Here is a 56,485-nt window from a genome sequence, read left to right on the forward strand (position 1 = left end):
CCCGCGGGGCGGGTCAGTTGCGGGCCTCGGCCTCGCGGCGCGAGGTGGCGAACAGGGCCAGCCGGTGCGCGGTGGCGGCGGCCTCGCCGCGGCTGGTGACCTCCAGCTTGCCCAGGATGTTGGAGACGTGGACGCTGGCCGTCTTGGCGGAGATGAACAGGGTCTCGGCGATGTCGCGGTTGCTGCGGCCCTCCGCCACCAGGCGCAGCACCTCGTACTCGCGCGGCGTCAGGCCGAGCGGCGCGGCGGTCTCGGCGCCGCCCCGGCGCGGGGCGCGGGTGCGGCGCAGCAGGTCGTCGACGCACGCGGCGAGCGGCGCGGCGCCCAGGTCCTGGGCGATCTCGGACGCGGCGCCCAGCCGCTCGGCCGCCCCCTCGTGGTCGCCGCCGGCGAGGGCGGCCTCGGCGGCGCGGGCCAGGGCCTCGGCGCGGTTGAACGGGTTGCCGAGCGTGTGCCACGTGTCGGCGGCCGCGTCCCACGCCGGCTGGTCGAGGACGCCGCGGGCGCGGTCGGCCTCGGCGTTGAACATGAGCCGGTAGGCGGCCTGGAGGGGACCGGCCACCTGGAGCCGGGCGGCCCGTCCCACGATGTGCTCCAGCGCCGCCGACGCCTCGGAGGACGCGGTGGCCGGCGTCGCGGCGCCCAGCTCGGCGCAGGCCGTCGCGCCGATGACGAGCACCGGCCACGCGTAGCGGGCATCGTCGGGCAGGCCCGACTTGTCGATCACCTCGCGCACCGCGTCGAGCGCGTCGGCGGGACGTCCCTCGGCGAGCGCGAACCGGGCCTCCAGCCGCAGCGTGGCGAAGTAGTCCTGGGTCTTGAGCCACTTCATCTTGAGGGTCATGACCTCGCGCGCCGCGGCGAGCCGCTCCCGGGCGGTGGGCAGGTCGCCGCGCGCCAGCGCCACCTCGCCGGACAGGACGAGCAGCGACGTGCGGATCGTGATGGCGGGGTCCTGGTCCATGGCCTGCTTCAGGACGGCGACGGCCTCGTCCCAGCGGCCGAGCGACACCAGCGGCTCGGCCTGGTTGATGCACAGGAAGCTGCCCTGGGTGCGGGTGACGCCGAGCTCGCGCGCCTTCTCGGTGCCGCGCCGCGCGACGGCGGCCGCCTCCTCGTGCCGCCCGGCGCCCTCCAGGTAGTGCGACTTGACCACCGCGTAGCGGAGCCTGACCCGCTGGTCGCCGCTGCGCAGGACGGCCGCCTCGACGTCGGCGAGCGGCGCGGCCGGGGAGGCGTAGGCGGCGGCGTGGGAGTCGTAGTCGATGTCGGCGCAGAACAGCGTCATGAGCGCGTCGGCCTCGGTGACCGGGTCGGCCAGCTCGCGGGCGATGGCCAGCGACTCGCTCGCCGCCGCGCGGGCCTCGTCGATGTCGGTGGTGAGGCGCACGTACGTGGCGAGCGTGGTCAGCACCCGGGCGCGCAACGCGGTGGGCGGATCGCCGCGCAGGGCCTTCTCCGCGGCGCGCAGATCCTCGACGAAACCGGGCCGCGCCACCTGGTAGTACATGCGGGCGCGCAGCTCCAGCAGTGCCGCCGAGCGGGCCCTGACCTCCGCCGGGCCCCGGACGCCGGACGCACCGGCCGCCTCGATGTCGCGCAGCGCGGCGGAGGCGAGCTTGATGCCGCGGTCGTACTCGCCGGCCTGGTCGGCGGCGAAGGCGGCGTCCTCCAGGACCTTGACGTGGTCGGCGCCGATGCGCTCCGCCGCGTCCGGGACCCGCTCCCACAGCTCCAGGACGCGCGACAGCATCGTCAGGCATTCGGCGTAGGCGAGGGCCTTGCGGGCGTCGGCGGCGGCGCGCCAGGACGCGACCAGCGCCCAGGTCGTGTCGTGGGCCGCGAGCCAGTGGTGGCTCAGCTCCACCCACAGCCGACCGGACGGGACGAGCCCGGGATCGTTCTCCAGTGCCTGCGCGTAGCGGGTGTGGAGGCGCGTGTACTCGCCGGGCAGGAGGTCGTCGTGGACGGCCTCGCGGATCAGGGCGTGCCGGAACGCATAGCCGTCGCCGTCCACGACCAGCACGTTGGCCGCGACGGCCGGGCGCAGCACGCGGGTCAGCGCCGCGTCGTCGAGCCCGGACACGGCGGCCAGCAGCGCGTGCTCGATGCGGGTGCCGCCGCCGCTGGCGTCGCGGAGCACGTCCTGGGTCTCCTCGGGGAGCCGCTGGACGCCGGCGAGCAGCAGGTCGCGCAGGGACTCGGGCAGCTCGCATGCGAGCGTGCCGTCGTCATCGAGGAGGGCCTCCACGAACAGCGGGTTGCCCTCGCTGCGGGCGGCGATCCGGTCGATCAGGCCGGGCGGCGGCGCCTGGCCGAGGATCTCGGTGACGAGCGCGTCGACGTCGGCGCGCTCCAGCCGGGCGAGCTCCAGCCGCCGGACGCGCTCGACGCGCTCCAGCCCGGCCAGCAGGGGCCGCAGCGGATGGGTGCGGTGCAGCTCGTCGACCCGGTAGGTCATGACGATCAGCAGCGGCACGGCGGTGACGTTGCGCATCAGGAAGGACAGCAGGTCGCGGGTGGAGCGGTCGGCCCAGTGCGCGTCCTCGATCACCAGCACGACCGGGCCGCGCTCGGCCAGCCGCTCCAGCAGGGTCAGCACCACCTCGAACAGGCGGGCGCGCTCCTCGCCGGACGCGGCGTCGGACTCCGGCTCCCCGAACTCCGGCAGCAGCCGGGCGAGGCAGCCGGTGTCGCCCCGGGGCACGAGTCCGGCGACGCCGTCGATGCCGATGTCGCGGACGAGCCCGCGCAGCACGGTGGTGAACGGGGCGAACGGCAGGCCGTCCGAGCCGAGCTCCAGGCAGCCGCCGAGGAGCAGCCGGGCGCGCGGGCCGTCGGGGCGGGTCAGGACGGCGGCGAACTCGCGGATCAGGCGCGTCTTGCCGAGGCCCGCCTCGCCCCCGACCAGCACGGCCCCGGGGGCGGCGGCGAGGGCCTGCCGTAGCTGCCCCAGCTCGGCGGATCTGCCGACCAGGGGAGGGGACATCCCGCGCGAGTTCACCCCATCAGCATGCCAAACGGATTCGAGTGTTCGGTACCAGTATCACTCTGTGAGACGCCGCCAGGTCTGGCCGCGGTGTTCGTCCAGCTCCGCGACCTCCCCCCGCGGCAGCGGCGGGTGCGCGACCGTGCGGACGGGACCGCCCTCCCAGACCCCGCGCGCCCGGAAATGATCGAGCTCCAGCATCTCCGCGCGGGTCAGGATCGGCGCGACCGGCGCCCCGGCCGCGCCCAGCCGCCCGACCGCCTCGTCCCGGGTGAGCCGCGCGACGGCCGCCGCGACCGCCGCGTCCAGCTCCGCGACCCGGCCGAGCCGCTCGGCGAACGGGACGCCCGCGAGCCCGTCGAGATCGAGGGCGCGGCAGGTGGCGGCCCAGAGCCGCTCCTCCGAGACGACCCCCAGCGTGATCTTCTGCCCGTCCTTCGTCCGGTACACGCCGTAGCCGGGCACCGGCCCCGACGCCGAGCGCGCGGCCGCCCGGGGGACGGTGCCGACCCAGTGCGCCAGGACGTCCGCCATCCCGAGGTCGATGCGGTCGCCGCCCCCGCCCGCGCGGGCCTTGAGGCACGCGGCGGTGATCGCGAAGGCGGCCATCGTGGCGGCCGCCATGTCGGCCAGGGGAAGCTCGTCGGCGGCGGGGGAGACGGCGTCGTCCGGCAGGGCGGCGGCGTAGGCGCGGTAGTTGACGTCGTGCCCGGGGACGTCCGACAGCGGCCCCTCGGCCCCGTACCCGGAGATCGAGCAGTACACGAGCCCCGGATTGGCCTCGCGCAGCGCCTCGTACCCGACCCCGAGCCGCTCGGCCACCCCGGGGCGGAACCCTTCGACGAACACCTCGGCCCCGGCCGCCAGCTCCCGGCACCGCGCCCGCCCGTCCGCCGACTTCAGATCGAGCGCCAGGCTCCGCTTGTGCCGGTTGAGCAGGTCGAAGTGGCCGCGGAACATCCGCATCGGCTCCCCGCCCGGCGGCTCCACCTTGATCACGTCGGCGCCGAGCTGGGCGAGCAGCTGCGTGGTGTACGGGCCGGGCCGCCACATCGTCAGGTCCAGCACCCGCAGTCCGTCCAGCGGCGCCATCGCTCACCTCCGTCTGGCAACGGTGCCGTGCCGGACCCCGGACGTCAAGCGAGCGCTTGGTTGTGCTGATCAGACCACCGACCCGGTCAGGGGATTGTGCTCCTTTCCGGTGTTCCCGCACATCCGGCACGGCTCCCTCACCCGCTCCCAGGTGATGACCCCGGACGCGTCGCGGTACGGCCGTTCCGGTTCCCACCAGGCCGAACCGAGGCAGATCCGGCACGTCCAATCGTCGCGATCACACCACTCGCACGGCACGTTCCCGCAGCGCTCGCGCTTGCCGTTCATCGGCACTTCCCTGTTCCGCCGCACACGTGGCAGCTCTCGGTGACCTTCCGCCAGGTGACCGAGCCGTCGTTCTCCATGTGCGGTCGTTCGTAGACAGCCTTGCCCGACCCCCCGCAGTGCCCGCAGTCCGGAGGCTGGTCTTGCTTGCCCACCGCTCAGCCTCCACGACACCGCCGGGGGTTCAGCATTGCCCACCGGCCTCACCGCCGTCCAACACCCCACGCCGAACCTGGAGGGGGCAGACGCTTGCGGGCTACACCACTCGCGGCTGCGCGCCTTCTTTGAGCAGTTCCAAAATCGCAGCCCTGGGATAGCGACGGTGACCTCCGAGTGTCCACGTATATGGAAGCCACCCCTCAAGCGCCCAACGCGAGACGGTCTTAGGATCCACGCGGAACATCATCGCCACTTCACCCGGGGTCAACAGGGGCTCGTAGTCCGGCATTTGCTGGGACATGTCGATAGTCACCCTCCTCCTGCGGCGGTCATCCGCAAGACCGCCCAGACAGTTTTGCCATCGTGTTCCGTCTTCACCCCGTGCCGCTTGGAGAGGTGCTCCACGATGCCCATGCCCCAGCCGTGAGGATCCGGCGCATCGTCGGAGACCGGTTGCGAGGGCATCGTCAGGTCCGGCTCGCTCCGCTTGGGCCTCTTCTTGGATCGGTCGTGGACTTCGATCCTGAGCCCGTCCCTGGCAATGAACATGCGCAAGGTGATGGGCTGGTCTCCATTGGTATGCCGGACGGCATTGGCGACCAGTTCATCAGCCACCAGCACCGCAGCCTCGACCGTCGTAGCCCCCACGCCCCACTTGATCGCAGTGGCCTTAACGATGCACCGGACGTCGGCCAGGACGCTCGGTGTGTTAGCCACACTGTGGCGCACCGCCATAGGGCCAGCGCCCTGCTGCGCGGCCTTCGCCCCGTCCAGGATCGCGGTCATAGTTCACTGCTCCCCGTCCGGACCTGGGCGGCCAGCTCGTCTTGTTTCGCCATGAGTTCGGTCAGTATGGCTTTAGTCCTGGCGGTAAGCGTGTCCACTAAACGATCGTCGAGACTGGCGCCCTCAGGGCGGCGGAGATGAACGATCCACAGCTCGGTAGTGGGGGATTGGTAGGGCTCCGCCCAACGGCTGGTCGGTATCTCGTAGCCCGGCAACGGGTCCGTGTGATCGATGCGGGGAACTCCTCCCCGACGTCCGTCGAAGCTCATAGCAAAGGACGTTAAGACGAGTCCGGAGACGTGTCATGTGTACTTTCGCCGTGACAGATGGCGAAGTACCCCGAGGTGTAACCGTACCTAGATCAAAACTCCAGGCGAAGGAAGTCGGCCATCTCTCGCATCTCAGGAGTAAGGGTGCGCCGCTTCGCAACGATATTACCCATGATGTCCCTAGCCATTCGCTGGTTCACGATCCACTGGGGACTAGCGTTCCGGATCTCTTGCAAGATCTCGAAAGCCTCGGAACGCCTCCTCAATTTGACGTTCGCCTTCGCTACGTCCAGGCGGTGGCGGTTCCTGTTGTTGGAGGTGGGCAGCAGCCCTTCGGAGGGGATCTGCTCGGAGAGGGAGAGGACCACGTCGGGGTGGTCCTCGATCATGGCGTTCTCAGCCCTCTTCATGGCCACGGTCACCGGACCGAAGGTCCGGAGGAAGTCTGCCGGCGGAGCGAACTCGCGGCCCATGCGGGTGGCAGCAGCTCCCGCGAGGCTCAAGGCGTCGTCAGCCTCTCCCGGCTCGGAGTTCCGTACAGAAGCGGTCGAGTGACGGAGCAGCAGCCATCCCCAGGCCGACAGCTCCGCAAGCGTTGCCCTCGACATGCGCGGCTCGGTCTCGTCAGCCCACTGGGCAGAGAGATTTAGAGTCTTCTCCAGCTTCCCCTGTCGGATCAGCAGCCAGCACCAGGTGTTCACGGTGGCAGCAGTGTCCAGACGGTCTGCGGAATCATCCAGAGCCCTCTGGAGGGCCATCTCAGCCGCGTCGAACTGCCGGGTCTGTGTCAGTAGCCAACCCGTCAGATGGAGTACCCGAGACCTGATCTGACGTCCCTGCTTGCCGAGGGCGTCCGCGTCTCGGATCAGTGCAGGGAGTAGCAGTCCAAGCTCGGTGAAGGCGTCCTGAGCGAACAGCGGCATAGCGTTCTGCGCAGCGAGGGCAACCCCGGACGCGGTTGGGGCCTCCTCCGGTTCGGGGCCAGCCTTCCCTACAAGGGCGGCCCGGACCGGTGCCCACTGATCGAGCGTCTCTTGAGGAGCATCGTCCGCATCAGGGCGGACGACCAGCTCTGTTGTGGGGACTCTCAGGGCGGTGGCCAGCTTTCGGAGCGTCTCCAGGCGAGTGTCTTCACGCTCACCCTGCTCAAGCTTCCTCACCAGGCCCAAGGACACCCCGGACAGGGTGGCAAGGTCCCGCTGGGTGAGTCCGCGGCGCTTCCTGACGGCTTGAATGCGCTCTCCGAGGCTCGCAACGCTCATACGGCCATGCTAGGTAGACGAAACCTGTTTGGTAAGGCATCAGGGCGCGCTACAGCTTCAGGTAGTCAGCCGGTCTACTCGCGTATCAGCTAGTGCGGTGGCCACCAACGTTCACCGGGTTGGAACATGCCGGGCCGGGTCCGGGATGGGCGGGTTGATCGGCCTCACCCCCGATAGCGGCAGGTTGTCGTCGAGGGGTGAGGAGCGCTGGTGCCTGAGCCCGTCAGGGCACGGCGGTTGACCGAGGACGAAGGGCGCAGGCTGCAGCAGATCGTGCGGCGGGGTAAGCACGACTCGCTCCGGGTCCGCCGGGCGATGATCATCATGGTGTCCGCGTCCGGGACGTCGACCCTGGCGAGCGCGCGCCTGGTCCAGCCAAGCTCGGGTGCCCGTTCACCCGCTGGAGCCTGCGCAAACCCGCCGACCACCTCGCCACCCACAGCCACCGGAGGGTGCAGATCGGGCGAGAGCGGCTGCGGGGGTTCCTGCACAAACACGGGATCACTTTCAGCGCACCCACACCCGGAAGTCGTCAAACGACCCCGACTGGTCACAGATGGCGTTGCCGCAATCGGTGTTATCTACTTTTCGTCACAGGTAGCTCTCCAACATCCAGATCTTCTTGGGTGAACCCGTATACTGGGCCGCCCTCGTCGCCGTAGTACTCAATGGAGTCGCACGCCATCAACAGATCACGGCCGAACTCTGCGTATGTATCGGGTGTCAGCCGATCTTGATAGGCGGTGAGCACCGAAAGAACGTTCACAAGCTTCTGATCATCGTCATTCGGCTGTGACGGGTTGTGGTGACTGGCATGTCGGCCGCAGGCGTGAATCAGCAGCTCGTGGTTCTCCCACTCGCCAAGCCCTTCGATGCCGACCGATACGCCCATGGCTACATACTCCACATCGAGCTCGCAGGCCGGCGTCTTGTACCGAGCACCCGCTCCGGGCTCCATGACCATTGGCTCATCGGTGCGGGTAGTCACGTGGTAAACCTGCCAACCCGCAGTGCTCAACCTATCGAGAATCAAGACGATGTCGGCACGCTCATCGTCATTGAGTTGGATGCGTGCAAGCTCACCGGTTGGCATGCACACTCCCTTCCATGCGTTGCTGTGGCTCGCCCGCAGTGAGTCGATACTGGCAGATGCACGACAGTCACGGGGCCCTGGCCTACACGCGATGGCGCAACGCCAACGCCCACCACTCCGACGTGCTGGCCGCCCAACGCCGCGAACGCGTCCGCAGCCGCAGCGAACGCCAGGAACACCGGGGTCGCCGGCACCCCCCATTACCGCTGGATCAGACCCGGTGAACGTTCGTGGCCACCGCACTAGCCGTCCGAAGGGGCTGCCACCCCCGAGAGCCTCCACAGGCTTCTGGGCTATACCACTTGGCTGCGTGTGAGCTAGGGCGCTTCTTATGGATCTGCGTTCCGTTGCGTCGCTGCGTCAGGCAATCGGCTCCGAACCGTGGAACCGATCGGGGGCTGGTGACGGACGGTGGTGGTTCGGTTCAGCTCCGCGCTGGCCCTGGAGCGCGGTCGGCTTGGGGTCATTCTGGGGGGTGGCGGGGTTGGGTTGCCTTGTGGAGGGTGGCCCAGGCGTTCGCTACGGGGCCGAGGTGTTCGAGTTTGTCGGGGTTGTTCACCGTGTGAATCGCCTGGATGTGGCCGTCGAGTACGTCGAGCGCCCAGATGCTGAGGACGTGGCCGTCCCGGTCGCGGAAGATGGCCCCCGGCTGGCCGTTCACCTGCTGCGACTCCACGGTGCCGCCGCCTCTGGCGACCAGCGGGACGAACGTTGCGAGCACCTCGGCCACGTTCTCGGCACCATGGACGAGCGGCTGCCATCGCGGAGCCTTGCCGCCGCTGTCGCCGATCATGTGAACGTCGGCGGCCAGCAGGTCGGCGAGCCCGTCGACGTCACCTTCCCGGAAGGCTCCGAAGAATCGTTCGGCGAGTTCCTCACGGTCCTTGCGGTCGGCCTCGAACCGGGCCCGGCCCGCGCCCATGTGACGTCGCGCCCGCACCGCGAGCTGGTGGCATGCCGCCTCCGAGCGCCCCACGGCCGAGGCGATCTCCGGGAAGCCGAAGGCGAACACCTCCCGCAGCACGAAGACCGCGCGTTCGAGCGGGGTGAGCCGTTCCAGCAGGAGCAGGGCCGCCATCGACAACGAGTCGGCCAGTTCCGCGGACCGAGCCGGGTCCTGGTAGGGGTCGGTCAGCAGCGGTTCGGGGAGCCACGGCCCGGCGTACTCCTCCCGTTGGACGCGGGCCGAACGCAGCACGTCGATCGAGATCCGGGTGACCACCGTGGACAGGAACGCCTTGGCTGACGCGGGCTGGCCTGGGGACGCCTGGTAGCGCAACCATGTCTCCTGGACCGCGTCCTCGGCCTCGGTGACACTGCCCAGGATTCGATAGGCGATCGAGAACAGCAGAGGCCGCAGCTCCTGGAACTCCTCGGTTTTGGTCAAGCCGGCTCCTCGTTGATTCGCCGTCACCAGGGCAGCGGACCGTCCTCGCTGAAGAATCCACCGGTCGGCCCGTCCGCGCCGAGTGTCGCCAGGCGCACCACGACGGCGGCGGCCTGCGCTGGGGTCAGGTGCCCGGTGTGGTTGTTGCTGTCGGTGTCGACATAGCCGGGGGCGACGGCGTTGACGAGGATGCCGTCCTTGCGCAGCTCATTGGCGTACTGCACGGTCAGCGCACTCAGCGCGGACTTGGAGGGGGTGTAGGCGGCCGACGGCAGCAGACTCGCGAAGGGCCCGTCCGGGTCGCTGGTGAGGGTCAGCGACGCGGCGTGGCTGCTGACGTTGACGATGCGCGGTGCCGGTGACCGCCGAAGCAGCGGCAGCATGGCGTTGGTCACCGCGATCACACCGAAGACGTTGGTCTCGAAAACCCTCCGGACCATGTCCAGGTCGACGGAGCTGGGGATCTGATCGTAGGCGTCCTGGGGCGAGACCTGACCGGAGCCGGTGATGCCGGCGTTGTTGATCAAAACGTCGAGGTGGCCGAAGCGCTCCTCGACCTGCCTCGCGGCCGCCCGGGCGGTGGACCGGTCGGTGACGTCCAGGGTGACCGCGTGCACGTCCCCACCTGCCGCGCGCAGCGCCGCAGCGGCCTCCTCGCCGCGCCGCGGGTCCCTGGCTCCGATCAGGACCGTCGTGCCCGGCTCGGCGAGTTGCCCGGCGACCGCACGGCCGATCCCCTTGTTCGCCCCGGTGACCAGCGCGACCTTCTGCTCGCTCATGTCCGACTCCTCCAGGTGGTGTGTTCTTCTCAGAACCTGCCTTCAAACCCTGAGACGAGACAGCGCGGCCGTTCCTGACATGCGGATAGGAAATCGAGGGGGAACGTTGGCGGCGGCTGGGCGGGGTCGGGCTTTTCCGTGCCGTGTCCTCGGTCTGTGACGGTGGCTGAGATCCGTCGGATGGGGCGGGCAACCCTTTGGGGGCCCGGGCGCATCAACGGGGTGTGGAACAGCCGAAGAGGGGGCGCCGCCCATGGTGAGGACGGGCCGTGACGAGGAGTTCACCGCGTACGTGACGGCGCGCACACCCTGGTTGCGGCGCGTCGCGTACCTGCTGTGCCAGGACTGGCATCGGGCGGACGACCTCGTCCAGACCGCCATCACGCGCCTGTACGTGAACTGGCGGCGCGCGTCGGCGGCGGACAACCTCGACGGGTATGCCCGGACGGTCTTGGTCAGGGTGTTCTTAGCCGAGCAGCGCGGCGGCTGGTGGCTGCGCGTCCGCGTCGGCCGGCGCATGCCGGACCAGGCCGTGGAGGCCGCCGACCACGCGGACGTTCTGGATCTGCGCGCGGCATTAGCCGGCCTGGCGCCCCGGCAGCGCGCCGCCGTGGTGCTGCGCTTCTACTGCGACCTGTCGGTGGAGCAGACGTCCGAGGTCCTCAACTGCTCCACGGGGACCGTCAAGAGCCAGACCGCACGCGGTCTGGAGGCGCTGCGGCGGACGCTGCGGCCGGTGGCGAACGAGGAGACGCGGGCATGAACGACCTCAAGGACGGGCTGGAGCGGATCGCCGCCACGACCGGCCCGGATCCCGTGGTGGACGTCGTGGCGGCGGTCGTCCGGGGGCGGCGGATCCGGCGGGCGCGGAGGGCCGCGGCCACCGCGGTCGTCGCCGCCGGGATCGCCGTAGTGGTGAGCGTGGCGGCACTTCACGGCGGGGAACGCGAGACGAACGTCGCGGGCGCCGCCGCCTACCCCAACCCGCTGTACGAGCTGGCCGCCTTCGGCTGGCTGCCGGAGGGCTACAAGCAGGCACGTGCGGGCCGGGACAACCAGGGACGGGCCGCGTACTCGCTGGCCGCGGGCCGTGCCGGTGAGGACGGGAACGAGGGCCTCGTCCTCACCGTGTACGGGCCCGGTCCGGAGCCGGGCGTCGCGCGCCTGCCGGGCGGCGGGGAGGGGCGGCGGACGCCGGCCCCTCCGGTCAACGGCCGTCCCGCGTACTGGACGATCAAGCCGAGTGGCGCGGGGTCCGGCCAAGTGGCGGCGGAGTTCCGGTGGGAGTACCGGCCGCGGAGCTGGGCGCTGCTGTCGATCACCGACCCCGCCGTCGCGGACGTCGCCACGGTCCAGCGCATCGCCACCGCGACGCGGTTCGGCGGCGGACGGCCCACGGCCTTCCCGATGCGCGTCACCGGCGTTCCCGGCGGATTCAAGATCATGAAGTCCGCGCTGGGACGGGGTCCGGAGGCGCGCTTCGTCCTCAGCGCGACCGGCTCCACGGACGGCTCGGACGACCTGAGCATCGAGCTCACACCCTCCGGGGGACCCGGCGGGGCCGCCTCCAACACGACCATTGACGGCCACCGCGCCTACAGCGACCTCTCCGTCACCATCACCGACAAAGGCGAAGGCCCGGCCACGGAAACACTCCGGATCTTCGATCTGGGGGGCTTCGACCTCACCCTCAGCGCATCGGGGGAGCCGCTGCGGCGCCTCCGGCCCAGCGGCGGGCTGGTCGGCCTCTACCGCCGGACGGCCGTTCTCGGGTCCGACCCGTCGCGCTGGACGGTCACCCCGCTCTCCTGACCCGTTTTGTGCCGGTGACGGACTTCGGCGATGCTGGGGGGCGTGTCAACGGAGACTCTCATCAGCGCCGCCGAGCTGCGCGCGTTCCTGCACGGACTCCCGGGCGTCGACCAGGTGGGCGCCGAGGAGCGCGCCGCCCGGCTGGCGACCCGTTCGATCAAGACGTCGGCGAAGGCCGAGGCGATCGACCTGGCGATCTCCATGGTGGACCTCACCACGCTGGAGGGGGCGGACACGCCCGGGAAGGTGCGGGCGCTGTGCGCCAAGGCCGCCCACCCCGACCCCTCGGATCCGTCGGTCCCGCGGGTCGCCGCCGTCTGCGTCTATCCCGACCGGGTGGACGTCGCCGTCCGGGCGCTGGAGGGCACGGGCATCGGGGTCGCGAGCGTGGCGACGGCGTTCCCGTCCGGCCGGGCGCCGCTGGAGGCCAAGCTGGCCGACACGCGCGCGGCGGTGGAGGCCGGGGCGAGCGAGATCGACATGGTGATCGACCGGGGGGCGTTCCTGTCCGGCGACTACCTGAAGGTGTTCCAGGAGATCGTGGCGGTCAAGGACGCCTGCGGCGAGGCCCATCTGAAGGTCATCCTGGAGACCGGCGAGCTGGACACCTATGACAACGTGCGGCGGGCGTCGTGGCTGGCGATGCGGGCGGGCGCCGACTTCATCAAGACCTCGACCGGCAAGATCTCTCCGGCCGCGACGCCGCCGGTCACGCTGGTCATGCTGGAGGCCGTCCGCGACTACCGCGCCGCGACCGGACGCCAGGTGGGGGTCAAGCCGGCGGGCGGGATCCGCACCACCAAGGACGCGATCCGGAACCTGGTGCTGGTGAACGAGACCGCCGGCCCCGACTGGCTGACCCCGCGGTGGTTCCGCCTCGGCGCGTCCAGCGTGCTGAACGACCTGCTGATGCAGCGCCGCAAGCTCACCACCGGGGTGTATTCCGGTCCCGACTACTTCAGCATGGACTGATCATGGTTTTCGAGTACGCGCCCGCGCCCGAGTCGGCGGCGATCGCCGACATCCGCGCCTCGTACGGGCTGTTCGTCGACGGCCGGTTCGTCGACGGTCACGGCGAGCCGTTCAAGTCCATCAACCCGGCCGACGAGAGCATCCTCGCCGAGATCGCGTCCGCGGACGCCGCCGACGTGGACCGCGCCGTCGCCGCCGCCCGCGCCGCCTACGACACGGTGTGGGGGCCGATGCCCGGCCGCGAGCGGGCCAAGTACCTGTACCGGATCGCCAGGATCGTCCAGGAGCGGTCGCGGGAGCTGGCGGTGCTGGAGTCGATCGACAACGGCAAGCCGATCCGCGAGTCCCGGGACGTGGACGTGCCGCTCGTCGCGGCTCACTTCTTCTACTACGCCGGGTGGGCCGACAAGCTCGCCCACGCCGGGTTCGGGCCCGATCCGCGGCCCGTGGGCGTCGCGGGGCAGGTGATCCCGTGGAACTTCCCGCTGCTGATGCTGGCCTGGAAGATCGCCCCCGCGCTCGCGTGCGGGAACACCGTGGTCCTGAAGCCCGCCGAGACGACGCCGCTGACCGCGCTCGCGTTCGCCGACATCTGCCGCCAGGCCGACCTGCCCGCCGGGGTCGTCAACATCATCACCGGCGCGGGCGACACCGGGCGCGCCCTGGTCGAGCACGGCGGGATCGACAAGGTGGCCTTCACCGGCTCCACCGATGTCGGACGCCAGATCGCCCGCTCCGCCGCCGGGACGGGCAAGAAGCTCACCCTGGAGCTGGGCGGCAAGGCCGCGAACATCGTGTTCGAGGACGCGCCGCTGGACCAGGCGGTCGAGGGCATCGTCAACGGGATCTTCTTCAACCAGGGCCACGTGTGCTGCGCCGGCTCGCGCCTGCTCGTCCAGGAGTCGGTCGCGGACGAGCTGCTCGACCGGCTCAAGGCCCGCATGGCGACGCTGCGGGTCGGCGACCCGCTGGACAAGAACACCGACGTCGGCGCCATCAACTCGGCGGCCCAGCTGGAGAAGATCCGCGAGCTGGCCTCCGCCGGTGAGCGGGAGGGCGCCGAGCGCTGGTCGGCGCCGTGCGAGCTGCCGGGCCAGGGGTTCTGGTTCGCCCCCACCCTCTTCACGGGCGTGGCGCAGTCGCACCGGATCGCACAGGAAGAGATCTTCGGGCCGGTGCTGTCGGTCCTGACGTTCCGCACCCCGGACGAGGCCGTCACCAAGGCCAACAACACCCCGTACGGGCTGTCGGCCGGGATCTGGACCGACAAGGGCTCCCGCATCCTGTGGATGGCGCAGCGGCTGCGCGCCGGGGTCGTGTGGGCCAACACCTTCAACAAGTTCGACCCGGCCTCCCCGTTCGGCGGCTACAAGGAATCGGGGTTCGGCCGCGAGGGCGGACGCCACGGACTGGAGGGCTACCTCGATGCCTGAGCAGCGGCGCTTGGAGGTCCGCAAGACCTACAAGCTGTTCATCAACGGCGCCTTCCCCCGCTCGGAGTCTGGCAGGACGTACGTGGTCACCGACGCCAAGGGCCAGTTCACGGCCAACGCCGCCAAGGCGTCCCGCAAGGACGCCCGCGACGCGGTGGCCGCCGCGCGCAAGGCGTTCGGCGGCTGGTCGGGCCGCACCGCCTACAACCGCGGGCAGATCCTCTACCGCGTCGCCGAGATGCTGGAGGGGCGCCGCGCCCAGTTCGTCGACGAGCTCCGCGCCGTCGGAGGCAGCAAGGTTCAGGCCGCCGCCGAGGTGGACGCGGCGATCGACCGGTGGGTCTGGTACGCCGGATGGGCCGACAAGCTCGCCTCGGTCCTCGGCTCCGCCAACGCCGTCGCCGGGCCGTTCTTCAACTTCTCCACGCCCGAGCCCACCGGTGTCGTGGCCGCCGTCGCGCCCGACTCGCCGCTGCTCGGCCTGGTGTCGGTCGTCGCCCCCGCGATCGTGTCCGGCAACACCTGCGTCGTGGTCGCCTCCGAGCCCGCGCCGCTGCCCGCCATCACCCTCGCCGAGGTGCTCGCCACCAGCGACCTGCCCGCGGGCGTCATCAACATCCTCACGGGCGCGCGCGCAGAGCTGGCCCCCTGGCTCGCGTCCCACATGGACGTCAACGCCATCGATCTCACCGGGGCGGGAGGCGACGCGAGCCTGGTCCAGAGCCTCGAAGAGGCGGCGGCCGAGAACCTCAAGCGCGTCCTGCGCCCCGGGAACGACGACTGGACGGCCGAACCCGGAACCGCCCGGATGACGGCGTTCCTGGAGACCAAGACGGTGTGGCATCCGGTGGGCGTCTGAACGATGAAATGACAGAATGTGTGTAGAGCATCACCAGGCGTGGAATAGATCTCCCCGTAACTGATCGTCACTGGGGGGAGATCAGTGCCTACCAAGACCGCATCGCGTACGGCGTCGAGCCGAGGTACGGCTAGTCGTACGAAGAGCGCATCAGCGAACAAGTCCACGGCCGCCAAGAAGCCGGCCACCAAGCGCACGTCGGCCGCGCGATCCTCGACGTCGAGGACGACCACCGCGCGGACCTCGACGTCCAGAGCGACGGGAAGCCGGGCTGCGGGAAGCCGGGCGACGGGCCGGTCGACGGGCAGCCGCTCGTCAACGGGCCGGTCGACCACGGGCCGGTCGACCACGGGCAGGAGCACCGCGGCGAAGAAGCCCGCGAGCGGCTCCACGTCCCGGTCGAGCGCCTCGTCCGCCCGGTCCACGACGGCGGCGACGCGGGTCACCAAGGCCGCGAGCCAGGCCAAGGCCGCCGCGACGCAGATGAAGTCGGTGGCGACCAAGGCGTCCTCGTCGGCCAAGGCCATGACGGCCATGACCAAGGCGATGACGACCGCGACGAAGGCGATGACGGACGCCGCCAAGGCGATGGACGCGGCGGCGAAGGTCATCACCACCACCGCCAAGTCGACGACGCGGGCGAAGTCCACGAGCGCCAGGAGCACGGGCACCCGTTCCGGGGGCACCGCCAAGAGCTCGACGGCGAAGAAGAGCACGGGGAGCAGGTCCGGGACGACCCGCAAGGCGTCCACCTCGTCCGCGAGCCGTTCGAGGTCCACGACCTCGGCGCGGGTGGGCTCGCCCAGGTCGTCCACGGCGCGCAGGTCCACGTCCAGCACGTCCAGGACGAGGCCGTCAACGACGGCGCGGAAGACGGGCACGGCCGCCAAGCCGCGCACGTCCGCCGCCCGCAAGCCGGCGGCGTCCCGGACGAGCGCGAGCACCAGGGCGGGGGCGTCGCGGTCCTCGTCCGCCGGTTCGGGGGCGTCCCGCACGTCCACCGCGTCCGCGCGGGCGGGCGGGGCCAAGACGAAGGCCGCCTCGGCCCGTCCGCGGAGCACCAAGTCCACGACGTCGGCCCGCAAGGCGCCGGCCCGCCGGACCGCGGCGGCCGCCGCGAGCACGCCGCCTCCGGGGCCCATCGTGGAACCGAAGACCAACGGGGGCTCGCTCCAGCACTCGACGAGCTCGGACGGCGGGTTCCTGACCGGCCTGACGAGCGCCGCCGAGCGGGGCCGCTGACCCGCCGGTGCCCGGCGCCGAGCCCCCACCCGTCCGCGGGCGGGGCTCTGCCGGAGTCCCGGCACGGACCAAAGGGAGCCGATGGACGAGAAGGAGATCCTGCGACGCATCGACGAGTACGTCAGCGAGGAGCAGCGGCTGCGCGAGCGCTACCAGCGCGACGAGCTCGGCCGTGAGGAGGAGCACCGGCGGCTGGAGCGGCTGGAGGTGGCGCTGGACCAGTGCTGGGACCTGCTGCGCCGCCGCCGGGCCCGGCTGGAGGCCGGCGAGGACCCCGGCGGCACCGAGGTCCGCCCGCCGGACGAGGTCGAAGGCTACCTGCAGTGACGGCGGCCGCGCACCGACGGCCGCTGCGCTTCGGCCTGTCCCTCGCGCCGGACACCGCCGCCCCGCTGCTCCGGATCGCCCAGGACGCGGACCGGTTCGGGCTCGACTACCTGGGCGTCCGCGACCAGCCGTACCGGCGGGGCACCGCGGACGCGCCGACGCTGATGGCGACCGTCCTGGCCGCCACCTCGCGGATCCGGGTGCTGCCCGCAGTAGCGTGCCTGCCGCTCCGGCCGCCCGCCGTGCTGGCCAAGGCCATCGCCACGATGGATCGTTCCAGCGGCGGCCGCGTCGTGCTCGGCCTCGGCGCGGGCACATGCTGGGACGGCGTGGAGGACTACGGCGGGTCGCGGCTCGGCGCGGCCGCCGCCCGGCGGGCCCTGGAGGAGGCGGTCCAGGTCATCCGGCTGCACTGGAGCGACCAGCACGGGCTGCGCTTCCAGGGCGAGCACTACCGGCTCGCCGCGTCGCAGGCCGGCCCGGCGCCCGAGGCCCAGATCGCCCTCTGGCTCGGCGTCACCGGCCCGCGGAGCCTCGGCCTCGCCGGCCGCGTCGCCGACGGGTGGATCGCCCCGTCGTCCCTCGTCCCGCCGAAACGGCTCGCGGACGGGCAGCGGCTCCTCGACGACGCCGCGCTCCGGGCCGGGCGCTCTCCGGGCGACATCCGGCGCGTCTACGTCCTGGAGGGCTCCCTGGACGGGCGCGGCTCCCGGGGCTTCCTGCACGGCCCGCCGCGCCAGTGGGTCTACGAGCTGACCGAGCTGGCCGTCGGCCACGGGGTCGACTCGTTCCTGTTCGGGGGAGACCCCGAGCAGCTGCCCGCCTTCGCGCTGGAGGTCGTCCCGGCGGTCCGCGAGCAGGTCGCCCGCGAACGCGCCGCGACGACCCGCGCGAACCGCGCCCTGAACGGCACCCGCGACACCCCGCACAACGGCCCGGCGAACGGTTTCCAGAACCGCTCCCCGCACCACACACTCAACACCCGCACCACTCAGGGCTAGAGCGTCCTGATAGATCTACGTCCTGTTGCGGAACGCCCAGGCACGCGGCTTGCGATGCACGCACCTGGGCGCCGCTTACGACGAACACGACCCATAAGGAGCGTCCTAGACGGCCTGGGTGGCGAGCAGGCGGCGGTAGCCGGTGTTCCGTGACAGCAGCTCGTCGTGGGTGCCCGAGTCGGCGACCATGCCCTCGTCCAGGAAGACGACCCGGTCGGCGGCGCGGATCGTGGAGAGCCGGTGCGCGATGGTGATCATGGTGTGCCGGGCGCGGACCGCGGCCACGGCGCGCTGGACGGCGCGCTCGTTCTCGGCGTCGAGGCTGGAGACGGCCTCGTCCATCACGATGATCGGGGCGTCGTTGATCAGCGCGCAGGCGATGGCGACGCGCTGGCGCTGGCCTCCGGAGAGCTGCGCCCCGCGTTCGCCGCACACCGTGTCGTAGCCCTGGGGGAGCGCGGTGATGAAGTCGTGCGCGACGGCCTGGCGGGCCGCCGCCTCCACCTCCTCGTCGGTCGCCTCCGGGCGGACGAGCCGGATGTTGTCCCGGATCGTGGTGTTGAAGAGGTAGACGTCCTGCGGCACCAGGGTCACGGTGCTGCGCGGCGTGGCCAGGGGGAGGTCGCGCAGGTCGTGGCCGCCGACGCGCACCCGGCCCGAGGCGGGGTCCCAGAACCGCAGCAGCAGGTTGGCGCAGGTCGTCTTGCCCGCGCCCGAGCTGTTGATGATCGTCAGGACGCGGGTGGCGGCGGCCCGGACGTCGCCGAGCGCGCGGGCGGTGGCCGACACGGTGGCGATGGGCCCGAGGGAGGCCACGCCGAGCACGATCAGCGCGGGCAGCCACACGGGGTCCAGCGCGCCCGAGGCCACCTGCCGGGAGGCCACCAGCGGCACGAGCACGACCCCGAGCGAGAGCAGCAGGTCGGTCGCGGTCTGCTCCAGCCCGGAGCGGCGCGCGTACGCGGCGCCGTGGCGGTGCACCGCGCGGGTGCGCCGCGTCAGCCGGGACGGGTACTACATGCGCTCCGGCGTGGGGACGCCGAGCAGGTCGAGGCCCGTGACCAGCGTGCGCAGCGTCGCCGCGCACAGCGCCAGCCGGGACGCCCTCGTCTCCGCGTCCGGTGCGTTCAGCACATGGCAGTTCTCGTAGAAGGTCGTGAAGGCGTCCGCCACCCCGTACACGTAGGTGGCGAGCTTGTGCGGCTCGGCGGTCTCCCCGGCCTGCTCCAGGACGCCTCCGAAGCCGAGCAACTGGAGGGCCAGGGCACGCTCGGCGGGATGGGTGAGGACGATCGGGCCCGTCGCGTCCTCCGGCGCCAGCCCGCCCTTGCGGAAGACCGACCGGATCCGCGCCGCCGCGTACTGCAGGTACGGGCCGGTCTTGCCCTGGAACTTGATCATCCGGTCGAAGTCGAAGATGTACTCGCTGTCGAGCGCCACCGACAGGTCGGCGTACTTCACCGCGCCGACGCCGACGGCCTCGACGATCGCGGCGCGCGTCGCGTCGTCGAACGGCTCGACGTGGTCGATCTTGTCGAACTCGGCGCCGGCCCGCTCGACGGCCTCGTCGACCAGCTCAACGAGCTTGACGGTGCCGCCGGCCCGGGTGCGCAGGATCTTGCCGTCGGTGCCGAGCACGTTGCCGATCTGGGCGTGCTCGGCCCTGACCTCGTCGCCGAGCCAGCCCGCCATCCGGGCGACGGCGAACACCATCTGGAAGTGCAGGGCCTGCGGCGCGCCGACCACGTAGACCATGCGGTCGACGTGCTCGGTGTCCACCCGGTAGCGGATGGTCGCGAGGTCGGTGGTGGAGTAGTTGTAGCCGCCGTCCCGCTTGCGGATGATCACGGGCAGCGGCTCGCCCTCGCGGCCGGTGAACCCGGGCGGGAACGCGCACAGCGCCCCGTCGCTGATCACCGCGATCCCCTTGTCCTCCAGCTCCTGGACGGTCGGGGCGAGCAGGTCGTCGTAGAAGCTCTCGCCCTTGATGTCGTCGTCGGTGAGGCTGACGCGGAGCCGCCGGTACACGGTGTTGAAGTACCGCTTGGAGATCTCCACGAGGATCCGCCACAGCCGCAGCGTCTCGGGGTCGCCCGCCTGGAGCGCGACGACTCGGGCCCGCGACCGGTCGGCGAACCCGGGGTCGCCGTCGAACTTCTGCCGCGCGGCCTGGTAGAACGCCGTCAGGTCGTGGACGGAGGAGTCGTCGCGGGCGGCGGCGTCCTCGCCGAGGTCGAGCAGGTGCTCGATCAGCATGCCGAACGGGGTGCCCCAGTCGCCGACGTGGTTGTCGCGGATCACGTCGTGGCCGAGGAACGCCAGGATCCGGGCGATCGCGTCGCCCACGATCGTGGAGCGCAGGTGCCCGACGTGCATCTCCTTCGCCACGTTGACCGAGGAGTACTCCACGACGACCCGCTGCGGCCTGCCGGTGACGGGCACGCCGAGCCGCTCGTCCGCCAGTGCCCGCTCCACCTCGGCGGTGATCCAAGCGTCGCTCAGCGTGAGGTTGACGAACCCGGGCCCGCTGACCTGGACGTCCGACACCACGCCCGCGACGTCGAGGTGCGCCACGATCTCGTCGGCGACGTCTCGCGGCTTTCGGCCCAGCTTCTTGGCCAGCGGCAGCGCCACGTTGGCCTGAAGGTCGGCGAACTGCGACGGCCGGATGACCGGGTCGGCGTCCGCGTACGACGGTCCGAAGGCGGCGCTGAGGGCGGCCTGGACCCGGGTGGCGAGTACGAGTTGCGGATCGGGCATGACCCAAGGTTATCGGCGCGCGGATGCGGGCCGATAACGCATTTGCCGTCTGGAGAACCGTCCCGTGAGCGGAGCGTTTCGCACAGTTCACTAAGAGTCGGTTGAGAGGTCCGATCCGTTCCGGAACGCTTGTGGGGTCTGCCGCGCCCCCCGTCAACAGCACCCTGTGCTCTCGACACGCCGTAACGGCGGGAGGAGGGACGGTCGTGTCATGACCGTGCTCGATGCTTCACCCAAGACCCATGCCCTCGAAGTGGTGCCCATGGGCGATCGCGGCCATCCGGTGGGCGGAATGTGCTGGCGGCGCGCCTTTCCCGGACGTCCGGCGGAGGCGGGGCGGGCCAGGGAGTTCGTCCAGTTCCTGATCTCCGGCTTCTCCAGGGCGGACGACGTCGTCCTCGCGGCCGGGGAGATGACCGCGAACGCCCTGCAGCACACGCGCTCGGGCCTGCCGGGCGGACTGTTCGTCGTCGAGGTGCGGGCGTGGCGCGGCGGCGTGGCCCTCAGCGTGACCGACCAGGGCGGGACGCGCGAGCCGTGCCCGCGCCCGCTTGCGCCGCCCGCGGACTGGGACGATCCGCTCGCGCTCGCCGAGTCGGGCCGCGGGCTGCTCACGATCGCGGCCCTCGCGTCCGTCTGGGACTGGTGCGGCGGCCCGTCCGGCCGCACCGTGCGTGCGCAGTTCACCCGCTGGGGAAGCCGATGAAGACCGCCTGCGCGGCGCCCTAGGCGGTGGTGGCCGGGGGCTCGGTCCGGTCGGGCCGGGTCTCACCGGTCGTAGAGGAGGGGGCTGGGAGCTGGGGTGGTGCCCCGCGTTGCGGCTCGTCCTCCGGGGGGCTCTCTTCGGGTCCCTCGGAGGGCCGCTCCTGCGTCTTTTCCTGCGTTTTCTCTGAGCCGTCTCGCTCGCCGTGCGTCCAGCGCCCGAAGCGGGACGTGCGGGTGGCGGCGACCTGCTCCCGGATCCGCTCGACGATCCGCCCGGCGGCGAGCTGGTGGGCCAGCTCGCAGGCCGAGGTGATCGCGCGGGCGTGCGAGGCGCCGTGCGCGATGACGACCGTCCCGTTCAGGCCGAGCAGGACGCCGCCGCCGTAGGTGTCGGGGTCCAGCCGGTCGCGGAGATCCTGGAGGCGGCGGCGCTGGAGGAACGCGCCCATCCGGGCGGACGGGCTGGACGTCATCGCGGAGCGGATCTCCGAGAACGCCGTCCGGATCGTCCCCTCCATGGTCTTGAGCGCGATGTTGCCGGTGAACCCGTCGGTCACGATGACCTCGACCTCGCCCCGCAGCAGGTCGTGGCCCTCCACGTTCCCGGCGAACTCGATGCCGTGGTTGCCGCCGGCGAGCAGCTCGTGGGCGCGCTTGGTGAGCTTGTTGCCCTTGCCGGGCTCGGCGCCGATGGTGAGGAGGCCGACCCGGGGCCGGTCGGTGCCCAGCAGGATCTGGGCGTAGGCCGTCCCGAGCGCGGCGAACTGCACCAGTCCCTCGGGCTTGATGTCGGCGGTGGCCCCCGCGTCCAGCAGGATCGTCGGGTTCGGACGGGTCGGCAGCGCCACCGCGATAGCGGGCCGCATCACGCCCTGCTGGCCCTTCAGCCGCAGCCGGGACGTCGCCACCACCCCCGCTGTGCTGCCCGCCGACACCAGTGCCGACGCCCGCCCCTGCTTGATCAGGTGGCAGGCGATCGCGATGGACGAGCGCGGCTTGCGCCAGCCGGCGAGCGCCCCCTCGCCCATGTCGATCGCCTCGTCGGCGTGGACGATCGGGATCTCCCCGACGATGCCGTGCCGGTCCAGCTCGCGGCGGATCCGCGGCGCCTGGCCCACCAGCACCAGCCGGACGCCGTGCTCGCGGACCGCGTCCACGGCCCCGGCGATGATCTCGCCGGGGGCATGGTCGCCGCCCATCGTGTCGACCGCGATCGGCAGCGGCCGGGCCGTCGCGATGCGCGACGGCGCGCCTTTGCCGGTCATGGCCGCTCCAGGAGGGGTGAAAGGATGCTCGGCGCCGCAAGAACGCAGCTCATCGCATCGTAGGACGTTCTTTCACCCGTCTTGACGGCCCCCGCCAGGAGTGGCGATCGTCACCCCCCGTCCCGGCGCTATCCGTCCTTGCCGCGGCAGTCCGCGCCCAGGCAGGGCGCGTTCTCCACGATCGGGTGGCCGCCCACGAGGATCGTGTAGTAGCTCTTGCTCGTCCTCTCCTCGCCGCTCCCCAGGACCTGCACGTCCCGCCTGTCGGTGGTCGTGCCCGTGCAGGACGCGCGCAGCTTCTTCTTCGTCCAGCCGGGCAGGTCCTTGCATTTCAGCGGGGACTGCAAAGTCACGCCGCGGGTCCGCAGCTCGGCGGCGGCGTTGGCCGGCAGCGCCTTCAGCAGCGCGGACTGGCTCTTGTAGCGCAGGTCGTCGCCGCCGGAGAGCATGAGGTAGGCGATGCCCGCGCCCACCACCGCCAAGACGAGGACGGACGCGGCCGAGCCGAGGATCAGGGTTCTCTTGCGACTAATGTCCACACCGGTTACGTCACCGACAGTACCGACTTACATGCATGGTGTGACAGGGGTTTTCCCCGGCCATGGAGAGTCGTTGCCCTGCGGCGGGCAGGTCAGCGGCAGCCGAGACCCAGGCAGTCCTTGCGGAACAGCTCGCGTCCGCCGACCGTGACGACGTAGAGCTCGCGAGGGTGAGCGGTGTCGGCCGCCTCGGCGAGGCCCGTCACGGTGATCGGCTCGCCCGCCCGCGTGCGGGCCGTGCAATGTACGCGGACGACCGACGTGGACCCCGAGTCCGGCGTTTTGCACGAGGGCCGGTGCTCCAACCGGACGCCCCGGTCCCTCAGCTCGGCCACGACCCCATCGGTCACGGCGTTGTTGAACGAGCCGTCCGAGATCCTCTGCATGACCTTGCAGCCGGACATGGGCACGGCCAGCAGCGCGGCCATGGCGACGGCCGGGAGGCGCCTCACACCGTCTCCTCCGCCCGATGGCTCAGCACGACCGCGACCGCGTCGGCCACCGCGTCCGGACGGTCGAGCTGCACCATGTGCAGGGCCTCGGGCAGCTCCACCTGGCTGCCGTGCGGGGTCATCGCGGCGAGCCGCGCGTGCGCCTGCGCCCACTCGCGGGCCTTGCCGGGGTCCTTGACGTCCCCGAGCGCGGTGAGGACCACCATCGGGACGGGCGGGAACGGGCTCCGCTCGCGCAGCCGGGCCAGGTCGACGGCCATCTCCCGGTAGGCCAGCTCCTCCGCCATGACCGTGCCGAGGACCGTCCCGCGCCCGTACACCGACCGGACGACGTCGTCCGGGACGGGCTCGTCCCGCCGGCTGGTCTGCTTGAGGATCATCCGGCGGCCGAACGGGCCGACGACCCTGGCCAGCCGGGTCGCGCCGAGGAACGCGCCCACGGCCGTGGCCGCGGGCGTCGCCACCGCCGCGAGCCGGACGGCCGCGTGCGGGTCGCGCTCGTAGCTCGGGTCGACCAGCACCAGCCCCCGGACGAGTTCGGGCCGCAGCCGGGCCAGCGCCTCGGCGTGGAACGCGGCCATCGAGTGGGCGAGGACGGTCACCGGCCTCCCGGCCCGCTCGGCCAGGGCGGCCAGCACGCCGGTCTCGCCGCGCAGCGTCGGCGGGCCGGGCGCGGCCGGGCTCAGCCCGAGCCCGGGACGGTCGAAGACGATCACACGGTTCCGGTCGCGCAGCAGGTCGACGGTCGGCCGCCAGTCGAACCACGCCCCGCCGAGCCCGGAGCTCAGCAGCAGCGGCGGGCCGTCCGCGGGCCCCTCCTCGACGACGTGCACCTGCGCGCGGCCGACATGGACGATCTCGGTCATAGGGACGATCTCGGTCTCATAGGGGGGTCTTCTCTCGTGCGGGGGAGGCGAGGCGCCCGGCGCGCTCCGCGTCCCGCCGGTCGGCGTACAGGGCCCACGCGATGGTCAGCAGCCCCAGGCACAGGATGCCGATCTGGACGCGCTGGATGATCCCGAGCCAGCGGCCCAGGTACATCGCCAGCAGCGTGCCGAGCGCAAAGACCGTCTCGGCCAGGGCGAGGAGCCAGCCCCAGCGGGCGAGGGCGGGCCACCACCCGTGCCGGCGGGCCGCCATGGACAGCGTGAACAGCGCGACCACGCCGCAAAAGATCACGGCGCTGCTGGTCACCGAGTGGAACTCGTGGGAGAACGACACGTTCTCCGACCGCTCCCGCAGCGCGCACCACGTCTCCAGGCTGGGCGCGCAGTCCAGCGGGAACGTCGCGTCGCCGATGGCGCAGACGCCGAACAGGCCGAGGAAGGCCCAGCCGGTCGTGGCCAGCCGCCGGTGCCGCGTCCGGCGCAGCGCCGCGAGCGCCACGATGATCGTCAGGACGCCGGTGACCAGGTCGCCGCCGCTGTAGACGTTGTGGAACGGCTGGTCAAGGGCCGACAGCTCGCTCACATACCCGTTGATGACGTCCAGATCGGGGCTGAGCAGGTGTTCCAGCAGGAAGGTGCTGTAGGAGACCGCCGCCACGACCGCCAGAAGGACGATCCAGGCAGGCACGACGCCCGGCCCGTCATGCGCCTCGTCAGAGTCCACCTCGCCCCCTCACGCCGCCCGGCCCGGCCGCCCCACGCCACAGTATTTCCGAACATCGTGTCAGCGCGTGTCCCGGGTCGCGGATTTCCGCCGTGGACCGGACGTCCGGACGGGAGAAGTTGACGTCCCGTAGTCGTTGTGCAAGCACCGGACCGTCCACGATGATGTCAGGCGATTTGCCTGGTTCGGGGTTGACCAGCTTCTTCGTACTCTGTAGGGGGTATCAATTCGGCATGAATCCGTCCCAAACGGTTCAATGGGGGTGACCCTAGGCAATCTGATCACCGTCCGTGACGCAGCGCCCCGGGGTGCGTATCCCCCGCTGACTTCAAGGAGTACCAACACGTGACACTGGTGAACGACGCGGCTCCCGCAGTGCGATCCACTGGTCGCAAGTTCCGCGCCTTCACGGCGAAGCACCTCGACGAGCTCACCGCTCGCGCGGGGCTGTCGCCCGCGCAGCGGCTCGCGACCCGGGCGGTGGCCACGGTGCTGCCTTTCCGGACGAACGCGTACGTCATCGAGGAGCTCATCGACTGGTCGGCGGCTCCCGACGATCCGATGTACCGGCTGGTCTTCCCCCAGGAGGACATGCTTCCCCCCGAGGACGTCGCGCACCTGTCGGACCTGCTGCGCCGCGAGGCGCCCAAGGCCGAGGTCGAGGCCGCCGCGCACGCGGTGCGGATGCGGCTGAACCCGCATCCGGCCGGCCAGATGGAGCTCAACATCCCGAGCTTCGGCGACGGCAAGATCCCTGGGATGCAGCACAAGTACGACGAGACCGTGCTGTACTTCCCTAAGCAGGGCCAGACGTGTCACGCGTACTGCACGTACTGCTTCCGCTGGGCCCAGTTCGTCGGCGAGGCGGACCTCAAGATGGCCGGCGACGACGTCACCGGGCTCCGCGACTACCTCGTCTCGCATCCCGAGGTGACCAGCGTCCTGTTCACCGGCGGCGACGCGATGATCATGGGCGAGTCCGTCCTGCGCCGCTACATCGAGCCCCTCCTGGACCTGGAGCAGCTCGAATCGATCCGCATCGGCACCAAATCGCTCGCTTACTGGCCGCAGAAGTTCGTCACCGATCCGGACGCCGACGACATGCTCCGGTTGTTCGAGCAGGTCGTGGAGTCGGGCAAGAACCTGGCGTTCATGGCGCACTTCACCCACCCCCGCGAGCTCGAACCCCTGATGGTCGCCGAGGCGTGCCGCCGCATCCGCGACACCGGCGCCGTCATCCGCACCCAGGCCCCCTTGATCCGGACGATCAACGACGACGCCGCGATCTGGGAGAGCATGTGGCGGACACAGACGCGGATGGGCCTCGTCCCGTACTACATGTTCGTGGAGCGTGACACAGGGCCGCAGGACTACTTCGCCGTGCCCCTCGGCCAGGCGTACGAGATCTTCCGGGACGCCTACAAGCACGTCTCCGGCCTCGCCCGCACCGTCCGGGGCCCGTCGATGTCCGCGACGCCCGGCAAGGTCTGCGTGGACGGCGTCGTCGACCTGCTCGGCGAGCAGGTGTTCGCCCTGCACTTCATCCAGTGCCGCGACGAGGACCTGGTCGGCAAGCCCTTCTTCGCCAAGTACGATCCCAACGCGGTCTGGCTGGACGACCTGAAGCCCGCCTTCGCCGACCGCTTCCCCTACGAACGCTAGGGCGCTTCTTACGGATCTACGCCCTAGGGCCTCGTCGGGTTGCGGCATCGAAGAAGATGCCGCAACCCAACGACCGCGCTCCTACGTCACCGGGGAGCCCTGGGAGGTCTGGCCCTCGTGGCCCGGGCGGAGGGAGATGATCGGACGTCCCCCGTCCCACAGCTCGGCCAGGTGATAGGCGAACCGGTCGAACAGTCCGTCCTCCTGGCAGCGCCGTAAGTGCAGTATTGGCGAGTCGTGGCCCACCAGGTTCGCCAGGTGCGGGGTCACCAGCATCTCCTCGTCGAAGACGAACACGCTCATCGCGATGTGGTCGTCCCCGTACCGGGCCTCGACCCCGGAGACGTCCGCCAGCTTCGCCAGCTCGTCCAGCGTGATCTTGATGCGGGTGCCGACGGTGAGCGGCACGTTCTCCTGCTCCTCGCGCCGCCGGGTGACCGCGCTCTCCGGGTCGCCGACCAGGAACCGCACCCGGCAGCCGCCCTCGGCCTTGCGCCGCAGCACGCCCCGCAGGTTGGGGATCTCCAGCCACAGGAAGTAGTTGGTGTAGCCGGCGAAGGCCAGCTCCCTCTCGGCGTCGCCGATGAGACGGCGCCAGACGGACTTGGGACAGGCTGACCGGTACGGGTACACCGCCACGATCTCGCGGTCGGCACCGGTCTTCACGTTCTTCCGGACGGCATCTGGCCACAGCACGGTCTCATCAACTCCCAAGACCTCGGATGCGGCCCAGCGGTGCCGAGGATGCGGCATGCGGCCCTCGTCGGTCATCCACCGGGCGACGGTCTTCACGTCCACGTGACACGCTTCGGCGAGTTCCTGCTCTGTCAGTCTCGCACTGGTCATGGCCTGCCGTAGCGCGTCATTGACCATGGTGACTCCCTGTGGCACCGGGACGGACGGGATGCTTACTCAACGTAGCCGGAAAACGTCCCGGACGTCCTGGAAACAAAGTTCAGACGTCACGCACGGTGACGCATCCTCGGTGTGCGTTTGACTGAAGACGGGTGAGCCTGACCAAAGGCGGACAAGATGGGCTCCGGAATGCTGAGTTCCGACGATCTGGACATTTCCTGCCTCGCCGCATGGACGGCGCCGGGCCAGGCGCGGATGATGATCGAATTGCGCCTCGCGCGCTGGGGAATGGCGCACATCGCCCACGACGTCCACCTGATCGCCGGCGAGCTGATAGCCAACGCGGTGCGGAGCACGCCCGAGGCGGAGATCCGGATCCGGTTCGTCCGCGAGGCCGGGACCGTCCTGCTCGGCGTCTGGGACGGCTCCGACGCGATGCCCGTCGCCCGGCCCGTCAAGGAGATGACCTTGGACGACATCGTCCCCGACCCCCGCGCGCTCGACCCCGGCCACGACGACGGGACGGGCGGCTGGGGCCTGCCGATCGTCCAGGCGCTGTCGTCCGAATGCGGCGTGCAACTGACCCCGCCCCATGGCAAGTGGGTGTGGTCACGCACACCCTTTTGACCGTTCAAAGGCCAATGCGCGGCGGCACGGAAACGCCCTTGCTCAACGCAGGTGGGAAATCAGCAGAAGGGCGGCGATAACGGCCGCGGCGCCGCAGAAGGCGATGACCAGAGACGGGGCCGCGACGTCCGTCAGGGCGCCCGCCGCGCCGATACCGGCGGCCTGGCCCGTCATGACGCCGGTGCCGGAGAGCCCGAGCGCCTGGCCGCGGACGGGCTCCGGCGCCGCGTCCACCAGGCGGCGCTGGACGGTCAGCTCGTAGCTCAGCCCGAAGGTCCCGGCGGCCATCAGCGCGCAGGCCAAGGGCAAGACCGGATCCCACGCGAAGAGGAGGAGGGGCGCCCCGGTCAGAAGGGTCAGGGGGAGCGTGAGGCGCTCGCGGAGCGCGGGACGGGCCAATCGTCCGACGGCGAGGTTGCCCGCGAGCATGCCGGCGGCTCCGGCGGCGAGGATCAGGCCCGCCGCGCCCGGATCGCCGTGGCCGTCGGCGTAAGGGATCACCGCGCCCTCGGCCCCGACCGACAGGGAGATCGGCAGCCAGCCCGCCAGCAGGAGGCCGCGGGTCGTCCGGTCGCCCAGCAGGAGCCGGTTGACGCGCCACGTCTCACGCGCCGTCCCGGAGGCCGGACGGGCGTGGATCGAGGCGGCCGGGAGGGCCGGGGCGATCAACGCCGCGAGGGCGGCGCCGGCGGCCGCCAGCCAGAGCGTCCCGGATGTGGTCAGCGTCGACAGCAGCAGGCCGCCGACCGCCTGGCCCGCTATCTGCGCGCCCGCGGCGGTCATCGTGAACAGGGAGCGCCCCAGCACATGGCCGTCGCCGGGGAGGAGGGCGGGGAGCCGCGCCTGGACGGCCGCGGAACCGACCGGGGCGACGAGCCCGACCATGGCGACCAGGGCGATCGTCGCCGCGGGCGGGAGGCCGCCGAGCGCGAGGACGGCGGTGGCCGCGAAGCGCAGCAGGTGGTGGCCGGTGAGGAGCCGCCGGGCCGGGACGCGGTCCGCGAGCGACAGCAGGAGGGCGCCGCCGACCGCGTACGGGAGCATCCCCGCGCCGAAGACCAGGGCCGACAGGAGGGCCGAGCCCGTTCGCTCGAAGGCCTGGACGGACAGGGCGATCATGCGGATCGAGTCGGTCGTCACCGACAGCGCCTGCAAGGAGAACAGGACGCGGAACTCGGGAACGCCGAAGAGGTCGCGGTAGCGCGCGGTCATGGCCGCGACTCTCCGGCCGGGCGGCCGTCCCGGCTATTGTTTCGGGGAGGGGCGAAACATGTATCGGATCGTGGTCGGGCCGCAGGATCTGGCGGCCAGCCGCTTCGGCGTGGCCCCGCTGCTGGAGACGCTCACCGCGCTCGGCCTGGTCGCCGGGCGAGCACCGGCCGGACCGGTGCGGCCGTGGGTGGAGCGCGCCCGTCCCGCATACCGGGAGGTGGCCGGCGAACCGGCCGTCCGGGCGCTGGCCTTCCTGAGGCGGCGGCACCGGTACATGGCCGACTTCATCCAGCCGCCGCCCGCCCGCCCCGACGTGACCGTCGCGGAGCAGCTCGCCGCGATGCGCGCCACGCCGCTCGCGCAGGCGCGGCGGGAGATCGCGCGCAACCTGGACGGGCTGCCCGAGCCCGAGCCCGCGGTCCGGAAGGTGCTCGACGCGCCGGACGTCGTCGAGCGGCTCGCCCGCGGCATGGAGATCGCGTGGAGCGCCCTGCTGGAGGAGGACTGGCCGGTGCTGCGGTCGATCCTCCGGCAGGACATCGTCCACCGCGCTGGACGGCTGGCCGCCTACGGCTGGGCGGAGGCGCTGGACGGGCTTTCGCGGCAGGTCCGCTGGCGCGGAGGGGTGATCGAGGCGGACATCGTCCCTGACCTGACGTTCCACCTGGACGGCGCGGGCCTGACGTTCGTGCCCACGGTCTTCTCGGAGCTGGGCGTCCAGCTGGAGGATCACTGGCCGTACACGCTCACGTACCGGGCGAGGGGCGTCGCCGCCCTGTGGGAGCGGCGGGCGGTCGGCGAGCAGGACGCGCTGGGGCGGCTGGTCGGCCGCAGCAGGGCGGCGCTGCTCCGCGCGCTGGACGAGCCCGCCACCACCACCTGGTTGCACGCCCGGTTGCGCATGAGCCTCGGCGGCGTCGGCGATCACCTCGCGGTGCTGCGCGCGGCGGGGCTCGTCGTGCGGGAGCGGAGCGGACGGTCGGTCCTGTACCGCCGGACGGCCGCCGGGGACGTGCTCGTGGGGGCGGCGTGAGGCCGTCCCGGGAGGCGGGACGGCCTCCGCGGGTCAGGAGCCGTACTCGGGGACGAGGGTGGCGCGGGCCAGGGTGTGGGCGGTGATGTTGAAGCCCGCGACGGCCGGGGAGGCGTCGGAGTCGATGCCGAGGGACTCCACGTCCAGGGCGTGGACGGTGAAGACGTAGCGGTGCGGGTCGCCGGGGGGCGGGGCGGCGCCGCCGTACGCCTTGGTGCCGTAGTCGTTGCGGACGTGGACGCCGATCTTGGAGTCGGCGGTGCCGGCGCCGGTGGGGAGTTCGTGCACGTCGGCGGGGATGTCGAAGAGCGACCAGTGCCAGAACCCGCTGCCGGTGGGCGCGTCGGGGTCGTAGCAGGTCACCGCGAAGCTCCTGGTCTCGGCGGGGAAGCCCGACCAGCTCAGGTGCGGCGACCGGTTCCCGCCGCCGAAGCCCCAGTCGTCGAACACGTGCTCGGCGGCCAGGCGCTCGCCGTCGGTGATGTCGTCGCTGGTGACGGTGAAAGACGGGACCTCGGGCAGGTGCTCGTGCGGGAGCGGCGGCTTGCCGGCCATGGCGGCCTCCTCGTCAGGGATCAGGTTGTCGCTCCCATCTCTATCAGGACGGATCAGGTCTTGACGGCGCCCATCGTGAAGCCGGTGACGAACCGGTCGAGGAAGAGGTTGAACACGAACGCGATCGGCACCGCGGTGATCACCGTGGCGGCCTGGAGCGACTGCCAGAAGAACACGTCCCCCCGGACGAGCTGGGTCGGCACGCCGGTGCTGACCACCATCTCCGGGCTCGCCGACACGAACGCCAGCGCGTACACGAACTCGCTGGCCGTGAGGGTGAAGCTGAACACGACGACGGCGACGATCCCCGGGAACACCAGCGGCAGGACGGCGCGGAGGAACGCGCCCAGGCGGCTGTAGCCGTCCACCATCGCCTGCTCCTCGATGTCCTTCGGGACGGCCTTGAGGAAGCCGATGAGCAGCCAGATCGACACCGGAACGGTGATCGTCGGGTAGACGGCCACCATCGACCACAGCGTGTCCTCCAGGCCGAGCGCGACGACGACACGGGTCAGCGACAGGAACAGCAGCGACGGCGGGACGAGGTAGACCATGAAGATCGCGATGCCCATCGGGGTGCCCCACGGGCGGTCCAGGCGCGCGAGGGAGTAGGCGGCGGGCAGCGCCAGCGCCAGCGTGATCGCGACGACCAGGGCGCCGACGAGCAGGGTGTTGCCGGCGAACGTCAGGAACGGCGTGTCGCTGAACAGGAACGTCACATGGTCGGGCGTCGCGGGCTCGTTGAAGGCGAACGGGTTGCTCTCGGGGTCGTACAGGTCCCGGTTCTGCTTGAACGCGCTGACCAGGCTCCACAGGAACGGCAGTGCGCAGACCAGGGCCGCCGTGACCGCCGCGCCGTACACGCCGCAGCGGGCCGCCAGGTGGCGCCGGGCGTACCGGCGGCGCAGCGCCGCGTGCGTGGTCATCCGGCCTCCAGACGGCGGACGGCGCGCAGGATCGCGATCGCGCCGGCGAGCAGCAGCGGGAACAGGAACAGGGCGATCGCCGCGCCCTGGCCGACGTCGCCGCCCTCGATGCCGCGGAAGTACGCCCACGAGGCCAGGACCTCGGTGGAGTGCGTCGGCCCGCCCCGCGTCAGGACGTACGAGACGGTCATGTCGGTGAACGTCATGATCGCGCCGAACAGGGCGGCGACCGCGATGACCGGGAGCGTCAGCGGGATCGTCACCTCCAGCATCCGCCGCCAGAACCCGGCGCCGTCGATCCGGGCGGCCTCGTCGATGTCGCGGGGGATCGCCACGAGCCCGGCCATCACGATGACGGCGGCGAGCGGGGTCAGCCGCCACGCCTGGACGGCGACCACCGAGGCCATCGCCGTCCCCGGGCGGCCCAGCCAGACCACGTTCCCGTCGATCAGGCCGAGGTGGCGCAGGACCCAGTCGACCGGCGAGTAGATCGAGTCCAGGAACCACAGCCACGAGATCGTGGACAGCGCCACCGGCGTCGTCCACGGCAGCAGGACCAGGAACCGGACGAACCACTTGCCGTGGAAGTCCGCGACCAGGATGTTGGCGAGGATCTTCCCGAACACCACGATCAGCACCATGCTCGCCAGCGTGAACACGAGCGTGTTGCGGAGCGCGCGCCAGAACACCCCGTCGTCGAAGACCGCCGTGAAGTTGCGGAGGCCGACGAAGTCATAGGACGGGTCGCCGGTGGTCACGTCCGAGAACGCGAACGCGATCGCCAGCACGAACGGCACGCCCACCAGCGCGACGATGTAGAGGATCGACGGCAGCAGCATCGCCCAGGCGAGGAACCCCTCCCGGTCGGCCGGCCCGGCCTTCGTCCGCCGCCCGGTCACCGCCCGCCGCCGATCCGCGTCCCCTCGGGGTCGAAGAAGCGGAGCCGGGCCGACTCCACCGCGAACTCGTGCGTCTCCCCGGCCGCGATCGGCGTGCCGACGGTGGAGGGCAGGCGGGCGATGACGCGCGTCTCCTCGCCCAGGCCCGTCACCGTCCCGTACACGTGCCGGTCGCCGGACAGGTACTCCACGCGCTCGACCCGGAACGGCATCGCCACGGGATCGGACGGGACGATCTCCGCGGGCAGCAGGTGCTCCGGACGGAACCCCGCCAGCCGCCCGTCCTGCCTGACGAGATTCATGGGCGGCGACCCGATGAACGTCGCGACGAACGTGTCAGACGGGTCGTCGTACACCTCCCGCGGCGTGCCCACCTGCCGGACCCGTCCGCGCTCCAGCACCGCGATCCGATCGCCGAGCCCCATCGCCTCCGCCTGGTCGTGGGTCACGTAAATGGTCGTGGTGCCCACACGTTCCTGGAAGCGCTTCAACTCGTCCCGCGCGGTCGAGCGCATCTTGGCATCGAGGTTGGACAGCGGCTCGTCCAGCAGGAACACCGCAGGGTCCCGGACCAGCGCGCGCGCCAGCGCCACCCGCTGCCTCTCCCCACCCGACAGCTGGCGCGGCTTACGGCCCAGCAGCGCCTCGATCTCCAGCAACTCCGCGGCCCACTTCGCCTTGCGCTCCCGCTCGTCCCTGGGCATCCGCTCCGCGCGCAACGGAAAGACGATGTTGTCCTTCACCGTCTTGTGCGGGTACAGCGCGTACGACTGGAAGACCATCGCGACCTGCCTGATCCGCGGCGGCAGCCCGTTCACCACGTTCCCGCCGATCAGCACCTCGCCCTCTGTGGGCTGCTCCAGGCCCGCGATCGTCCGCAGCAAGGTCGTCTTCCCGCACCCGGACGGCCCGAGCAGCACCAGGTACTCGCCCGGCTCCGCCGCCAGATCCACCCCGTCCAACGCCCGCACACGCTCACCCCGCCCGCGCCGCGCCCGCACCTGCCCGTCGAACGTCTTGACCAGCCCCCGAACCTCGACAGTGTTCAATGGCCTCGCCTCCGCTCGGCGGCTCGCGGGCGCTTTTTCGCGCCGTCTTCCCTCGTCGCTGCGGTCGCTCGTTCCTCGCTCCCTGCGCTCCTCAGTCCAGACGGCGCGCGCCCGCGAGCTGTGTTCATTGCCTCGCCTCCGCTCGGCGGCTCATGACGGTGTCAGCCGCCGACGAGGTGGCGGGCGCGCCAGTTCTTGAAGATCGCGTTGATCTGCCGCTCGGCGTCCGCGACGGCCTGCCGGGGGGTGAGGTGGCCTCGGGCGGCGCGGCCGAACATGGTGGGCAGGACGTTGGTGCTGAAGATCTCGCCGATGGCCGGGTTGGACGGGCCGGGGTAGCCGATGTTGGCGCTCCAGGACGTGGCGGTCCTCAGCAGGGCGAGCTTGTCGGCGGGCCGCGCGCCGAAGGGGTCCTTGCCGAGCCAGCCGTTCAGCTGCGGGACGAGGGACGGCCAGCCCGGCAGGTCGTACAGCTCGGAGTTGTAGGTCACGGCGGGGAAGTTGGCCGTGTAGTGCAGCAGGAACTCCTTGGCGGCGTCGGGGTTCGACGCGTGCTTCGGGACGATCCACTGCTGGATGACGTGCTGCGCCGCCAGGGCGGTCTTCGGGCCGCGCAGCGCGGGGGCGAAGAAGATGTCGTCGCCGATCTCGCGGTTGGTGGCCATCGCGGTGCGCCAGGCGGAGATCGAGTTCAGGATGTAGGACGACCGGCCCGCGATGAGGGCCTGGTTGTTGGACGCCGGGACCCACGAGAACACCTCGTTGGTCTCGGCCTCCTTCCACAGCCGGGTCATGTACTCGACGGCCGCGACGGTGGCGGCCGAGTTGATGACGACCCGCTCGTCCGGGTCCTGCTCGGAACCGCCGAAGGACCAGAGGAGGGCCCGGGCGGCCATGTTGGAGTCGGTCTCGGGGGACAGGCCGATGCCGCACGGCACGCCGGTCGACCGTTTGATCTCGGCGGCGCCGCGCAGGAGGTCGTCCCAGCTGCCCGGGCCGTTCGGGAGGCCGACCTTCTGCCACATCGAGCGCCGGTAGTCGCCGGGGTCGGGGGACCAGCCGGGGCAGTAGGCGTAGTACCGCCGGGTGTTGGGGTTGTAGCTGGACTTGCGGCACAGCTCCAGTTGCTGCCCCCAGCGCCGGGTCGCCTCCTGGACGAGGTCGCTCATGTCCAGTACAGAAGGCTCGTACTGCGAGAAGGGCGCGATGTGCTGGATGACGTCGTGGCCGCGTCCCGCCTGGATCTCCGAGGCGGCGCGGCGGGGCACGTCCACGGTGTTGATGTGGTCGACCCGGACGGCGACGCCGGTCTTCCTGCCCCAGGCGGCGGCGAACTTGTCGAACCACCTGTCGTGCCGGGGGACGAAGTGGCTCCACATGAGGATGGTGAGGGAGCCGCCCAGCTTCTTCGTGGGGGAGGTGAACACCTCCTGCGGCGCATGGCCGGGGATCTTGGCCTGCGGGCCGCTGCTCTCGCCGGCGCAGCCGGCCAGGAGGCCGGACGCGCCGGCGGCGAGCGCCGTGGAGGACAGGAAGCCGCGTCTGCTGAGGCGGTCGGCCATGGGAGCTCTCCCTCGCCGCTAAGGGTCTCCCTTGAAGGTAGATCGGTGAGGGCGGGACATCCAGCGGCGAAGGGGGTGTTACTTCCCGGTGGCCTCGATGTAGGCGGCGATGACCTCCTGGGGGTCGCCGTCCATGTGCATGCGCCCCTCGTCGATCCAGATGACGCGGTCGCAGGTCTCCTTGATCACGTCGAGCTGGTGGGCGACCAGGAAGACCGCGCCGGCCTCGCGGCGCAGCTCCTCGATCCGCCGCTTGCTCTTGACCTTGAACTTGGCGTCGCCGGTGGCGAGGGCCTCGTCGATCAGCAGCACGTCGTGGGTCTTGGCCGCGGCGATGGCGAACCGGAGCCGGGCGCCCATCCCGGACGAGTAGGTGCGCATGGGGTACTGGATGAACCCCTCTTTGAGACCGGCGAAGGCGACGATCTCCTTGTACTTCGCCTTGGTCTCCTGCGGGGACATGCCCATCGCGAGGCAGCCGAGGACGATGTTGCGCTCGCCGGTCAGGTCCTTCATCAGGGCGGCGTTGACGCCGAGCAGCGACGGCTGGCCGTCGGTGTAGACGCCGCCGCTGTGCGGGGGCAGCAGCCCGGCGATCGCCTTCAGCAGCGTCGACTTGCCGGAGCCGTTGGTGCCGATGATCCCGACGGCCTCGCCGCGGTAGACGACGAAGGACAGGCCCTTGATGGCGTGCACCTCGGTCATCGACGGGCGGCTCTCGCGGCGCAGGACGCGGGCGAAGGCGCTGGCGGCGTTGCCCTTCCCGCCGGCCCCGAACACCCGGTAGATGATGTGCAGGTCGTCCACGACCACGATCGGCTCGCGGTGCGGGTCGATTTCGAGGGCCCCGCGGACCTTGGTGTCAGCCACGGCCGTATCGCTCCTCGGCACGGTAGAAGAACATGAACCCGCCGACCAGCGCGACCGCCGCCCAGGCGAGGGCGTAGATCCACAGCTGGGTCGTCGACTGCACGGGCAGCTCGTGCTTGACGTGGTCGCGGTACTTGCCGAGCAGCACGTGCCGGCTCAGCTCGACGTACACGTACCCGGGGTTGGCCTTCAGCAGCTCGGCGGCCCAGGTGTGCTCGGCCAGCTTCGAGCCGGGCTTCATCAGCGACGGCAGGGAGAAGATCACGCCGGACGCGTAGAGCCAGGTGCGCATGATGAACGGCAGCAGCTGGGTGATGTCCCGGTTGAACGCGCCGAGCCGGGCGACCACGAGGCTCGCGCCGATGTTGAACATCAGCTGGAGCATCAGGACCGGTACGAACAGCAGCATGTGGACGGAGAGCGGCTCGCCGAACGCGAACACGATGGCGAGCAGGACCACCAGCGACAGCAGCAGCTGCTGGAGCTCCACGATCGCGATCGCCAGCGGGAGAGTGGCCCGCGGGAAGTGCAGCGCGCGGATCAGCGACAGGTTGTCACCGACCGACTTGGAGCCGGCGGTGATCGACCGCTGTGTGAAGCCGAACATGAAGACGCCGGTCACGAGGAACGGGATGAAATCCGGGAGGCCGTGCGAGGTGTTGAGCAGGATCCCGAAGATGAAGTAATAGACCGCGACGTTCAGGAGCGGGGTCAGGAGCTGCCAGACCTGGCCCAGTCGCGATTCGGTGTACATCGAGATGTTCTTGGCCGACGCGAACGCCCAGATGAAGTTGCGTCGAGCCCATACATCCTGGAGGTACTTGCGCAGCTGGGGGCGTGCCGCGCTCTGCTTCAGCCCATACCGTGCGGCGTAGGCGGCCAGCGTCTCGTTCACGTGAGGAGGCTCCGCGATCGTGCCGACCGACTCGCCACCCGAGGAACCGAGCCGTTCCGGGTGACTCATGCCGCGAAGCCTATTGCAGTCGGCGATGTGTGCGTGACGTTCGCCCGCATGTGACCCCCGATTTGAGATCTTTACGGAATCATGTCGTCGTCCAAGGGGATACCCCGGTCATGCGCGTCAACCACCGAGGACCCGGCCAAAGGTCACCGTCCGTGCTGATCAAGCCCGCGCGGAGCGGGCCCCTGCCGTCCCGCGGCCGCCGCCCGTCCACCGCCGGAGGCGGGCCCGGGCTGCTCCGCAGGCTCGGGCGGGCCGACCGCTGGGCGTTCGACCGGGTGGCGGCGGCCCGGCTGCCGGGCCTTGAGTACGTGCTGCCGCGGCTGTCGAGGTTCGCCGATCACGGAGTGCTGTGGTTCACCACGGCGGGCGCGCTGGCGCTCAGCCGGCGGGCCCGGCTGCGGCGCGCCGCGCTGCGCGGGTCCGTCGGGATCGCCGTGGCGAGCCCGATGGTGAACATCCTCGGCAAGCAGGCGTTCCGCCGCAAGCGCCCCGTCGTGGACCTGGTGCCGCCGATCCGGATCCGGTGGAAGCTGCCGACCTCGCACGCCTTCCCGTCCGGCCATTCGGCGTCGGCCGCCGCGTTCGCGACCGGGGTGGCGCTGGAGGCGCCGCCCGCGCTCGCGGTGCCGGTCGCGGCGACGGCGGCGGGGGTGGCCTTCGCCCGCGTCTACACCGGGGCCCACTATCCGGGCGACGTCCTGGCGGGGCTGGGGATCGGCGCGCTGGCCGGGCTCGGGACGCGCCTGGTCTGGCCCGCCCGCCCTCCCGTGGCCCGCGTGACCCGGGCGGAGGGCGAGAGCGTCCAGGTCACCCGTGACGGGCGCGGCCTGGTCGCGGTCGTCAACCCGGGCTCGGGCGCCGCGAGCGAGGCCGCGCGGGGGATCCTGCCCGGCAACGCCGAGATGGCCGTCGGGCTGATCCGGCGCGAGCTGCCCGCGGCGGAGATCGTCCAGCTGGAGCCGGACCAGGACCTCGAAAAGGTGTTCGAGGACGCCGCCGAACGCGCCGAGGTCCTGGCCGTCGTCGGCGGCGACGGCACCGTCAACGCGGGCGCGCGCGCAGCGCTCAAGCACGATCTGCCGCTGCTGGTCGTGCCCGGCGGCACCTTCGACCACTTCGCCCGCGCGCTGGGCGTCGAGACCACCACGGACGCCATCGCCGCCTACCGGAGCGGGCGCCTCGGCCGCGTCGACGTCGCATACGTCGCCCCCGCGAACGGCGTCCGCCCGGGCGGAGCCTCCGGAAACGGCGCGTCCTCGGACGGCGGGGCGGCGTCAGAGGAGAGGCATCTCTTCCTCAACACCGCCAGCTTCGGCGCCTACACCGAGTTGGTCGACCGCCGCGAACGGCTGGAACGGCGGCTCGGCAAGTGGCCCGCGCTGGCCGTGGCCGCCGTCCGCACGCTGAGGCACTCGGAGCCGGTCGAGGTCGTCGTGGACGGACGCCGCCGCCGGGTGTGGCTCGCGTTCGTCGGCAACTGCGTCTACGGCGCGCGCGGCGCCGCGCCCAACTGGCGGGAGCGTCTCGACGACGGCAGGCTCGACATCCGGATGATCTTCACCGGGCGCCGCGTCCCCCGGGTCCGCGCCGTCGCCGCGATCATGGCCGGGCACCTGCACGTCACGCCCGGCTACCGCGCGTGGCGGGCGGGCGGCCTGGAGCTGGTGTCCAAGGACGGCGGGCTCCGGCTGGCCCGCGACGGCGAGGTCTCGTCCCTCCCAGCCGCGATCCGCTTCGGCAAGCACGCCGGCGCCCTCGCGGTCTTCTGCCCGGCGGACGGCTGAGGTCACGCTGCGTGCCCGGCGCCCGTGCCGGGCCGCGTGCCGGACGGGGGCCGCGGCGTTCGCCCAGAGTTCAGGCGGGCGTCACCTGGGGGTGCGCGTCCGGCGGAGATTCGCCCGGCGGCGACCGGGTAGGGGGAGGGACGGCATCGACCAGGAGGTACACGGCCGTGACGCCGCTGGAGGGGAAACGCACATGACGATGGGAATCAGCCCGGGGGAGCTCACCGACGCGGACCTGTTCCGTGAGCTGGGCCACCTGTACGAGACCAGGCTCGACGCCCTGCGCCACGCCGCCGACCAGGCATATGGGGAGCACACGCGCCGCATGAACCAGCTCGAAGCCGAGTACCTGCGCAGGCATCCCGGGCGCGAGATCGACCCGAACCGGCTGCGCGAGGGCGCGCGGGCCCGCTGACCCCGCCGCTCGCCTGGCCGCGGGCAGGGCCGGTCCCGCGCGGAGCAGGGTCCCGAAGCCGCGTTCCAGCTGGGACGTGGCTTCGTCTTGTCCGGGCTTCGTTTTGTTCGGGCAAAGAGGGGGACGGCGGTCGCGGCGCCCCGGCATGGTGCGATGCCGGGATTCGCGCGGCGTGGTTGCGTGGTGACCCCGGAGACCATCGGGGGTGTGATCTGTGAGGCGGACCCGGCACGGCCGGTACCGGCGATGTCGCGGCGACCAGCCGGGGCTGGGGGAGTGCGCCCGGCGCTGGTGGCCCCTGGTCGCCGGGGCGCTGGCCCTGAGCGGGTTCATTCTGGGCGAGTACCTGGGCGTCCCGCATGAGTCGGGCGCGGCGGCGGCGCCGCGACCGGTGGCGGCCCCTCCGGTGCCCCAGGAGCGGCCGATGAGCAGCTACACCACGCGGTTCCAGCCAGGGGAGCCGCGCGTGCGCAATATCGAGATCGCCGCACGGATCCTGGACGGACGGGTCGTGCGGCCTGACGAGACGTTCTCGTTCAACGAGGCCGTTGGGCCGCGCACGAAGAGGCGGGGATATGTGGCCGCACCCGCCATCCTCGGTTCCCGGCTGGTGAACGACGTGGGCGGCGGCATCTGCCAGGTGTCCACGACGCTGTTCAACGCAGTGTTCCAGGCCGGGCTCGCCATCCAGAGCGCGCGCGCCCACACGATGTACATGCCGGAGTACCCGCTGGGGCGGGAGGCGGCCGTGGCCTACCCCGACCTGGATTTCACCTGGCGGAACGACTCGGGACGGCCCGTCGTCGTGCGGGTCGGCTACACGGCATCGTCGCTGACGGTCAGCCTGTGGGGCAGGCGCAGGTACGACGTGCGGTCGCGGTCGTCGGACCGGTACGGGTTCGAGCGGCACGGCGCGGCCGTCGGACGGGGACGTGGGTGCGTGCCGATGACCGGGCGGAAGGGCTTCAAGATCGACGTCTGGCGGACCCTGCTGGACGGCGGGCGGCGCGTCCGCCGGGAGCGCTTCCACACCGAATACGGCCCGCAGCCCAAGGTGACGTGCGACTAGGACGCCCTAGGGCGCCCCAGGACCGCGATGTCCGCGTTCCGATCCGCTGAAGATCAACATGTACTAGGGTGCGAAATCGCCGCATTCTAGGCATCCGATCTTTGGGGGGACGCGTCGTGACGCCACTGACCAGGAGAGACTTCGGCAAGGCGGCCGGGCTGGCGGGAGCGGGCGCGGCGGCGCCGGCGCTGCTGGCGGGCTGCTCGTCCGGGTCGTCCGAGCGGGTCCAGGCGGCCGGGGCGGCGGCGGCCGCGCGCACTTGGAAGGTGACGGGCTCGGCGCTCGCGGGCCTCGGCGGCTTCGACTCGACCCTCAAGACCTTCATGCAGGCGCGCAACATCCCCTGCGGGCAGCTGGCGGTCGTCCGCAAGGGCAAGCTGGTGCTGTCGCGCGGCTACACCTGGAGCGACCAGGCGGGGGTCGCGGCCCAGCCGACGTCGCCGTTCCGGATCGCCAGCATCTCCAAGCCGGTCACGGCGACCGCCGTGCTCAGGCTCGTCCAGGACGGGAAGCTCAAGCTCACCGACCGCGCCGCGACGCTGCTCGGGCTGTCCACCGCCGCCGACCCGCGGCTCAAGGACGTCACCGTGCTGCGGCTGCTCCAGCACCTCGGCGGCTGGGACCGCGACATCTCGCCCGACCTGATGTTCCAGGACGCGGTGATCGCGAAGGCGCTCGGCGTCCCGCTGCCGGTCAAGCAGGCGAACATCATGAAGTACGCCTCGTCCCGCAAGCTCGACCACGCGCCCGGGGCGAAGTACGTCTACTCCAACTACGGGTACATGCTGCTCGGCCGGATCATCGAGAAGGTCACCGGGCAGAGCTACGCGTCCTATGTCCAGCAGAAGGTGCTGGCGCCGCGCCAGATCAAGCGGATGCGCCTGGGGCGCACGCTCACGAAGGCGACCGGCGAGGTCCCGTACTACTCGGGCTACACGGGCACGACCGTATTCGACAACTCCGGCAAGAAGGTGCCCTACCCGTACGGCGCGTTCAACCTGGAGAACATGGACGCGCACGGCGGCTGGCTCGCCACGGCGATGGACCTGACGCGCTTCGCCGGGATCTACGACGGCGGGACGAGCGTCCTGAACGCGGCCTCGATCAAGCGGGCGTTCGCCAAGCCGGAGACGGGCGTCACGCCCGACGGCTACTTCTACGGCTGCGGCTGGCTGGTGCGGCCGGTCAGCGGGGGCACCAACACCTGGCACGACGGGAGCCTGGCCGGGACGAGCACGCTGCTGGTCCGCCGGTTCGACGGGCTGACCTGGGCGGCGCTGTTCGACCAGCGGCAGGAGGGCGACGCCCCGAGCTACGGCGACATCGACCTGGCGCTGCACAAGGCGGCCAACGCGGTGACGGCCTGGCCGGCCGGCGACCTCACCTCGAAGTACTTCTGAACCTCGAAGTACTTCCGAGGGCCGGGTCCCGGGCCCGCTTGGCGCGGGTGAACTGGTCGTCGAGGGCGCGCGGGAACGGCAGCATCCGGTGCCGGTCCCGCCACGGCGCGAACTGCCGGACGGCGTTGAACCCGGCCGCCGTGACGATCCGCTCGACGCGCGGGCCGGGCGGGCAGGCGGGGTAGGCGTCCCGGTGCGCGATCCCGGCGGGCAGCCCGTCCGGGCGGCGGGGCGAGACCAGGGTCATCGGCGGGCGGACGCCCTCCAGGGCCGCCATGTCCCGCGCGTAGGCGACGAGTTCGCGGATCTCGGCGTCGGGCCCGCCGTGCACGATGAGCCAGCCGTCCACGTCGATCGGGGCCGACGGCGGGTCGGTCAGGTCGAGCGGCGCGATCTCGTCCGAGACGCTGCGGAGGTAAGACCCGTGCGCCGGGTCCAGGGGTTCGAGGACGAACGTCCGGTCGAAGCGCGGCGGGACGGCGGGAAGCAGCGGCAGGTAGGCGTCCCAGCGGAGCAGCCGGGCCAGGTGGGTGACACGGGTCCCCGCGGGGACGGCGGTGAGCTCGCCCTTGAGCCCGGCCGGGAACGCGTCCACGATCAGCTCGTCCGGCTCCAGCTCGGCGAGCGTCCGGACGGGGTCGGACGGGGCCAGGACGCGCCAGCCGCCCGCGATCCGGGCGTCGGCGGCGAACGGCGACCCGGACAGGACGGTCACCTCGCCGCCCCAGCCCAGGGTGTGCAGGACGGCCCGGAGCCGCGTGAGGTGCCCGAGCCCGCCGCCCCGCGCGTAGCAGACGATCAGCGGACTCAGCGGATTCAACGGACTCAACGGACTTCGTCGAGGACGGCCAGGTAGCCCGCGGTCTCGGCGGCCGGGGTGAAGTCGCGGACGATCCGCTCGGCGCCCGCTGCGCCGAGCTCGGCCAGCTCCTTGTCGGCCGCCCGCGCGGCCCGGTCGATCGCGGCCCGGCAGGCGTCCGCGTCCCCGGCGGGGAACGTGAACCCGATCTCGTCGTCGGCGACGTCCGCCAGGCCGCCCGCGTCCGAGGCCAGCAGCGGCACCCCGAGCGCCGCCGCCTCCAGCGCCACGTTCGGCATCCCGTCGTAGAAGGACGGCAGTGCCACGAGGTCGCAGCTCGCGTACACGCCGGGCAGGTCGTAGCGCTCAAGGAACGGCAGGAAGGAGTGCGCGACGCCGTCCGCCTGCCCGGCCAGCCGCTGCGTGACGCCCTCCTCGACCTCGCCGACCAGCAGCAGGTGGAACGCCTCGGCGTGCCCGGAGGCGGCGAGCGCGTCGAGGAGGAAGCCGACGCCCTTCTTGGTCTTGAGCCGGCCGATGAGCCCGACCGTCCGGCGTCCCGGCTCGACGTTCCCGGCCCGCCACGCCAGGCCCCGCTCCCGCTCGGACGGCAGGATCCGCCACTGGGACGTGTCGACGCTGTTGGCGACGAACGTCACCGCCGCGTCCGGGGCCAGCGCGGACACCAGCGGCGCGTGCGAGCGGGCGACCACGCACACCCGCGCGGAGGCGTTCAGCGCGTCGGCCAGCACGCCCCGCCGCCGCAGCGAGAACACGCCGACGTCGATGTCGTTGCCGCGCAGCAGCGTGATCAGCGGCGCCTGCAGCAGCCGCGCGAGGACGGGCGCGGCGAGCATCGCGTAGGTGCCGCCGAACCCGGCGACGTGGCTGTAGGTCCCGGCGGTGAGGTCCTCCGAGGTCAGGGTCGTCCAGAGGCGGCGCAGCGCGTGCTCGGCGTCGCCGCCCAGCGGGGCGGTCAGCAGCCGCCCGCCGTGCTCGCGCGCCACCGACCACGGCCGGTCGCGCCGGGTCAGGTGCGCCACGTCCACCTCGGCGCCGGCGGCGCGCAGCCCCCGGACGATGCGGTCGCACGACTGGGACATCCCGCCCTGGCTCGGCGGGTAGTGCTCGGTGATCCACAGGACCCGCGCCATCAGCTGTCCACGAAGCCGGTGTCGCCGTCCGATCCGAAGTCGCCCTCGCCGTAGGAGTAGTCGTCCCCGGGGTTGAACGCGCCGCGGTCGAACTCGTCGAACGAGGAGTACCAGTAGGTGTCGTTGTAGGTCTGCGAGCTGCGCTGGTAGAAGCGCCGCCTGAACCCGCCCACCCAGGACGGGTCGTAGGGGTTCTGCGACCCGTACCCGTGGGCGGCCATGCACTCCGGGCAGTGCCCGCTCTGCGGCGCGGCGTGCTGCCCGCAGACGGCGCGCCCGCACTGCGGGCAGGCCGCGATGGCGGCCCGGCCGCAGCGGCCCAGCACGAAGAACCCGGTGGTCACGGTGCAGGGGTTCATGTCGTCCTCCTCGCGGCCGCGCCGGGCGGCGTCCACCGGAACGGCTCCGTCGACACGTGCAGGATCCCCTCGACGAGCCGGTCCTCGGGCTGCGCGCCGGGAAGCTTGGCGTTCGCGCGGATCACCGTCCGCCGCCCCTGCTTCACCCGCACCCGGACCCAGCGCGGCGGCGGCGACCCCGGCCGCCGGACCGCCGCGTCCTTCGGCAGCCGCCGGGTCACGCTGATCACCTGCACCGCCTTCGACTTCCGCTTGATCTTGACCTTGCCGCGCGGGTTGCGCTTGCGGATCCGCCGGTGGCGCAGCCGCTCGGTGACCGACAGCTCCAGCACGCTGCCGTCGCGCAGCTCGGCCCGCACCCGCAGCCACGGGTCGATCGCCCACCACTGCCTCATCGACAGCACGGGACGCTGGACGGGCATGTCGTACTGCGGCCCGTTCTTGTCCGCCACCTTCGGGCCGCGCATGTCGGCCGCCACGGACAGCACGCCTTCCGGGCGCATGTCGGCCGCCAGCACCCGCAGCAACGGCACCATGACCGCGCCGGCCCGGCTCGGCGGCGCCCACTTCGCGCGCCGCACATGCAGGGAATGGCCGGCGAGGCTCTGGACGAACGGCTCCCAGTCGTCCCGCCGCAGCGACACCGAGAACCCGCGCTCCAGGACGAGCGCCCTGTGCAGCGGGTGGAACCGCTCGATGGCCGCGCGCTGCTTGCGCCAGAACATGACGGCACCACCTATCGCTCTGCTCGGTGCGGCGCGCCGTCCGGCGGGGACGGCGCGATCATGCGGTAGACGGACGCCAGCTCGGCCCGCGAGTGCGCCCAGGTCAGGCCGTCCTCGATGCGACGCCTGGCCCGCCGGCCCATCGCCGCGGCCTCGCCCGGGTACTCCAGCAGGACGCGGACGGCCCGCGCCAACTCGGCGGGACGGTCAGCCGGGACGAGCCGCCCGTGCTTCCCGTCCGCCATCAGCTCGCGCACCGCCGGCAGGTCGGAGGCGACCACGGGCACCCCCGCCGCCATGGACTCGATGACCTTCAGCGGCGCGCAGCCCTGGTCGAGGTTGCGGGCGCACCCGGTCAGCGGCGCGACCGACAGCTCGGCGTGCGCCAGCCAGGCCGCGACCTCGTGGTGCGGGAGCGTGAACCGCCAGTCGACCCGGTCGCCCGCGCCGAGCCGCTCCGCCAGCCGCCGCACCGGCTTGGCGCGCCGCTCCGGGACGGACGCGCAGATCACCAGCCGCAGCCCGTCCAGGTCGGCCAGCCGCGCGAACGCGCGCATCAGCACGTCCAGGCCCTGCCAGGGCTGGAGCGCCCCGACGTAGACGATGTAGCGGTCCGGCGCGTCCGCGGGCCGCTCGGGCGCCGCCGGGACCTCGGCGCCGTTCGGCACCAGGCGGATCTTGCCGTCCGGCACCCCGAGGCCGCGCACGGCTCCGCCGATGACGCGCGACGGCACCACGACCGCATCGCAGCGTTCCAGGCAGAACCGCTCCAGCTCCCGGATCTTGCCGAGCGCCGCCTTGGACGCCCACGGCCACGTGTGGCCCATCTCGATGGACGGCAGCCCGTTCACCTCGTACACGACCTTGAAGCGCCGTCCGGGCGCGGTCACCGCGGGCAGCGCGCCCCACGGGTCGCGGACGTGGCAGACCTCCAGCGTGTCCAGGTGCGGTTCCAGGTGATCGGCGACCCAGCCGGAGAACGCCTCGGCCCGGTCGATCAGGTTCGGGACCGGCGCGTCGAACCGGGCGATCTCCCGCGTCCCCTCGCGCTGGTAGCGGGGCAGGTCACCGCCGCCGAGGACGCCCAGCAGCCCGCCGCCGAAGCGCTCGAACAGCTCGTCCGCCATCTGCGCGATGTGGACGGCCGAGCCCTTGCTGGAGGGGAACCGGTCGAAGGCGACGTACGCGGCCCGGTGCCTCATCCGACGCGCACCCCCTCCCGCACGCGCAGGGACCGGTGCCAGGCGATCTGGTCGGCGAGGCCCTCCGCCAGCCCGATCCCGGCCGTCCAGCCGAGCAGCCGCGCCGCCCGTCCCGGATCGGCCCAGGTCCGCGCCGCGTCGCCCGCCACGGGCGCCTCCCGCTGGATCTGCGGCCGCACCCCCAGCACGCCCGTCAGCAGGCCGATCGCCGACCGCACCGCCACGGGCTCGGGGTGGCCGACGTTGACGGGGATCCCCGGCGGCAGGTCCGCGGCGGCCGCCGCCAGCGTCGCCGCCACCACGTCCCGGACGTGCGTGAACGACCGGGACCTGCGCCCGTCGCCGAACACCGGCAGCGGCCGCCCGTCCAGCGCCGCCTCCACGAACCGGTGGAACGCCATGTCGGGCCGCTGCCGGGGCCCGTAGACCGAGAAATAGCGGAGCAGGACGGTCCGCGTCCCGTCCCGCGCGGCCAGCGCCGCGAGCCGCTCGACCTCCACCTTGCTGGCCGCGTAGGGGCTCGCCGGGTGCGGCGGGTCGTCCTCGCGGTTGGGCCTGCGTCCCGCCGACCCGTACACCGACGAGCTGGACGCGACGACCACCCGGGGCCGCAGCCGCGCCGGGCGGCCCGCGCACGCCGCGAGCAGCCGCCCGGTCGCCAGGACGTTGTCGCGCTCGGCGACCGCGCGCCCGGCGCCCCACGAACTGCGCACGCTCGGCCGTCCCGCGAGGTGGACGACGACGTCCGCGGCGGCGAGCGGGTCCAGGTCGTCCAGCGCCAGGTCGGCCTCGACGGCGGTGACGCCGGGCCGGGACGCGACCCGCGCCCACATCCGCCGCGCGGCCTCGGGCGCCAGAGAGCGTCCGGGCGCGTCGACGGCCAGCACCTCGTGTCCCGCGGCCGAGAGCGCATCCGTCACATGGCTCCCGATGAACCCCGCCGCCCCTGTCACCACCATCCGCACGCGGGCACCCTACCCATCACCACCAGGAATTGGACAGGGGCAAGGGCCCCTGGCCAGCAAGAATCCGGAGGAGTGTAGACAAAAGCGGAGTGCCGGACATCTCGGGATGCACTCAGAACCGAGAGAAGGGAGCCGGCGTGCCGGAACCAGACGATGGGTTCGCCGGGCTGTGGGACGCGCACTACGGCGACGTCCTGGGCTACGCCGCCCGGCGGGTCGACCACGAGACGGCGCGGGACGTCGCCGCCGAGACGTTCCTGATCGCCTGGCGGCGCCGGGACGAGATCCCGGCCGACCACCCGTTCCCGTGGCTGCTGCACGTGGCCCGCAACGTCCTGGCGAACGAGGCGCGCGGCCACCGGCGGCGCGGGCGGCTGTGGAGCCGGCTGCGCGGCGACCGCCGGACCGCCGAGCCCGTCGCGGACGTCGCGGTGGGCCTCGCCGAGGGCGGGCGTATCGCCGCCGCGCTGCGGCGGCTGTCCCCCCGCGACCGCGAGGCCCTCCAGCTCGTCGGCTGGGAGGAGCTCGACACCCGCGACGCGGCGGTCGTCGCCGGCTGCTCGGCCAAGACGTTCTCGGTGCGCCTGCACCGGGCGCGCAAGCGCCTGGCGGCCGCCCTCGCCGATCTCGACGCCGACCTGGACGCCGGGGAGCGCCCCATGATCACCACTTCGCTGCAGAGGAGCCCGCTGTCATGAACCCCGCCGTCGAGAACGACGTCCAGGAAGTCCGCCGGATGCTGGCCCCGGCCAACCCGTGCCCGCCGGGCGGCCTGTCCGGCGCCGCCCGTGACGCGGCCGGCGAGGCCGCCTACGCCCGGGTGACGGCGTCCGGCACGTCCACCGGCGCCGAATCCCGCCGCGCGGCGCGGTCCCGGCGAGGGGTGCCGTCCCGCCGCGCGACCGTGCGGCTGGTCGCCGTGGGCGGCCTCGCCGTCGCGGTCGCGGCGGGCGTGACCGTGGTCCAGGGGGCCGGCGGCGTGGACAAGGACGGCAAGCCCCGTCCGGTCGTCCCGGGCCTGCCCGCAGGCGGAGGCGTGGCCAACGCGCAGGAGGTCCTCACCAAGGCGGCGGACGCGGCCCAGGCCCGGCCGTTCACCGCGCCGCGCCCCGGCCAGTGGATCTACACCGAGACCCGGTACCGGCGGAGCCCCATGCCCGGCCCCGGCAAGGTGATCAAGCCTGGCACGCCCCTGAAGACGGTGGTGGACCGGATGTGGATGCGTGAGGACGGCACGCGGATGGGACTGTACGAGAGGGGCAAGCTGGTGACGACCGCCACCGGTGGCGGCTTCCCGCCCGTCGACTACCCCTCGGTGTCCAAGCTGCCCAGGGACCCGGACCGGATGCTGGCCTGGGCCCGCGGCACCGAGGCTCCCCTCGAAGGCGGTCCGGACGCGTGGGCGTTCGCGGCCCTGTCCTCGCTCCTGCTGAACAACGCCGTGATTCCGCCCGCCCAGACCGCCGCCGCGTACAAGGCCCTGGCGAAGATCCCCGGCGTCACGCTGGACAAGAAGGCCGTGGACGACCAGGGGCACCGGGTTCTGTCCGTGTCCCGCGTCGCCGAGGGCTGGGTCCGCAATGCGGTTCTGCTGGACCCGTCCACCTACGCCTACCGCGGCCACCGCGCGACCGTCGTCAAGGACCACAAGTTCGAGGAAGGCGGGGCTTTCAAGAAGGGCGCCACCGAGAGCATCGGCGTCCGCCTCGCGTACGGCATCGTCGACCGCCCCGGCCAGCGCCCCTGATCCGCTGACCGCCTGCCCGCCAGAGCCCTCGGCCTCGGCCGGGGGCTCTGCCCACGCCCCGGCTCAGCGGGGACGCGCCACGCGAGCCTCGTCCCAGACGGGCTCCGGGGACTCATAGACCGAGCCGTCAGCGCCGAACACCAGGAACCGGTCGAACGAGCGGGCGAACCAGCGGTCGTGCGTCACCGCCAGGACCGTGCCCTCGTAGGACTCCAGGCCCTCCTGGAGGGCTTCGGCGCTGGCCAGGTCCAGGTTGTCGGTCGGCTCGTCCAGGAGGAGCAGGGTGGCGCCGCCCAGCTCCAGCAGGAGGATCTGCAGGCGGGCCTGCTGACCGCCCGACAGCGTCTCGAACGGCTGCTCCGCACAGAACTGAAGCTCGTACCGGGCCAGGGCGTTCATCGCGTCGCCCCGCAGCCGCGCGTGCTCGGTCATGACGATCTCGCACGGCGTGCGCCCGGCCAGGTCGGGACGGGCGTGCGTCTGCGCGAACAGGCCCGGCACGACGCGGGCGCCGAGCCGCGCGACACCGGTGTGGGCGACGGGCTCGACCGGGACCGCGCCGCGCGGGAGCGTCTCGGCGACGGCCGCCAGGAGCCGCAGGAAATGCGACTTGCCCGAGCCGTTGGAGCCGAGGACCGCGACCCGCTCGCCGTACCAGACCTCCTCGTCGAACGGCTTCATCAGGTTCGTCAGCTCAAGGCTCTCGCAGATCACCGCGCGCTTGCCGGTCCGGCCGCCGCGCAGGCGCATCTTCAGGCTCTGGTCGCGCGGCGGGACCTCCGGCGGGCCCGCCTCCACGAACTTGCGCAGCCGGGTCTGCGCCGCCTGGTAGCGCGAGGACATCGAGTCGTTGTACATCGCCTTGTTCTTGAGCGTCATCACCAGCTGCTTGAGCTTGGCGTGCTCCTCGTCCCAGCGGCGCCGCAGCTCCTCCAGGCGCTCGTTGCGGTCACGGCGCGCCTGCGCGTACGTCGCGAACCGGCCGCCGTGCACCCACACCTGGCCCGCCTCGACCGTCACGATGCGGTCGGCGGAGCGGTCGAGCAGCTCGCGGTCGTGCGACACCAGCAGGACGGTCTTGGACGTCTCGCGGAGCCGGTCCTCCAGCCACCGCTTGCCCGGCACGTCCAGATAGTTGTCGGGCTCGTCCAGCAGCAGGACCTCGTCAGGGCCGCGCAGCAGCGCCTCCAGCGCGAGCCGCTTCTGCTCGCCGCCCGACAGCGTCCTGACCTCCCGCCACCGGCAGGAGTCGTACGGGACGCCCAGGGCCGCGACGCAGCACGCGTCCCAGAGCACCTCGATCTCGTAGCCGCCCGCGTCGCCCCAGCCGGCCAGCGCGGTGGCGTACCGCAGCTGCGTGGGCTCGTCGTCGCGCTCCATCATCGCCAGCTCCGCCGCCTCCACGGCCGCCGCGGCCTCGCGCACGCGGGGCGGCGCGGTGGACAGCAGCAGGTCGTGCACGGACGACTCGTCCCGCACGTTCCCGACGAACTGCCGCATCACGCCCAGCCCGCCGCTGTGCGCGACCGTCCCCTCCTGGGGCGTGAGATCCCCGGCGATCAGCCGCAGGAGGGTGGTCTTCCCGGCGCCGTTCGGGCCGACGAGCGCCGCCGTGACCCCGTCGCCCACCCGGAACGAGACATCGTCCAGCAGCACGCGGCCGTCCGGCAGCGCATGGCCGACATGGCCGACCTCCACGTGCCCCACGGCTGCCTCCTCGCGACGGAACCCCCGCCTCCGAGTGTCCGGACGCGGCGGCCCACGCGTCAAACCAATTACGGCGGGTGACCGCCGGCGTCAGAGCCCGAGCAGGGCCCTGACGTGCGGGACGACGGCGTCCAGCGCGACCTTGACCGTCTCGCCCGTCGCGCGGGCCGTGACCTCGGCGACGCCCTCGGCCAGCCCGCGGCGGCCGACCGTCACGCGGAACGGGATCCCGGTCAGCTCCACATCCCGGAACTTCACCCCGGCGCGCTCCGGGCGGTCGTCGATCACGACCTCCGCCCCGGCGGCGGCGAGACCGGCGTAGACGTCCTCGGCGGCCTTCGCCACGTCCGCGTCGTCCGACTGGGCGATCACGACGGCGACCTGGAAGGGCGCCACCGCGAGCGGCCAGACGATCCCGCGGTCGTCGTGGTGGACCTCCACGATCACGGCCATCGCCCGCTCGACGCCGATCCCGTAGCTGCCCATGACGATCGGGACCCGCGCGCCGTCCGGGTCGAGGATCTCGGCGCCGAGGGCCCGCGCGTACCGGTCGCCCAGCTTGAAGATGTGGCCGACCTCGATGGCCCGCTCGACCACCAGCGGCTCGCCGCAGCGCACGCACGGCTCCCCGGCCGCGACCTCGCGCAGGTCCGCCCAGGTGCCGACGGGGATGTCGCGGTCGACGTCCACGCCGCGCAGGTGGACGTCGTCGATGTTCGCGCCGGTGAACATGGCGCGGCGGCCGCGCAGCGCCTCGTCCGCGATCACCGGGAGGCCGGTGACGCCGACCGCGCCGAGGCTGCCGGGCAGCGCGCCGAGCGCCTCCCGGATCTCCTCCGGCTGCGCCGGCCGCGGCTCCACGGCCCCGGTCGCGCTCACGAGCTTGCCCTGGTTGAGGGCGTGGTCGCCGCGCAGCAGGACGAGGGTGAGCGCTCCGTCCAGCACGTACACGAGGGTCTTGACCTGCCGGTCGGCGGGCGCGTCGTAGGCCAGCAGGTCCTCGATCGTCCGGACGCCGGGCGTGTCGAAGCGCTCGGGCGCCGGGAGGCCGGGGCCGTCGCCGGCCTCCGGCAGCCGGGACGCGGCCCGCTCGATGTTGGCCGCGTAGCCGCACGCGGGGCAGCGGACCACCAGGTCCTCGCCGACCTCGGCGGGGCACATGAACTCCGTCGAGTCCGAGCCGCCCATCGTCCCGCTGGACGCCTCGACCGGGTAGGCGGGGATGCCGAGGCGCTCGAAGATCCGCGTGTAGGCGCCGTGGTAGCCCTCGAACGAGGTGTCCAGTCCCGGCCGGTCGATGTCGAAGCTGTAGGCGTCCTTCATCGTGAACTCGCGGGTCCGCAGCAGGCCGCCCTTGGGGCGCGGCTCGTCCCGGAACTTGGTCTGGAACTGGTACCACTGCTGCGGCAGCCGCCGGTAGGAGCCCAGCTCGCGCGCGACCGTCGCGAAGATCTCCTCGTGCGTCATGCCGAGCGCCAGGTCGGCGCCCCTGCGGTCGCGGAGCCGGAACATCTCCTGGCCCATCAGCTCCCAGCGGCCCGAACGGCGCCACGGCTCGGCCGGGTGCATCGCCGGGAGCAGCATCTCCTGCGCGCCGATCCGGTCCATCTCCTCGCGGATGATCCCCATCACCTTCGCCCGGACGCGGACCGCCAGCGGCAGCAGCGAATAGTGGCCCGCGGTGAGCTGCCGGACGTAGCCCGCGCGCAGCAGCAGCCGGTGGCTCGGCGCGTCGGCCTCGGCGGGATCGTCGCGGAGCGTGGGCACGAACATCTGGGACCAGCGCATCCGGCGAGGGTAACAGCGGGGCCGCGAACGGCTAATGCGGTGAGGGAAGGCGTCACCAGTCAGTACCCTGAGTGCCGTGAGTCGAGAAGGTGTGACGCCGCAGAGCGAGGATTTCTCCGCCTGGTACAACGAGCTCGTCCTCAAGGCGCAGCTCGTGGACCGCGGTCCGGTTCGCGGCACGATGGTCATCCGCCCGTACGGTTACCGGGTGTGGGAGCTGCTCCAGGCCGACCTGGACCGGCGGATCAAGGACGCGGGGCACGACAACGCCTGCTTCCCGATGCTGATCCCGGAGTCCTACCTCAAGCGCGAGGCCGAGCACGTCGAGGGCTTCTCCCCGGAGCTGGCGGTCGTGACGGTCGCGGGCGGCAAGGAGCTGGAGGAGCCGCTGATCATGCGGCCCACCTCCGAGACGGTCATCGGCGAGTACATGGCCAAGTGGATCGACTCGCACCGCGACCTCCCGCTCCTGCTGAACCAGTGGGCGAACGTGGTCCGCTGGGAGATGCGGCCCCGGATGTTCCTGCGCACCACCGAGTTCCTCTGGCAGGAGGGGCACACCGCGCACTCCGACGAGGACGACGCGATGCGCGAGACGATGTGGGCCCTCGACGCCTACGCGGGCGTGGCGCGCGAGCTGGCGGCGATGCCGGTCGTGGCGGGGGAGAAGACGCCGGGCGAGCGGTTCGCCGGCGCCGTCCGCACGTACACGATCGAGGGCATGATGCGCGACGGCCGGGCCCTGCAATCCGGCACCTCGCACTACCTCGGCACCAACTTCGCCAAGGCGTTCGAGATCCAGTACCAGGACGAGGAGGGCAAGCTGCAGCTCGCCCACACCACGTCCTGGGGCATGAGCACCCGCCTGATCGGCGGCATGATCATGACGCACGGCGACGACAAGGGCCTGGTCCTGCCGCCGCGGCTGGCGCCCTACCAGGTCGTGATCGTCCCGATCGGGCGCAAGGAGCAGGGCGAGCAGGCCGCCGCCGAGGCCCGCCGGCTGGGCGCCGCGATCAAGGCGATGGGCATCCGCGTCCACGTGGACGACAACCGCCCGCAGCTGTCGCCCGGCTTCAAGTTCAACGAGTGGGAGATGCGCGGCGTCCCCGTCCGGATCGAGCTCGGCAAGCGCGACATCGAGGCCGGCGTCGCCACCCTCGTCCGGCGGCTGCCCACCGTCGAGGGGCAGGGCAAGGAGCAGATCCCGCTGGAGAAGGTGCCCGAGCTGTTGCCCGGGATCCTCGCCGAGTTCCAGTCGTTCCTGCTGGCCAGGGCCGAGGCGTTCCGCGAGGACAACACCGCCGCGGTCGACGCCTGGGACGCCTTCGCCGCCCAGGTCGCCGGCGGCTGGGCCCGCGCGTTCCACTGCGGGCTCGCCGCCTGCGAGGACGACATCAAGGCCGAGACCTCCGCGACCCCGCGGGTCATCGCGGCCGACGCCCCGCAGGAGAGCGGCACCTGCGTCAAGTGCGGGGAGCCGTCCGCCTACGGCAAGCGCGTCATCTTCGGCCGGGCCTACTGAGCTTCCCGCAGGCCGCGGGCCGTCACGGCCGCGCGATCACGGGTCGTCCCCGCCGTTCGCGCGGCCGTTCGCGTTCATGCGGGTCATGTAGGGCTGGACGAACCACGCCCACGAGCACAGCGCCAGGACGACCAGGGCCGTGACGACCGCCGCCCACTCCGCCCCCAGCGACTCGACGATCAGCGTGGTGGAGGCGGTGATCGAGATCGCCAGGGCGAACGCGCCCAGGATCCCGAACCGGTTGGCGCGCCGGATCAGCAGGGGCTTCTGCCCGAGCTGGAACAGGATCCGGTGCTGGAACACAGGGGCGATGAAGCAGATCGAGGCGAGGGCCGCGCCGAACAGCGCGGTGTAGAACAGCACCCGGCCCGAGTCGTCCACCTTGCCGAAGCCCACGGAGAACGGGACGGTGAGCAGGAACGCGAACAGCACCTGCACGCCGGTGACCGCCACGCGGAACCCTTGCAGCAGTTCCATCAGCTGCCGGTCGAGACGTTCGTGCTCGGTCTCGTTGCGGGGCTTGACGGAGGGATCATCGCTCATGCAGGCCCTTTACCCGGCACGATGCCCATCAGTCGGACATATCCCGGTTTCGGGCGCGCCCTAGGCGAGGGACGGCGGCTTCACGCGCAGCGCGAGCATCGACACGTCGTCGCGCAGATCGCCGTCGCAGAACTCCAGCAGCGCCTGCTCCACCGCGCCCAGCATGGTCTCCAGCGGGTCGGTGGCGTGCGTCGCCAGCGTCTCCAGCAGCCGCTCCTGCCCGAACTCCTGCCGCTGCAGGTCGCACGCCTCCAGCACGCCGTCCGAGTGCAGGACGATGGTGTCGCCGACGCCGAGGTCGATGGTGTCGAGCCCGGCCTCGAAGTCGTCGAACAGCCCGAGCGGCACGCCGCCCCGGGACGCCGACCTGATCACCCCGTCGGCGCGGACCACGATCGCCGGGGGGTGGCCCGCGGTGCCGAGCGAGACCGTGACGCGCTCGGTGTCGAGCTCCAGCCCGGCCATCACGGCGGTGACGAACCGGTCCTCGTCCAGCAGCGCCTCGTTCACCAGGGCCAGGATCTCGGCGGGACGGTCCTTCCAGCGCGCCGCCAGCCGCACGCAGTGCCGGGCGGTCGAGGTCACGGCCGCGGCGTCCTCGCCCTTGCCGCACACGTCGCCGAGCACCAGGCCCCAGCCGCCGTCCTGGATGCGGAACACGTCGTAGAAGTCGCCGCCCACCTCGGCGCCGCGCGTCGCCGTCATGTAGCTGGCCGCGACGCTCACCCCCGGGATGGCCGGCAGCGCCTTCGGCAGCAGCCCCGACTGGAGCGTCTCGGCCACCTCGGCGCGGCGCCGGTACAGCCGCGCCGCCCGGATGACCAGCGCCAGGTAGCGTCCGAGCCGCTGGACGACCCCGAGGTCCATGAGGTCGAACGGGCCGTACTCGCCGCTGGCCGCCAGGCTGATCGTGCCGATGCAGCGGTCGCCGTCCTCCACCGGGACGCACAGGACCGACGTCGCGCCGATCTTGCTGCAGACGGGCTGACCGTCCGGGCAGACGCCCAGCACGTCGAGGTTCTCCACATGCGGGCGCAACGCGCTCTGCCGGGTGAGGAACACGGTGTGGGGCAGCGTGCCGGCGGCCGGCTCCATCTGCTCCAGCATCCCCACGGCCTCGACGGAGTGCTCGTCGGCCGGGCCCATGACGACCTGGCGGCGCAGCTCCGGCGTCTTGCCCGTGGCGTGGGCGCCGCCCTGCGCGGACGCCCCCGGGCCGCCGTTCGGGCCGGTGAGGTCGATGAACGCCCAGTCGGCCAGCTCCGCGGCCAGCAGCCGCGCGCACCGCCGGACGGCCACGGTCTCGTTGAAGACGGGCTCGTCCAGCAGCAGCTCGCTGGCGGTGGCCAGGACGTCCATCCGGTGGACGATCGTGGCCACGGTCTCGTCGTCGCCCTGCGGGCCGGGGCCGGACGCCGGGGCCTGGGGCGCCCTCGCCCGCGCCGCCGGGGCGTCCTTCGGCCCGGTGTCCTGCCGGCCGCCGTCCTTCGAGGCGGGCGTTCCCGCCTCGTCCGCGGGCGGGTTCCTCGGGCCGGCGGCCACCACGACCATCGGGTCGGGCTCGCCGCGGATCCACACCCGGGCCAGCGTCACCACCGCGTCGATCGGATGGTCGCGGCCGAGGAAGCGGACCTGCACGCGCCGCCGCCGCCCGGTCCGGACGACCGCCGCGAGCTGCGACCGCACCGCCGCCCGCGTGGCCAGGTCGCAGAAGGCCGTGAACTGCTTGCCCGACACGTAGCCGGAGGACGTGCCGAGTAGCGCGGCCGCCTGCCGGTTGACGCGCCGCACGCTGTTGTTCCTGTCCAGCAGGAACAGCGGGACGGGCGCGTCCTGGAAGACCGTGCGCAGCACCCGCCGCTCGTTCTCCGCCGCGTTCGACCCGCCCTGCTCGGGGCCCTGCTCGGTGCCCATCGTCCGCAGCGCCGTCAGCGCCAGCTCCAGCTCGACCAGCGCCGCGTCCAGCGTCGCGCGCAGGTCGGGTTCGGGCATGCTCGCGGCCTGGCGCAG

At 72.1% G+C, this 56,485-nt stretch carries 53 protein-coding genes and 1 pseudogene (1 of these 54 cut by a window edge); 19 read left to right on the forward strand and 35 right to left on the reverse strand.

The window, feature by feature from the left end; all coding sequences use genetic code 11:
* Positions 1–13: 13 nt before the first annotated feature.
* From E1298_RS51105 to E1298_RS04745, 9 genes are all read right to left on the reverse strand, one after another.
* A complete protein-coding gene (locus tag E1298_RS51105) occupies positions 14–2,989 on the reverse strand; it encodes a helix-turn-helix transcriptional regulator (RefSeq protein ID WP_131889511.1) in 2,976 nt (991 codons plus the stop codon).
* A gap of 57 nt (positions 2,990–3,046) precedes the next feature.
* Entirely contained in the window at positions 3,047–4,081 is a 1,035-nt protein-coding gene (locus E1298_RS04705; protein WP_131889512.1) for a CaiB/BaiF CoA transferase family protein, read from the reverse strand.
* 69 nt (positions 4,082–4,150) lie between these two features.
* Positions 4,151–4,369: a hypothetical protein gene (locus E1298_RS04710; RefSeq protein WP_131889513.1), complete on the reverse strand. Its 219-nt coding sequence runs from the start codon at positions 4,367–4,369 to the stop codon at positions 4,151–4,153.
* Positions 4,370–4,622: 253 nt separating this feature from the next.
* Entirely contained in the window at positions 4,623–4,826 is a 204-nt protein-coding gene (locus E1298_RS04715) for a BldC family transcriptional regulator (protein WP_131889561.1), read from the reverse strand.
* 8 nt (positions 4,827–4,834) lie between these two features.
* Complete coding sequence (locus E1298_RS04720; RefSeq protein WP_131889514.1) at positions 4,835–5,311, reverse strand: ATP-binding protein; 477 nt, start codon at positions 5,309–5,311, stop codon at positions 4,835–4,837.
* Between the two features lie 361 nt (positions 5,312–5,672).
* Positions 5,673–6,842: a helix-turn-helix domain-containing protein gene (locus tag E1298_RS04725; protein WP_131889515.1), complete on the reverse strand. Its 1,170-nt coding sequence runs from the start codon at positions 6,840–6,842 to the stop codon at positions 5,673–5,675.
* Between the two features lie 577 nt (positions 6,843–7,419).
* Complete coding sequence (locus E1298_RS04735; protein ID WP_131889516.1) at positions 7,420–7,935, reverse strand: hypothetical protein; 516 nt, start codon at positions 7,933–7,935, stop codon at positions 7,420–7,422.
* Positions 7,936–8,398: 463 nt separating this feature from the next.
* Positions 8,399–9,322: an RNA polymerase sigma-70 factor gene (locus E1298_RS04740; RefSeq protein ID WP_131889517.1), complete on the reverse strand. Its 924-nt coding sequence runs from the start codon at positions 9,320–9,322 to the stop codon at positions 8,399–8,401.
* A 23-nt stretch (positions 9,323–9,345) separates the two neighbouring features.
* A complete protein-coding gene (locus E1298_RS04745; protein ID WP_131889518.1) occupies positions 9,346–10,101 on the reverse strand; it encodes an SDR family oxidoreductase in 756 nt (251 codons plus the stop codon).
* 253 nt (positions 10,102–10,354) lie between these two features.
* Between E1298_RS04745 and E1298_RS04750 the strand changes: the two genes are divergently transcribed.
* The 8 genes from E1298_RS04750 to E1298_RS04790 all read left to right on the forward strand — a co-directional run bounded on the left by E1298_RS04750 (position 10,355) and on the right by E1298_RS04790 (position 17,747).
* Positions 10,355–10,864 (forward strand): SigE family RNA polymerase sigma factor, encoded by a 510-nt coding sequence (locus tag E1298_RS04750; RefSeq protein WP_131889519.1) that lies wholly within the window; start codon positions 10,355–10,357, stop codon positions 10,862–10,864.
* Complete coding sequence (locus tag E1298_RS04755) at positions 10,861–11,913, forward strand: hypothetical protein (protein ID WP_131889520.1); 1,053 nt, start codon at positions 10,861–10,863, stop codon at positions 11,911–11,913. The genes E1298_RS04750 and E1298_RS04755 overlap by 4 nt, the downstream gene beginning before the upstream one ends.
* A 30-nt stretch (positions 11,914–11,943) precedes the next feature.
* Entirely contained in the window at positions 11,944–12,885 is a 942-nt protein-coding gene (gene deoC, locus E1298_RS04760; RefSeq protein ID WP_131889521.1) for a deoxyribose-phosphate aldolase, read from the forward strand.
* A gap of 2 nt (positions 12,886–12,887) precedes the next feature.
* Positions 12,888–14,318 carry an aldehyde dehydrogenase family protein gene (locus tag E1298_RS04765; RefSeq protein ID WP_131889522.1) on the forward strand — a complete coding sequence of 477 codons (1,431 nt, stop codon included), beginning with the start codon at positions 12,888–12,890 and terminating at the stop codon, positions 14,316–14,318.
* A complete protein-coding gene (locus E1298_RS04770) occupies positions 14,311–15,177 on the forward strand; it encodes an aldehyde dehydrogenase family protein (protein WP_131889523.1) in 867 nt (288 codons plus the stop codon). The genes E1298_RS04765 and E1298_RS04770 overlap by 8 nt, the downstream gene beginning before the upstream one ends.
* A gap of 492 nt (positions 15,178–15,669) precedes the next feature.
* Positions 15,670–16,419, forward strand: a complete 750-nt coding sequence (locus E1298_RS04780) for a hypothetical protein (protein WP_165975300.1) — start codon at positions 15,670–15,672, stop codon at positions 16,417–16,419.
* An 81-nt stretch (positions 16,420–16,500) separates the two neighbouring features.
* Positions 16,501–16,746, forward strand: coding sequence for a DUF2630 family protein (locus tag E1298_RS04785; protein WP_131889525.1), 246 nt, complete (start codon positions 16,501–16,503; stop codon positions 16,744–16,746).
* The gene (locus E1298_RS04790) at positions 16,743–17,747 is read left to right on the forward strand and encodes an LLM class flavin-dependent oxidoreductase (RefSeq protein ID WP_207944436.1); all 1,005 of its coding nucleotides are present in this window, start codon (positions 16,743–16,745) and stop codon (positions 17,745–17,747) included. The genes E1298_RS04785 and E1298_RS04790 overlap by 4 nt, the downstream gene beginning before the upstream one ends.
* Positions 17,748–17,852: 105 nt before the next feature.
* Here the strand turns inward: E1298_RS04790 and E1298_RS04795 are convergent, their stop codons facing one another.
* A complete protein-coding gene (locus tag E1298_RS04795; protein ID WP_165975301.1) occupies positions 17,853–18,728 on the reverse strand; it encodes an ABC transporter ATP-binding protein in 876 nt (291 codons plus the stop codon).
* A 33-nt stretch (positions 18,729–18,761) separates the two neighbouring features.
* A complete protein-coding gene (gene argS / locus E1298_RS04800; protein ID WP_131889527.1) occupies positions 18,762–20,507 on the reverse strand; it encodes an arginine--tRNA ligase in 1,746 nt (581 codons plus the stop codon).
* Between the two features lie 211 nt (positions 20,508–20,718).
* Here argS and E1298_RS04805 point away from each other — a divergent pair, with 211 nt between their 5' ends.
* Positions 20,719–21,213, forward strand: a complete 495-nt coding sequence (locus E1298_RS04805; RefSeq protein WP_243725388.1) for an ATP-binding protein — start codon at positions 20,719–20,721, stop codon at positions 21,211–21,213.
* Positions 21,214–21,415: 202 nt separating this feature from the next.
* Here the strand turns inward: E1298_RS04805 and plsX are convergent.
* The 5 genes and pseudogenes from plsX to E1298_RS04830 form a co-directional block, all read right to left on the reverse strand.
* Positions 21,416–22,477 (reverse strand): annotated as a pseudogene (gene plsX / locus E1298_RS04810) (phosphate acyltransferase PlsX); the annotation flags it as partial.
* 128 nt (positions 22,478–22,605) lie between these two features.
* Positions 22,606–23,016, reverse strand: coding sequence for a hypothetical protein (locus tag E1298_RS04815; protein WP_243725389.1), 411 nt, complete (start codon positions 23,014–23,016; stop codon positions 22,606–22,608).
* A gap of 92 nt (positions 23,017–23,108) precedes the next feature.
* Positions 23,109–23,468 carry a hypothetical protein gene (locus tag E1298_RS04820; protein ID WP_131889529.1) on the reverse strand — a complete coding sequence of 120 codons (360 nt, stop codon included), beginning with the start codon at positions 23,466–23,468 and terminating at the stop codon, positions 23,109–23,111.
* Positions 23,465–24,334 carry an alpha/beta hydrolase gene (locus E1298_RS04825; RefSeq protein WP_131889530.1) on the reverse strand — a complete coding sequence of 290 codons (870 nt, stop codon included), beginning with the start codon at positions 24,332–24,334 and terminating at the stop codon, positions 23,465–23,467. The genes E1298_RS04820 and E1298_RS04825 overlap by 4 nt, the downstream gene beginning before the upstream one ends.
* A gap of 16 nt (positions 24,335–24,350) precedes the next feature.
* The gene (locus E1298_RS04830; protein WP_243725390.1) at positions 24,351–25,079 is read right to left on the reverse strand and encodes a DUF998 domain-containing protein; all 729 of its coding nucleotides are present in this window, start codon (positions 25,077–25,079) and stop codon (positions 24,351–24,353) included.
* A 345-nt stretch (positions 25,080–25,424) separates the two neighbouring features.
* On the opposite strand from E1298_RS04830, the gene E1298_RS04835 reads away from it, so the two are divergent.
* A complete protein-coding gene (locus tag E1298_RS04835; protein ID WP_131889531.1) occupies positions 25,425–26,741 on the forward strand; it encodes a KamA family radical SAM protein in 1,317 nt (438 codons plus the stop codon).
* A gap of 81 nt (positions 26,742–26,822) precedes the next feature.
* Here the strand turns inward: E1298_RS04835 and E1298_RS04840 are convergent, their stop codons facing one another.
* On the reverse strand, positions 26,823–27,614 hold the full coding sequence (locus E1298_RS04840; protein ID WP_131889532.1) for a helix-turn-helix domain-containing protein: 792 nt from the start codon (positions 27,612–27,614) through the stop codon (positions 26,823–26,825).
* A gap of 171 nt (positions 27,615–27,785) precedes the next feature.
* Between E1298_RS04840 and E1298_RS04845 the strand changes: the two genes are divergently transcribed.
* A complete protein-coding gene (locus E1298_RS04845) occupies positions 27,786–28,223 on the forward strand; it encodes an ATP-binding protein (protein ID WP_165975302.1) in 438 nt (145 codons plus the stop codon).
* A 42-nt stretch (positions 28,224–28,265) separates the two neighbouring features.
* Here E1298_RS04845 and E1298_RS04850 read toward each other — a convergent pair whose 3' ends face one another.
* Positions 28,266–29,435, reverse strand: a complete 1,170-nt coding sequence (locus E1298_RS04850) for an MFS transporter (protein ID WP_131889534.1) — start codon at positions 29,433–29,435, stop codon at positions 28,266–28,268.
* A 58-nt stretch (positions 29,436–29,493) separates the two neighbouring features.
* Between E1298_RS04850 and E1298_RS04855 the strand changes: the two genes are divergently transcribed.
* Positions 29,494–30,468, forward strand: coding sequence for an ArsR/SmtB family transcription factor (locus E1298_RS04855; protein WP_131889535.1), 975 nt, complete (start codon positions 29,494–29,496; stop codon positions 30,466–30,468).
* Between the two features lie 33 nt (positions 30,469–30,501).
* On the opposite strand, the gene E1298_RS04860 is transcribed toward E1298_RS04855, so the two are convergent.
* The 7 genes from E1298_RS04860 to E1298_RS04890 form a co-directional block, all read right to left on the reverse strand.
* Entirely contained in the window at positions 30,502–31,023 is a 522-nt protein-coding gene (locus E1298_RS04860; protein ID WP_131889536.1) for a YbhB/YbcL family Raf kinase inhibitor-like protein, read from the reverse strand.
* Positions 31,024–31,076: 53 nt separating this feature from the next.
* Entirely contained in the window at positions 31,077–31,949 is an 873-nt protein-coding gene (locus tag E1298_RS04865; protein ID WP_131889537.1) for a carbohydrate ABC transporter permease, read from the reverse strand.
* Entirely contained in the window at positions 31,946–32,848 is a 903-nt protein-coding gene (locus E1298_RS04870) for a carbohydrate ABC transporter permease (protein ID WP_207944437.1), read from the reverse strand. The genes E1298_RS04865 and E1298_RS04870 overlap by 4 nt, the downstream gene beginning before the upstream one ends.
* A complete protein-coding gene (locus E1298_RS04875; protein WP_131889538.1) occupies positions 32,845–33,897 on the reverse strand; it encodes an ABC transporter ATP-binding protein in 1,053 nt (350 codons plus the stop codon). The genes E1298_RS04870 and E1298_RS04875 overlap by 4 nt, the downstream gene beginning before the upstream one ends.
* Positions 33,898–34,058: 161 nt before the next feature.
* Positions 34,059–35,459 carry an ABC transporter substrate-binding protein gene (locus E1298_RS04880; RefSeq protein ID WP_131889539.1) on the reverse strand — a complete coding sequence of 467 codons (1,401 nt, stop codon included), beginning with the start codon at positions 35,457–35,459 and terminating at the stop codon, positions 34,059–34,061.
* Positions 35,460–35,537: 78 nt separating this feature from the next.
* Complete coding sequence (locus tag E1298_RS04885; protein WP_243725391.1) at positions 35,538–36,329, reverse strand: ABC transporter ATP-binding protein; 792 nt, start codon at positions 36,327–36,329, stop codon at positions 35,538–35,540.
* Positions 36,322–37,293: an ABC transporter permease gene (locus tag E1298_RS04890; RefSeq protein WP_131889540.1), complete on the reverse strand. Its 972-nt coding sequence runs from the start codon at positions 37,291–37,293 to the stop codon at positions 36,322–36,324. Before E1298_RS04890 ends, E1298_RS04885 begins: the two co-directional genes overlap by 8 nt.
* 152 nt (positions 37,294–37,445) lie before the next feature.
* Here E1298_RS04890 and E1298_RS04895 point away from each other — a divergent pair, with 152 nt between their 5' ends.
* From E1298_RS04895 to E1298_RS04910, 4 genes are all read left to right on the forward strand, one after another.
* Complete coding sequence (locus E1298_RS04895; RefSeq protein WP_243725392.1) at positions 37,446–39,077, forward strand: bifunctional phosphatase PAP2/diacylglycerol kinase family protein; 1,632 nt, start codon at positions 37,446–37,448, stop codon at positions 39,075–39,077.
* A 193-nt stretch (positions 39,078–39,270) separates the two neighbouring features.
* Positions 39,271–39,492, forward strand: coding sequence for a DUF6158 family protein (locus tag E1298_RS04900; RefSeq protein ID WP_131889541.1), 222 nt, complete (start codon positions 39,271–39,273; stop codon positions 39,490–39,492).
* A gap of 214 nt (positions 39,493–39,706) precedes the next feature.
* The gene (locus E1298_RS04905; protein WP_131889542.1) at positions 39,707–40,561 is read left to right on the forward strand and encodes a VanW family protein; all 855 of its coding nucleotides are present in this window, start codon (positions 39,707–39,709) and stop codon (positions 40,559–40,561) included.
* Positions 40,562–40,677: 116 nt separating this feature from the next.
* Positions 40,678–41,961, forward strand: coding sequence for a serine hydrolase domain-containing protein (locus E1298_RS04910; protein WP_131889543.1), 1,284 nt, complete (start codon positions 40,678–40,680; stop codon positions 41,959–41,961).
* On the opposite strand, the gene E1298_RS04915 is transcribed toward E1298_RS04910, so the two are convergent.
* Genes E1298_RS04915 through E1298_RS04940 form a run of 6 tightly spaced genes read right to left on the reverse strand, consistent with a single transcriptional unit; the run spans position 41,942 to position 47,159 of the window.
* Positions 41,942–42,781: a hypothetical protein gene (locus E1298_RS04915; RefSeq protein WP_243725393.1), complete on the reverse strand. Its 840-nt coding sequence runs from the start codon at positions 42,779–42,781 to the stop codon at positions 41,942–41,944. The two genes, E1298_RS04910 and E1298_RS04915, sit on opposite strands and share 20 nt — an antisense overlap.
* A 5-nt stretch (positions 42,782–42,786) precedes the next feature.
* Positions 42,787–43,914: a glycosyltransferase family 4 protein gene (locus E1298_RS04920; protein ID WP_131889544.1), complete on the reverse strand. Its 1,128-nt coding sequence runs from the start codon at positions 43,912–43,914 to the stop codon at positions 42,787–42,789.
* Positions 43,914–44,273: a hypothetical protein gene (locus tag E1298_RS04925; protein ID WP_131889545.1), complete on the reverse strand. Its 360-nt coding sequence runs from the start codon at positions 44,271–44,273 to the stop codon at positions 43,914–43,916. Before E1298_RS04925 ends, E1298_RS04920 begins: the two co-directional genes overlap by 1 nt.
* The gene (locus E1298_RS04930) at positions 44,270–44,998 is read right to left on the reverse strand and encodes a hypothetical protein (RefSeq protein ID WP_131889546.1); all 729 of its coding nucleotides are present in this window, start codon (positions 44,996–44,998) and stop codon (positions 44,270–44,272) included. Before E1298_RS04930 ends, E1298_RS04925 begins: the two co-directional genes overlap by 4 nt.
* 11 nt (positions 44,999–45,009) lie before the next feature.
* Positions 45,010–46,200, reverse strand: a complete 1,191-nt coding sequence (locus E1298_RS04935) for a glycosyltransferase family 4 protein (protein ID WP_131889547.1) — start codon at positions 46,198–46,200, stop codon at positions 45,010–45,012.
* Complete coding sequence (locus E1298_RS04940) at positions 46,197–47,159, reverse strand: NAD-dependent epimerase/dehydratase family protein (RefSeq protein WP_131889570.1); 963 nt, start codon at positions 47,157–47,159, stop codon at positions 46,197–46,199. The genes E1298_RS04935 and E1298_RS04940 overlap by 4 nt, the downstream gene beginning before the upstream one ends.
* 143 nt (positions 47,160–47,302) lie before the next feature.
* Between E1298_RS04940 and E1298_RS04945 the strand changes: the two genes are divergently transcribed.
* Together E1298_RS04945 and E1298_RS04950 are read left to right on the forward strand one after the other, a co-directional pair.
* Entirely contained in the window at positions 47,303–47,863 is a 561-nt protein-coding gene (locus tag E1298_RS04945; protein ID WP_131889548.1) for an RNA polymerase sigma factor, read from the forward strand.
* Complete coding sequence (locus E1298_RS04950; protein ID WP_131889549.1) at positions 47,860–48,912, forward strand: CU044_5270 family protein; 1,053 nt, start codon at positions 47,860–47,862, stop codon at positions 48,910–48,912. Before E1298_RS04945 ends, E1298_RS04950 begins: the two co-directional genes overlap by 4 nt.
* A 63-nt stretch (positions 48,913–48,975) precedes the next feature.
* On the opposite strand, the gene E1298_RS04955 is transcribed toward E1298_RS04950, so the two are convergent.
* Both E1298_RS04955 and E1298_RS04960 read right to left on the reverse strand, forming a co-directional pair.
* Positions 48,976–50,619 carry an ABC-F family ATP-binding cassette domain-containing protein gene (locus tag E1298_RS04955; protein ID WP_131889550.1) on the reverse strand — a complete coding sequence of 548 codons (1,644 nt, stop codon included), beginning with the start codon at positions 50,617–50,619 and terminating at the stop codon, positions 48,976–48,978.
* Positions 50,620–50,709: 90 nt separating this feature from the next.
* Positions 50,710–52,407 carry a proline--tRNA ligase gene (locus E1298_RS04960; RefSeq protein WP_131889551.1) on the reverse strand — a complete coding sequence of 566 codons (1,698 nt, stop codon included), beginning with the start codon at positions 52,405–52,407 and terminating at the stop codon, positions 50,710–50,712.
* Between the two features lie 76 nt (positions 52,408–52,483).
* On the opposite strand from E1298_RS04960, the gene proS reads away from it, so the two are divergent.
* Positions 52,484–53,932: a proline--tRNA ligase gene (gene proS / locus E1298_RS04965; protein WP_243725394.1), complete on the forward strand. Its 1,449-nt coding sequence runs from the start codon at positions 52,484–52,486 to the stop codon at positions 53,930–53,932.
* Positions 53,933–53,968: 36 nt separating this feature from the next.
* Here proS and E1298_RS04970 read toward each other — a convergent pair whose 3' ends face one another.
* Both E1298_RS04970 and E1298_RS04975 read right to left on the reverse strand, forming a co-directional pair.
* A complete protein-coding gene (locus E1298_RS04970) occupies positions 53,969–54,475 on the reverse strand; it encodes a DUF6328 family protein (RefSeq protein ID WP_131889552.1) in 507 nt (168 codons plus the stop codon).
* Between the two features lie 60 nt (positions 54,476–54,535).
* On the reverse strand, positions 54,536–56,485 hold the 3' portion of the coding sequence (locus tag E1298_RS04975) for a SpoIIE family protein phosphatase (RefSeq protein ID WP_131889553.1). It continues 78 nt past the right edge of the window; only the last 1,950 of its 2,028 coding nucleotides appear in the window; its start codon lies beyond the right edge, outside the window — the gene reads right to left on this strand; its stop codon occupies positions 54,536–54,538.

The sequence above is a fragment of the Actinomadura rubrisoli genome (assembly GCF_004349215.1).
GTDB classification, from domain to species: Bacteria; Actinomycetota; Actinomycetes; order Streptosporangiales; family Streptosporangiaceae; genus Spirillospora; species Spirillospora rubrisoli.

Bases quoted from the DNA above. Each gene is read 5' to 3' on its own strand.
- E1298_RS51105 (WP_131889511.1), bottom strand. From the start codon at position 2,989: ATGTCCCCTCCCCTGGTCGGCAGATCCGCCGAGCTGGGGCAGCTACGG.
- E1298_RS04705 (WP_131889512.1), bottom strand. From the start codon at position 4,081: ATGGCGCCGCTGGACGGACTGCGGGTGCTGGACCTGACGATGTGGCGG.
- E1298_RS04710 (WP_131889513.1), bottom strand. From the start codon at position 4,369: ATGAACGGCAAGCGCGAGCGCTGCGGGAACGTGCCGTGCGAGTGGTGT.
- E1298_RS04715 (WP_131889561.1), bottom strand. From the start codon at position 4,826: ATGTCCCAGCAAATGCCGGACTACGAGCCCCTGTTGACCCCGGGTGAA.
- E1298_RS04720 (WP_131889514.1), bottom strand. From the start codon at position 5,311: ATGACCGCGATCCTGGACGGGGCGAAGGCCGCGCAGCAGGGCGCTGGC.
- E1298_RS04725 (WP_131889515.1), bottom strand. From the start codon at position 6,842: ATGAGCGTTGCGAGCCTCGGAGAGCGCATTCAAGCCGTCAGGAAGCGC.
- E1298_RS04735 (WP_131889516.1), bottom strand. From the start codon at position 7,935: ATGCCAACCGGTGAGCTTGCACGCATCCAACTCAATGACGATGAGCGT.
- E1298_RS04745 (WP_131889518.1), bottom strand. From the start codon at position 10,101: ATGAGCGAGCAGAAGGTCGCGCTGGTCACCGGGGCGAACAAGGGGATC.
- E1298_RS04750 (WP_131889519.1), top strand. From the start codon at position 10,355: ATGGTGAGGACGGGCCGTGACGAGGAGTTCACCGCGTACGTGACGGCG.
- E1298_RS04755 (WP_131889520.1), top strand. From the start codon at position 10,861: ATGAACGACCTCAAGGACGGGCTGGAGCGGATCGCCGCCACGACCGGC.
- deoC (WP_131889521.1), top strand. From the start codon at position 11,944: ATGCTGGGGGGCGTGTCAACGGAGACTCTCATCAGCGCCGCCGAGCTG.
- E1298_RS04765 (WP_131889522.1), top strand. From the start codon at position 12,888: ATGGTTTTCGAGTACGCGCCCGCGCCCGAGTCGGCGGCGATCGCCGAC.
- E1298_RS04770 (WP_131889523.1), top strand. From the start codon at position 14,311: ATGCCTGAGCAGCGGCGCTTGGAGGTCCGCAAGACCTACAAGCTGTTC.
- E1298_RS04785 (WP_131889525.1), top strand. From the start codon at position 16,501: ATGGACGAGAAGGAGATCCTGCGACGCATCGACGAGTACGTCAGCGAG.
- argS (WP_131889527.1), bottom strand. From the start codon at position 20,507: ATGCCCGATCCGCAACTCGTACTCGCCACCCGGGTCCAGGCCGCCCTC.
- E1298_RS04805 (WP_243725388.1), top strand. From the start codon at position 20,719: ATGACCGTGCTCGATGCTTCACCCAAGACCCATGCCCTCGAAGTGGTG.
- E1298_RS04825 (WP_131889530.1), bottom strand. From the start codon at position 24,334: ATGACCGAGATCGTCCATGTCGGCCGCGCGCAGGTGCACGTCGTCGAG.
- E1298_RS04840 (WP_131889532.1), bottom strand. From the start codon at position 27,614: ATGGTCAATGACGCGCTACGGCAGGCCATGACCAGTGCGAGACTGACA.
- E1298_RS04845 (WP_165975302.1), top strand. From the start codon at position 27,786: ATGCTGAGTTCCGACGATCTGGACATTTCCTGCCTCGCCGCATGGACG.
- E1298_RS04850 (WP_131889534.1), bottom strand. From the start codon at position 29,435: ATGACCGCGCGCTACCGCGACCTCTTCGGCGTTCCCGAGTTCCGCGTC.
- E1298_RS04855 (WP_131889535.1), top strand. From the start codon at position 29,494: ATGTATCGGATCGTGGTCGGGCCGCAGGATCTGGCGGCCAGCCGCTTC.
- E1298_RS04860 (WP_131889536.1), bottom strand. From the start codon at position 31,023: ATGGCCGGCAAGCCGCCGCTCCCGCACGAGCACCTGCCCGAGGTCCCG.
- E1298_RS04865 (WP_131889537.1), bottom strand. From the start codon at position 31,949: ATGACCACGCACGCGGCGCTGCGCCGCCGGTACGCCCGGCGCCACCTG.
- E1298_RS04880 (WP_131889539.1), bottom strand. From the start codon at position 35,459: ATGGCCGACCGCCTCAGCAGACGCGGCTTCCTGTCCTCCACGGCGCTC.
- E1298_RS04890 (WP_131889540.1), bottom strand. From the start codon at position 37,293: ATGAGTCACCCGGAACGGCTCGGTTCCTCGGGTGGCGAGTCGGTCGGC.
- E1298_RS04900 (WP_131889541.1), top strand. From the start codon at position 39,271: ATGACGATGGGAATCAGCCCGGGGGAGCTCACCGACGCGGACCTGTTC.
- E1298_RS04920 (WP_131889544.1), bottom strand. From the start codon at position 43,914: ATGGCGCGGGTCCTGTGGATCACCGAGCACTACCCGCCGAGCCAGGGC.
- E1298_RS04925 (WP_131889545.1), bottom strand. From the start codon at position 44,273: ATGAACCCCTGCACCGTGACCACCGGGTTCTTCGTGCTGGGCCGCTGC.
- E1298_RS04930 (WP_131889546.1), bottom strand. From the start codon at position 44,998: ATGTTCTGGCGCAAGCAGCGCGCGGCCATCGAGCGGTTCCACCCGCTG.
- E1298_RS04935 (WP_131889547.1), bottom strand. From the start codon at position 46,200: ATGAGGCACCGGGCCGCGTACGTCGCCTTCGACCGGTTCCCCTCCAGC.
- E1298_RS04940 (WP_131889570.1), bottom strand. From the start codon at position 47,159: ATGGTGGTGACAGGGGCGGCGGGGTTCATCGGGAGCCATGTGACGGAT.
- E1298_RS04950 (WP_131889549.1), top strand. From the start codon at position 47,860: ATGAACCCCGCCGTCGAGAACGACGTCCAGGAAGTCCGCCGGATGCTG.
- E1298_RS04960 (WP_131889551.1), bottom strand. From the start codon at position 52,407: ATGCGCTGGTCCCAGATGTTCGTGCCCACGCTCCGCGACGATCCCGCC.
- E1298_RS04970 (WP_131889552.1), bottom strand. From the start codon at position 54,475: ATGAGCGATGATCCCTCCGTCAAGCCCCGCAACGAGACCGAGCACGAA.